Source organism: Pseudomonas sp. GL-R-19 (genome assembly GCF_019956375.1).
Taxonomy (GTDB): Bacteria; Pseudomonadota; Gammaproteobacteria; order Pseudomonadales; family Pseudomonadaceae; genus Aquipseudomonas.
The window spans coordinates 115,344-156,208 of record NZ_JAHBDJ010000003.1; the positions used below are offsets into that span (position 1 = coordinate 115,344).

The 40,865-nt window shown below is 60.4% G+C and carries 36 protein-coding genes and 2 pseudogenes (1 of these 38 only partly in view); 21 read left to right on the forward strand and 17 right to left on the reverse strand.

What is annotated here, in order from left to right; genetic code table 11:
• The 3 genes in view from KGA83_RS01895 to KGA83_RS01905 are tightly spaced (at most 51 nt apart) and all read right to left on the reverse strand, a layout consistent with a single transcriptional unit that may run on beyond the window.
• On the reverse strand, window positions 1-368 hold the 5' portion of the coding sequence (locus KGA83_RS01895) for an ABC transporter permease (RefSeq protein WP_218428243.1). It extends 343 nt beyond the left edge of the window; the window shows 368 of its 711 coding nt (coding positions 1-368); the start codon lies at window positions 366-368; the stop codon falls past the left edge of the window.
• A complete protein-coding gene (locus tag KGA83_RS01900; RefSeq protein WP_223527997.1) occupies window positions 365-1,090 on the reverse strand; it encodes an ABC transporter permease in 726 nt (241 codons plus the stop codon). Before KGA83_RS01900 ends, KGA83_RS01895 begins: the two co-directional genes overlap by 4 nt.
• Window positions 1,091-1,141: 51 nt before the next feature.
• Entirely contained in the window at window positions 1,142-1,921 is a 780-nt protein-coding gene (locus tag KGA83_RS01905; protein WP_108216067.1) for a transporter substrate-binding domain-containing protein, read from the reverse strand.
• Between the two features lie 531 nt (window positions 1,922-2,452).
• On the opposite strand from KGA83_RS01905, the gene KGA83_RS01910 reads away from it, so the two are divergent.
• Window positions 2,453-3,499 (forward strand): ornithine cyclodeaminase, encoded by a 1,047-nt coding sequence (locus KGA83_RS01910; RefSeq protein WP_223528000.1) that lies wholly within the window; start codon window positions 2,453-2,455, stop codon window positions 3,497-3,499.
• Between the two features lie 145 nt (window positions 3,500-3,644).
• Here KGA83_RS01910 and KGA83_RS01915 read toward each other — a convergent pair whose 3' ends face one another.
• A complete protein-coding gene (locus KGA83_RS01915) occupies window positions 3,645-4,757 on the reverse strand; it encodes a CapA family protein (RefSeq protein WP_223528003.1) in 1,113 nt (370 codons plus the stop codon).
• A gap of 272 nt (window positions 4,758-5,029) precedes the next feature.
• On the opposite strand from KGA83_RS01915, the gene KGA83_RS01920 reads away from it, so the two are divergent.
• The gene (locus tag KGA83_RS01920) at window positions 5,030-5,851 is read left to right on the forward strand and encodes a DeoR/GlpR family DNA-binding transcription regulator (RefSeq protein WP_223528006.1); all 822 of its coding nucleotides are present in this window, start codon (window positions 5,030-5,032) and stop codon (window positions 5,849-5,851) included.
• A gap of 129 nt (window positions 5,852-5,980) precedes the next feature.
• Here KGA83_RS01920 and otnI read toward each other — a convergent pair whose 3' ends face one another.
• From otnI to ltnD, 5 genes are all read right to left on the reverse strand, one after another.
• Window positions 5,981-6,763, reverse strand: a complete 783-nt coding sequence (gene otnI / locus KGA83_RS01925; RefSeq protein ID WP_223528009.1) for a 2-oxo-tetronate isomerase — start codon at window positions 6,761-6,763, stop codon at window positions 5,981-5,983.
• A 157-nt stretch (window positions 6,764-6,920) separates the two neighbouring features.
• Window positions 6,921-8,381 (reverse strand): SLC13 family permease, encoded by a 1,461-nt coding sequence (locus KGA83_RS01930; RefSeq protein ID WP_108215665.1) that lies wholly within the window; start codon window positions 8,379-8,381, stop codon window positions 6,921-6,923.
• A 189-nt stretch (window positions 8,382-8,570) separates the two neighbouring features.
• Entirely contained in the window at window positions 8,571-9,209 is a 639-nt protein-coding gene (locus KGA83_RS01935) for an aldolase (protein WP_223528012.1), read from the reverse strand.
• 8 nt (window positions 9,210-9,217) lie between these two features.
• A complete protein-coding gene (otnK, locus tag KGA83_RS01940; protein ID WP_223528015.1) occupies window positions 9,218-10,516 on the reverse strand; it encodes a 3-oxo-tetronate kinase in 1,299 nt (432 codons plus the stop codon).
• Between the two features lie 10 nt (window positions 10,517-10,526).
• Complete coding sequence (gene ltnD / locus KGA83_RS01945) at window positions 10,527-11,432, reverse strand: L-threonate dehydrogenase (RefSeq protein WP_263292460.1); 906 nt, start codon at window positions 11,430-11,432, stop codon at window positions 10,527-10,529.
• 558 nt (window positions 11,433-11,990) lie between these two features.
• Here ltnD and KGA83_RS01950 point away from each other — a divergent pair.
• Complete coding sequence (locus KGA83_RS01950; RefSeq protein WP_223528021.1) at window positions 11,991-13,163, forward strand: DUF1624 domain-containing protein; 1,173 nt, start codon at window positions 11,991-11,993, stop codon at window positions 13,161-13,163.
• Window positions 13,164-13,387: 224 nt separating this feature from the next.
• Here KGA83_RS01950 and KGA83_RS01955 read toward each other — a convergent pair whose 3' ends face one another.
• From KGA83_RS01955 to KGA83_RS01965, 3 genes and pseudogenes are all read right to left on the reverse strand, one after another.
• Window positions 13,388-14,770: an LLM class flavin-dependent oxidoreductase gene (locus tag KGA83_RS01955; protein ID WP_223528024.1), complete on the reverse strand. Its 1,383-nt coding sequence runs from the start codon at window positions 14,768-14,770 to the stop codon at window positions 13,388-13,390.
• A gap of 20 nt (window positions 14,771-14,790) precedes the next feature.
• Window positions 14,791-15,322 (reverse strand): annotated as a pseudogene (locus KGA83_RS01960) (ABC transporter permease subunit); the annotation flags it as partial.
• Entirely contained in the window at window positions 15,319-16,140 is an 822-nt protein-coding gene (locus KGA83_RS01965; RefSeq protein ID WP_223528027.1) for a transporter substrate-binding domain-containing protein, read from the reverse strand. The pseudogene KGA83_RS01960 and the gene KGA83_RS01965, both read right to left, overlap by 4 nt.
• 250 nt (window positions 16,141-16,390) lie before the next feature.
• Here KGA83_RS01965 and KGA83_RS01970 point away from each other — a divergent pair, with 250 nt between their 5' ends.
• Window positions 16,391-16,846: a glycine zipper 2TM domain-containing protein gene (locus KGA83_RS01970; RefSeq protein WP_223528030.1), complete on the forward strand. Its 456-nt coding sequence runs from the start codon at window positions 16,391-16,393 to the stop codon at window positions 16,844-16,846.
• A gap of 88 nt (window positions 16,847-16,934) precedes the next feature.
• Here the strand turns inward: KGA83_RS01970 and KGA83_RS01975 are convergent.
• A pseudogene (locus KGA83_RS01975) lies at window positions 16,935-17,042 on the reverse strand (pirin family protein); the annotation flags it as partial.
• A gap of 158 nt (window positions 17,043-17,200) precedes the next feature.
• Here KGA83_RS01975 and KGA83_RS01980 point away from each other — a divergent pair.
• Entirely contained in the window at window positions 17,201-18,016 is an 816-nt protein-coding gene (locus KGA83_RS01980) for an AraC family transcriptional regulator (protein WP_223528033.1), read from the forward strand.
• Window positions 18,017-18,126: 110 nt separating this feature from the next.
• Complete coding sequence (locus KGA83_RS01985; RefSeq protein WP_223528036.1) at window positions 18,127-19,200, forward strand: threonine aldolase family protein; 1,074 nt, start codon at window positions 18,127-18,129, stop codon at window positions 19,198-19,200.
• Between the two features lie 54 nt (window positions 19,201-19,254).
• On the opposite strand, the gene KGA83_RS01990 is transcribed toward KGA83_RS01985, so the two are convergent.
• Window positions 19,255-19,695, reverse strand: coding sequence for a DoxX family protein (locus tag KGA83_RS01990; RefSeq protein WP_223528039.1), 441 nt, complete (start codon window positions 19,693-19,695; stop codon window positions 19,255-19,257).
• A gap of 195 nt (window positions 19,696-19,890) precedes the next feature.
• On the opposite strand from KGA83_RS01990, the gene KGA83_RS01995 reads away from it, so the two are divergent.
• Window positions 19,891-20,808: a LysR family transcriptional regulator gene (locus KGA83_RS01995; RefSeq protein ID WP_223528042.1), complete on the forward strand. Its 918-nt coding sequence runs from the start codon at window positions 19,891-19,893 to the stop codon at window positions 20,806-20,808.
• A 16-nt stretch (window positions 20,809-20,824) separates the two neighbouring features.
• Here the strand turns inward: KGA83_RS01995 and KGA83_RS02000 are convergent, their stop codons facing one another.
• Entirely contained in the window at window positions 20,825-21,283 is a 459-nt protein-coding gene (locus KGA83_RS02000) for a winged helix-turn-helix transcriptional regulator (protein ID WP_223528046.1), read from the reverse strand.
• 135 nt (window positions 21,284-21,418) lie between these two features.
• Between KGA83_RS02000 and KGA83_RS02005 the strand changes: the two genes are divergently transcribed.
• Window positions 21,419-22,651 (forward strand): MFS transporter, encoded by a 1,233-nt coding sequence (locus KGA83_RS02005; RefSeq protein WP_223528050.1) that lies wholly within the window; start codon window positions 21,419-21,421, stop codon window positions 22,649-22,651.
• Between the two features lie 185 nt (window positions 22,652-22,836).
• On the opposite strand, the gene KGA83_RS02010 is transcribed toward KGA83_RS02005, so the two are convergent.
• A complete protein-coding gene (locus KGA83_RS02010) occupies window positions 22,837-23,787 on the reverse strand; it encodes a LysR family transcriptional regulator (protein ID WP_223528089.1) in 951 nt (316 codons plus the stop codon).
• Window positions 23,788-24,185: 398 nt separating this feature from the next.
• Here KGA83_RS02010 and KGA83_RS02015 point away from each other — a divergent pair, with 398 nt between their 5' ends.
• The 10 genes from KGA83_RS02015 (at window position 24,186) to msrA (ending at window position 36,284) form a co-directional block, all read left to right on the forward strand.
• Window positions 24,186-24,515: a DUF485 domain-containing protein gene (locus KGA83_RS02015; RefSeq protein ID WP_150780962.1), complete on the forward strand. Its 330-nt coding sequence runs from the start codon at window positions 24,186-24,188 to the stop codon at window positions 24,513-24,515.
• On the forward strand, window positions 24,512-26,161 hold the full coding sequence (locus KGA83_RS02020; protein WP_223528052.1) for a cation acetate symporter: 1,650 nt from the start codon (window positions 24,512-24,514) through the stop codon (window positions 26,159-26,161). The genes KGA83_RS02015 and KGA83_RS02020 overlap by 4 nt, the downstream gene beginning before the upstream one ends.
• A 184-nt stretch (window positions 26,162-26,345) precedes the next feature.
• On the forward strand, window positions 26,346-27,596 hold the full coding sequence (locus KGA83_RS02025; RefSeq protein ID WP_223528055.1) for an OprD family porin: 1,251 nt from the start codon (window positions 26,346-26,348) through the stop codon (window positions 27,594-27,596).
• A gap of 350 nt (window positions 27,597-27,946) precedes the next feature.
• Window positions 27,947-29,650: an AMP-binding protein gene (locus KGA83_RS02030; protein ID WP_223528058.1), complete on the forward strand. Its 1,704-nt coding sequence runs from the start codon at window positions 27,947-27,949 to the stop codon at window positions 29,648-29,650.
• Window positions 29,651-29,752: 102 nt separating this feature from the next.
• On the forward strand, window positions 29,753-31,261 hold the full coding sequence (locus KGA83_RS02035) for a CoA-acylating methylmalonate-semialdehyde dehydrogenase (RefSeq protein WP_223528061.1): 1,509 nt from the start codon (window positions 29,753-29,755) through the stop codon (window positions 31,259-31,261).
• 158 nt (window positions 31,262-31,419) lie between these two features.
• On the forward strand, window positions 31,420-32,316 hold the full coding sequence (gene mmsB / locus KGA83_RS02040) for a 3-hydroxyisobutyrate dehydrogenase (protein ID WP_223528064.1): 897 nt from the start codon (window positions 31,420-31,422) through the stop codon (window positions 32,314-32,316).
• Window positions 32,313-33,401, forward strand: a complete 1,089-nt coding sequence (locus KGA83_RS02045; protein ID WP_223528067.1) for an enoyl-CoA hydratase/isomerase family protein — start codon at window positions 32,313-32,315, stop codon at window positions 33,399-33,401. The genes mmsB and KGA83_RS02045 overlap by 4 nt, the downstream gene beginning before the upstream one ends.
• A 17-nt stretch (window positions 33,402-33,418) precedes the next feature.
• Window positions 33,419-34,570: an acyl-CoA dehydrogenase family protein gene (locus KGA83_RS02050; protein WP_223528070.1), complete on the forward strand. Its 1,152-nt coding sequence runs from the start codon at window positions 33,419-33,421 to the stop codon at window positions 34,568-34,570.
• Window positions 34,571-34,803: 233 nt separating this feature from the next.
• Window positions 34,804-35,496 (forward strand): TetR/AcrR family transcriptional regulator, encoded by a 693-nt coding sequence (locus tag KGA83_RS02055; RefSeq protein ID WP_223528073.1) that lies wholly within the window; start codon window positions 34,804-34,806, stop codon window positions 35,494-35,496.
• A gap of 281 nt (window positions 35,497-35,777) precedes the next feature.
• Complete coding sequence (gene msrA, locus KGA83_RS02060; RefSeq protein ID WP_108215682.1) at window positions 35,778-36,284, forward strand: peptide-methionine (S)-S-oxide reductase MsrA; 507 nt, start codon at window positions 35,778-35,780, stop codon at window positions 36,282-36,284.
• Between the two features lie 85 nt (window positions 36,285-36,369).
• Here the strand turns inward: msrA and KGA83_RS02065 are convergent, their stop codons facing one another.
• Complete coding sequence (locus tag KGA83_RS02065; RefSeq protein WP_223528076.1) at window positions 36,370-37,287, reverse strand: LysR family transcriptional regulator; 918 nt, start codon at window positions 37,285-37,287, stop codon at window positions 36,370-36,372.
• Between the two features lie 115 nt (window positions 37,288-37,402).
• On the opposite strand from KGA83_RS02065, the gene KGA83_RS02070 reads away from it, so the two are divergent.
• From KGA83_RS02070 to KGA83_RS02080, 3 genes are all read left to right on the forward strand, one after another.
• A complete protein-coding gene (locus tag KGA83_RS02070) occupies window positions 37,403-38,596 on the forward strand; it encodes a serine hydrolase domain-containing protein (RefSeq protein ID WP_223528079.1) in 1,194 nt (397 codons plus the stop codon).
• Entirely contained in the window at window positions 38,593-39,783 is a 1,191-nt protein-coding gene (locus tag KGA83_RS02075) for an MFS transporter (RefSeq protein ID WP_223528081.1), read from the forward strand. Before KGA83_RS02070 ends, KGA83_RS02075 begins: the two co-directional genes overlap by 4 nt.
• 354 nt (window positions 39,784-40,137) lie before the next feature.
• On the forward strand, window positions 40,138-40,656 hold the full coding sequence (locus KGA83_RS02080) for a cysteine hydrolase family protein (protein ID WP_223528084.1): 519 nt from the start codon (window positions 40,138-40,140) through the stop codon (window positions 40,654-40,656).
• Window positions 40,657-40,865: the final 209 nt, after the last annotated feature.

Here is a 40,865-nt window from a genome sequence, read left to right on the forward strand (position 1 = left end):
CCGGCGAAGATTTCCACGGTGTAGGCGCAGGTGTTGAGGGTGAACGCCAGCAAGGTGCAATTCATGGCGTCGCGAAAAAACGCTTCGAGCAATGGCTGCGAGCGGACCACGGCGATGCCGTAGATCCCGCTGTAGCAAATCAGCAGCTGGATATACAGCGGCGTGCCGCGAAAGACGTAGGTAAACAACTGGACCGGCCAACGCAAAACGCCCAAGCGCGAGACGCGCAAGATCGCCAGGGGCAACGACAAGAAAAAGCCCATGGCAATACTTGCCACCAGCAGCCACAGGGTCATCGCCAACCCGGTGAGGGTCTCGCCGTCGCTGAACAGAAAGGGCTTCCAGTATTCGGCAATCAACTCGATCATCGCGCCATCCCCCGTACACCCTGGTTGTAGCGCCGTTCCAGCACGCGCAAAACGTAGTTCGAAGCGCTGGTGATCAGCAGGTAAAGCGCTGCGGCCAGCAACAGGAAATCAAGCATATTGAACGTGCTTTTGCCGGCCTCCTGCGCGACCTTGACCAGGTCCGACAAACCGATGATCGATACCAGCGCCGTGGCCTTGAGCAGCACCAGCCAGTTGTTGCCAAGGCTCGGCAATGCAAAACGCATCATTTGCGGGAACACCACGAAACGAAAACGCTGCCAACGGTTCAGACCAAAGCACGCCGCGGCTTCCTGTTGCCCGCGCGGCACACTCAGAATCGCCCCGCGAAAGGTCTCGGTGAAATACGCACCGTAGATGAAACCCAGGGTGATGATGCCGGCCACGAACGGGTCGATTTCCATGTAGGGCCATCCCATGGCCTCGGTCAGGGCGCTGAGCCAGCCTTGCAGGCTGTAGAAAATCAGCAGCATCAGTACCAGGTCGGGCACGCCACGGATCAGCGTCGTGTAAAAGGTCGCCGGTAGATTCAGCAGTTTCAGCGGCGACAGCTTGGCCGCCGCGCCGAGCAGCCCCAGCGCCATGCTCACCACAAGCGCGAGCGCCGACAGTTTGAGGGTGACCCAGGTGCCGTGCAGCAACAAAGGGCCATAGCCTTGCAGGGCCGAAAGGTCGACCCCGATTAGATTCAGGAAGGAGTTCACGCCAGTCACCTGTCTTGATGCACCCCGGTCGCTGCGACCGGGGCGCGAGGATCAGTTGTTGTAGAGGTCCAGGTCACCGAAGTGTTTCTGCTGGATCTGCGCATAGATGCCCTTGTCGTGCAGGGCCTTGATGGCGGCATTGAGCATGCCTTTGAGCTCTTCGTTGTCTTTGCGCACGCCAATGGCGATTTCCGCCGGCACCAACGGGTCGCTGATGCCTTCACTGTTCTGGAAGTCCGCCCCTTGTGGCGAGGTCAGGAAACTCATCTGCGCTTGCAGCTTGTCCTGGATCGACGCATCGAGACGGCCAAATACCAGGTCGGCATAGACCTGATCCTGGTTCTGATAGGCCCGCAGTTTCACCCCGCCCGGCCCCAGCTTGGCCTTGGCGTAGGTTTCCTGAATCGTGCCCTGCATGTAACCGATGGTTTTTCCACGCAGCGATTCGGCGGTCGGCAGCAGTCCGGAATCCTTGCGGGTGACGATGGCGGTCGGTCCGGCGTACAGGCGATCGGTAAAGTCGATCTGTTTTTTGCGCGCGTCGGTAACGGTCATCGAAGATTCGATGGCATCGAACTTACCGGCCTTGAGCCCCGGAATCAGCCCGTCGAAATCATTGCTGACCCACACGCAGGTCAACTTCAACTCGGCACATATTGCATTGCCCAGATCCACGCCGAAGCCCTGGACCCCGCCATCGGCCGTGGTGGATTCAAAAGGTGGGTAGCTTGGGTTGACGCCAAATCGCAGCTCCTTCCATTCCTTGGCACTGGCGCCCGTGGTGCAGCACAGCAACGCGAGTGCCGGCAAAGTCAGCCATTTGATGTTCATTTTCTTGAGTCCCGGATTATTTGGATTTATCGCGATCCGGCGCCTGCGTCGGACCACACTTTTTGACAGGGGCAGAGAGTCGATGCGGTCTTCACCGCAGCCGTTTTTGTTGTTGTTTTCGACCGGAAGCAGCCAGTCGCCGGAGTTGCACTCCATCTCAAGCAGCGATCAACAAGCGCTTGAAACGGACCGTCAGAATGCCAATTGCCGGGAGGGTTCTGGTGTCGTAACCCCCGGCTCAAACAGCGTGCCTGTGCTGAACGAAAAGCTTACACAGCCGATTCTGTCGTCGCAGCCAGTCACTGTGTCTGCGCTTGAAGGGAGCGGCACAGGCACGTGCCTGTCTTTGCTGCCGTCTTAATCTGCATGACGATACTGCGGTGACTGTCACTTCGCCGATTGCGCTGTGCGCTCGCTGTTTTTCGACTTTTCTTGCTGTATCCCGGGTCAGTAATGGCCGAAACCTTCTCTGCATTGCCTCGACAATAGTCCGGACCGGCACACCAAAAAAAACGCCCAAAGGAACCCAATATGACCCGTTACATTGACGTCAATGATCTGAGCCGCCTCGTCCAGGAAAAAGGCTTGCCTCGTTGCCTGATCGAAATGGCCGAGTACATCCGTCAAGACTACGTACGCTGGCCGGATTTCGAAAAATGCGCGCGCCTGGCGAACCACTCACCCGAGGGCGTCATCGAGCTGATGCCCGTGTCTGATGCAGCGCTCTACGCCTTCAAGTATGTCAATGGACATCCGAAGAACACCCACAATGGTATGCTGACGGTCATGGCCTTTGGTGCACTGGGGGACGTCGATACCGGCAAGCCTGTCTTGCTGAGTGAAATGACGCTAACGACCGCCATTCGCACCGCTGCCACTTCTGCGCTCGCTGCCCGCTACCTCGCCCGACCGGACAGTCGCCGAATGGCACTTATCGGCAACGGCTCACAGAGCGAGTTCCAGGCCCTGGCCTTTCATACATTGTTGGGCATCACTGAAATCAGTCTCTACGACATCGATCCTGCCGCGACGGCGAAGCTGGTAGCCAACCTGCGGGCCTACCCCGCCATACAGGTGAGTGTTGCCAAAACCGTCGCAGAAGCGGTACGGGGGGCCGATATCGTGACCACGGTCACGGCCGACAAGGCCTACGCAACGATTTTAACACCTGAGATGATTGAGCCCGGGATGCACCTCAACGCAGTGGGCGGCGACTGTCCCGGCAAGACCGAACTGCACCGGGACATCGTCGAGCGTGCGCGGGTCATGGTTGAGTACGAGCCGCAAAGCCGCATTGAAGGCGAAATTCAACAGATGCCCGTCGACTCACCGGTTATCGAATTCTGGAAAGTCATCAATGGCCAGACTCAAGGTCGCCAGCATGCCGAGGAAGTTACCTTGTTCGACTCGGTCGGCTTCGCCATCGAGGACTACTCCGCCTTGCGCTATGTGCTGGATGTGGCACGAACGCTCGACATTGGCAGCGACATTCAGCTGGTGCCAGAGCTGCACGATCCCAAGAACCTGTTTTCGCTGCTGCAGCCTTCGGCAACTGACGATGTAAGGCTTCGGGCTTAATACCTAAACGCTGCGCCCCTGTGGGAGCGAGCCTGCTCGCGATGGACGTTAACGATAACGCGTGTTTTCTGAATAAACGCGCCGTCCTTCAGTCCATCGTCGGAACGCCGCCCGAAGCAATCGAGTGTCGAGTCGCCAAAGGGGCTCACCAACGCAACTCGAAGGCATTTTTCGCGCCCGGCTGGATGCTGCTGCCCAAACGTGCGCACTCGCGAGAAAGGGTGTCGTGCAGCCATTGACGGTCATCCCCTTCGGCGCGACAGAGGCGAAAGCGCCGCAGGCGGGTGGGTATCAAGTCCAGCGACTGCAGGTGCCCGCCCGGGTCCAGCGAGGCAAAGTATAAAAGCCCCAGGTCGCCGCGAAAGGCTGTGTAGCCCTCGATGCCTTCGTAATCGTTCAGAAGATCACCGCAGCCATAGAGAATCAGGTGTTCGCGGTACACCTCGATGCCTTTGACGTGGTGCGAGGAATGCCCGTGCACCACGTCAACTCCAGCCTCGTCGATCAAGGCGTGGGCGAACCGGACTTGCTCGCGCGGGATATCGAACCCCCAGTTGCCGCCCCAATGAATGGAGGCGAGCACCAGATCCCGCGGTTTTTTGCCCTCCAGAATCCGTTTGGCCACAGGGCGCAGGCTTTGCATCGACAGATCCTCCAGCCGCGCGACGCCCGCGCGCTTATCCGTGGCGGCCCAGTCCGACGCTATGCCGCTGTCGGGTGCGCCGAGGCCAAACACCAGCAAGCGCCGCCCGCCAGGCAGCAGCAACACGGCGGGCGCTTCGGCAGATTGCCGGTTGTGGCCGGCGCCGGCGCTGCACATACCATTGCTCGCCAGGGTATCTAGCGTATCGGCCAGGCCGGCTGCCCCCCAGTCCAGCACATGGTTGTTGGCCAGCACGCAGCAGTCGATGCCGGCTGCACTGATGAGCGGGAAGTTCTCCGGGCTCATGCGGTAATTGATGCCCTTTGGCTCCGGTCGTCCGCGTCGGGACACCGCAGTTTCCAGATTGATGATGCGTGCGTGTGGCTGGCGAAGTTCGAACTCATCCAGCGCAGCGCCCCAGACATAGGTGAAATCGACTGGGCGGGGAATCGAACCATTGACTCGTTCTGCCAGCCGGACGTAATCGCCGGCATTCTTGACGTAAGCTTCGTAAAGCCGCGGATCGCCAGGATGTGGCAGTACTGTGTCGATGCCGCGGGCAGTCATGACGTCGCCGCAGAGAAACAGCTTAAGCGTATCGGTAACAGCTGCCATGGCACCCTCCCGAATATAAGTCGGGGGGATGTTTCCATCCCCCGGCTTATTATTACGCTGAAATAGACAGAACGACTTCTGAACCTCTACTCGGTTGCTCTTCATATGCGACTGATAAAGCTCATTGGCAATGGCGATATCCTCCAGCCCCAGTCCGGTCGAGCGAAAGAAGAATGTGCTCGACATCTCCTCCCGCTACTGATCCGGCCGCAGATTCGCTACTATGATTCCCCGCCTTCCTTGTCTGCGGATTTCTTCATTCTGGAGCTCGAATGCCTAGTCAAAAGGACATCGCCGCCGAAAGCGGCGCACCGATGATCCCTGAACAGCGCCGTGAATTGATGCTGCGCCAGTTGCGCAAGCATCAGGTGCTGAGCGTTCATCAATTGATGGAAATGTTCGACTGTTCGCACATGACCATACGCCGCGACATTGCGTTGCTGGAGCAGGAAGGTCGCGCTTACTCGGTAACGGGTGGGGTGCGGATTGCCAGCCAGCTGCACAGTGAGCCCAGCCATCAGATCAAGGCGGTGGTCGAGTTGCCGCAGAAGCAGGCCATGGCCAGGCTCGCCGCCCGGCTATTGCATGCCGACATGACGATTTACCTGGACGCAGGAACCAGCACGCTGGAAATTGTCCCCTACATCAAGGCGCTGTCCGGCATGACCGTGGTGACGAACGACTTCGGCATTGTGCAGGCACTGATCGAAGCGCCCCATGTCACGGTGATTCATACCGGCGGGCAACTGGATCACTCCAATCAATCGTGCGTGGGCGGCCTGGCGGTTGCCACCTTGCGTCAAGTGGTCACCGATATCGCGTTCATATCGACCAGCTCATGGGATTTGCGGCGCGGCCTCACCACGCCTTCGGCGCTGAAGGTCGAGGTCAAGCAAGCCGCGATGCAATCGGCTGCGCAAGTGGTGCTGGTGGCCAGCAGTTCGAAGTACGGCACCTTCAGTATGTACAGGATCGCCGGGCTCGAGCAGTTCGACATCATCCTCAGCGACGACGCATTGACCCCTGCCGCGGCCGATGGCATCCGCAAGCAGGGTGTCGAACTGTTGCTGCCGGCTGACCATACGCCAGCGTGAAACGACGGGCTCCTGGCCTGATTTGTAGGAGCGAGCTCGCTCGCGATGGAGCTGAGGGCGACGTGTTTATCCAGGAAACACGCGGTATCGTTAACGTCCATCGCGAGCAAGCTCGCTCCTACAAGTTTCTTAACGCGCCTTCCAGTCGCGCAACCACTGCAAGCCGGCAGACGTGTTGCCTCGCGGCCGGTATTCGCACCCTACCCAGCCGTCATAACCCAACTGGTCGATCAGCTCGAACAGATAGGGATAATTGACTTCCCCCAGGTCCGGCTCATGCCGGTCGGGCACGCCGGCGATCTGGATATGGCCGATACCATCGAAGTCGCGACGCAGTTTGGTGGCCAGGTCGCCCTCGACGATTTGGCAGTGGTAGCAGTCGAACTGAACCTTGAGGTTACTGGCGCCCACTTCCTTGCAGATGGCCTGGGCCTGGTCCTGGCGGTTGAGGAAAAAGCCTGGCATGTCCCGCGTATTGATCGGCTCGAGCAATACGGTGACGCCGGCCTTGGCCGCACGGGCGGTGGCGTAGGCGAGGTTTTCCAGGTACACGCCGTGATGCCGCGGGCGTTCGCTTTGCGACGGCAACAGCCCGGCCATCACATGGATGCGTGAATTGCCCAGCACACCGGCGTATTCCAGGGCGCGATCAAACCCGCTACGAAATTCACTCTCCCGGCCGGGCAACGACACTATGCCCCGCTCCCCCGCCGCCCAATCACCGGGCGGCGCGTTGAACAGTGCCTGTACCAGGCCGTTGTCGCTCAAGCGTTGCTTGAGTTCTGCAGCGCTGTAGTCGTAGGGAAACAGATACTCCACCGCTTCGAAACCATCGGCAGCGGCGGCGGCGAAGCGATCCAGAAACTCATGTTCCGGGTAGAGCATGCTGAGGTTGGCAGCAAAACGAGGCATGGTAGCTCCTATAGATGGCTTTTTTGTAGGAGCCGAGCTTGCTCCGGGCGGCGTTCCGACGATGGACTCAAGAGAGACGCGTTTATTCAGAGAACACGCGTTATCGTTAACGTCTATCGCGAGCAAGCTCGCTCCTACAGGTGGCGTCGATAGTTCGTTAGACAAAAGGCCAGATCAACAGGGTAATACAGAAACCCAAGGTGCCGAGCAAGGTGGTCAATACCGTCCAGGTGCGCAAACCGTCGGCCACATTCAGCCCCGCCAGTTTGGTGAAGATCCAGTAGCCAGCATCATTGATATGAGACATGGCCAGCCCGCCACCGCCCATGGCCAGACACAGCAGGGCCATGTGGTTCGGGGTGAGATTGAGGGTCGCAATCAGCGGGCTGATGATGCCGGCAGTGGTCACCAGCGCCACCGTGGTCGATCCCTGCACTGCGCGCAACAGCATGGTCAGCAGAAAGCCCAGGGCCAGAACCGGCAGACCGGTGGTGCGCAGCATATCGGAGACCACGGCACCGATTCCGGTATCCACCAGCACCTTGCCGAACACACCGCCGGCACCGGCAATCAGGATCACCATGGCCACACCGGGCAAGGCCGAACCGATCACGTCAGACACCTGAGTGCGGCTCCAGCCCCGACGCGAACCCAGCAGCCAGGCACACAGCAAGGTGTCGATCAGCAGCGCCACCAGCGGCGCGCCGAGCACGGTCATGATGCCGCGCAGGACCGATTCGGCAGGCAGCAACGAGGTGGACAAAGTCCCCAGCAGAATCAGAATGATCGGTAGCGCGATCAGGCTGACGATCATACCGAAACCTGGCGGCGGCGCCGGCGGCAACTTGGAAACGATGCTGCTGACGGACTCTTCCAGGCCCATGTGTGACACGGCTTCAGCCGCTCGCTCAGCGCTCTTGTCGTTGCCGTTGGACCAGGCAACCAGATCCTCGTTGGTGACATGCGGACCATAGACTTCCGCACGAATATCGTCGGTCATCGGATACACCCGACGGGTCATGCGCCCGGCCACGCGGTAGCCGACATAGCAAAGGAACGCGGTGAGCGGCAGACCGAACATCAGCACGCGGCCCAGGTCCGCGCCCAATTGACTGGCGGCGGCCACTGCGCCCGGGTGTGGCGGCAGAAAGGCGTGGACGGTCAACAAGGCCGCGCACATCGGCAGCGCAAACACCAACAGCGGCTTACGCGCAGTTCGGGCAACACCATAGGCCAGCGGCATCAGGATGATCACGCCGACTTCGAAGAACACCGGCACCCCGACCATGAAGCCGGCAATCGTCAACGCCAGGGGCGTACGCCGGTTGCCGAAACGGGTAATCAGGGTCTTGGCCAGCGCCTCGGCACCGCCGGAGAGCTCGATGATCCGCCCGATCATCGCGCCCAGGGCAATGATGATCGCGATATGACCCAGGGTCTTGCCCATGCCGCCTTCGATGGTGGCGACCAGATCCGCCGGTTTCACCCCGGCCACCAGCGCCACCAGAATGCTCACCAGCATCAAGGCCACGAAGGGCTGGAACTTGTACTTGAGCACCAGGAACAACAACAGCGCGATGCCCACCCCGGCAGTCATCATCAGGATTAACGGGCTCATTTCACACACCCTCCACGCCGGGTAAATGAAAGGGTACAGCCTATGGATCTGAACATGCCGCAGTGAAAGAGAGTCATACCTGGATTTCCTGTTGTTATTGTTTTTTCAGGCAAGCCGGGGCCGTCGAGAGTCCCTGTGCGTCTCCCGGGCAGAGCCTGTGTTATCGATCTGTCGTGTTACGCCCGCGCGTTACCAGTGCGCACCGAAGGTCTCTCGCAGCTCGTCCAGCGCCGCCTGATCGAGCGGTTCAGGTTTGGGATTGCTCATCAGCCAGAGTCGCGCGGTTTCCTCGAGTTCTTCCAGGGCGTAGCTGGCCCTGGAGACCGAACTCTCCCAGACCACCGGCCCAAGTCGCTCGAGCATCACCCCGCGAACGCTGTTGGCCAGCAGTGCGACCTGTTCGGCAACCTTCGGCGAACCGGGTCGCTGGTAGGCAATCAACGGGATATGCCCGACTTTCATGACCTGATACGGCGTCAGCGGCGGCAGAATGTCGTTCGCCTGCCAGACACCTGCGAGCGTCAACGCCACCAGGTGGGTGGAGTGGGTATGCACCACGCCGCCGACATTCGGGTTGCGGTCATAGACCTGGCGATGCAACGCCAGGGTCTTTGAAGGCTTGTCGCCGGACACCCATTCGCCGGCCAGATTGACCTTGGCGATGGTCGCTGGATCGAGGCGCCCGAGGCACACATCCGTCGGCGTGATCAACCAGCCGTCATCCAGGCGCGCGCTGATATTGCCGGCGCTGCCGACGGTGTATCCGCGCTGGTACAGGCTGTGGCCAACCTCACAGATTTCTTCGCGCAGGGCGTTCTCGTTGCTCATTGCGCAGCTCATTGTGCACCCCCGGCCCGGGCGAGTTGATTCAAGGCTTTACTGAAGAAGTCCCGACCACCGAAGTTGCCCGACTTGAGAGCCAGCGCCAAAGGTTCGTCAGTATTGCTGACGGTCGCCGGTACACCCGGATCGATCTGCGCGCCGATTTGCAGCAGCTGCACGCCCAATGCCTGGACCACAGCACCCGAGGTTTCCCCGCCGGCGATCACGAAGCGGCGCACGCCGCTCTGGCGCAGACCCTGGGCAATTTCGCCAAAGGCGCTTTCCACCAGACTGCCAGCCTGCTCGACGCCCAGTTGCTGTTGCACCGACTTGACCTCGTCCGGTGAGCAGGTGGCGTAGATCAATACGGTTTGCTCGTTATCACGGGCGAAGGTCAAGGCTTGCGCCACCACCGGTTCCCCTGCCGCCAAGGCCAACGGATCAATCCGCAAAGCTGGCCGGCCGGCTTCGAGCCAGGCGGCCACTTGCCCATTGGTGGCGATCGAAGCACTGCCGGCCAACACCACTTCCCCGCCGGACACCGCCGGAAGTATCGAGGCGTCGAGATCGCGCAGTTTGCCGGCCCGACGGAAGTTTTCCGGCAAGCCCAGGGCCAGCCCCGAGCCACCTGTCAACAACGGCAGATCGGCGCAGGCGGTACCGAGGGTATACAGATCGCTGTCCGACAAGGCATCAGCGATGGCCATGCCGACACCTTGAGCCCTCAGCTCAGCGATGCGCGCACGCACCTGCTCAACGCCGCGGGCAACGGTGTCGTAGCGCAACAGGCCGACATTCAGGCGGGTCTGCGATTGCAGCACGCGAACCAGGTTGGCATCGGTCATCGGCGTCAGCGGGTGGTTTTGCATGCCCGACTCGCTGAGCAACTGATCCTGCACAAACAAGTGACCGCGAAAGATCGTCCGGCCATTCTCCGGGAATGCCGGGCACGCCAGGGTAAAGTCGCTATCCAGTGCGGCCAGCAGTGCTTCGCTGACCTGGCCGATATTGCCGGCCGCGGTGGAGTCGAACGTCGAGCAATACTTGAAAAAGATCTGCTCGCAGCCTTGTTCGCGCAGCCAGGCCAGCGCCGCGAGGGACTGCTCGACTGCTTCGGCGACCGGTGTGGTGCGCGACTTCAGGGCAATGACGATCGCATCGGCATCAAGCCCGGCAGCCACTTGCGCGCTCGGGATGCCAATGCTTTGCACAGTGCGCATGCCGCCGCGCACCAGCATGTTGGCAAGGTCCGTGGCGCCGGTGAAATCGTCGGCAATGCAGCCCAGCAGCGGGCGTGCGGTGGAGGTAGTCATGGGGTGTTCCTCAAACAGGCTCAGGCTTGGCAGTCGGCAATTCGATGCCCGGGAAAATCTTGATCACCGCCGAGTCGTCCTCACGGCCGAAGCCGGCACTGGAGGCCTGCATGAACATCTGGTGGGCGGTGGCCGACAGCGGCAGCGGGAATTTGCTGGCCCGGGCGGTATCCAGCACCAGGCCCAGGTCCTTGACGAAAATATCTACCGCGGACAACGGCGTGTAGTCGGCCTTGAGAATGTGTGGCACGCGGTTTTCGAACATCCAGGAATTACCGGCGCTGTGGGTGATCACCTCATACAGCGCATCGGCATCGACCCCTTCACGCAGGCCCAGCGCCATGGCTTCGGCAGAGGCGGCAATATGTACCCCAGCCAACAGTTGATTGATGATCTTGACCTTCGACCCCAGGCCATGGACGTCGCCCAGGCGATACACCTTGCCGGCCATGCCAGCGAGGATCGACTCAGCCTTGGCGTAGGCGTCGACCGGGCCCGAGGTCATCATGGTCATCTCGCCAGCGGCAGCCTTGGCCGCGCCACCGGAAATCGGTGCATCCAGATACTGCAGGCCCAACGCGGCCAGGCGCTGACCAAGGTCCACGGCGTAAGTCGGAGCGACTGTGGCGCAGCCGATCACCAGGCTGCCCGGCCGCAGAGCGGCCACGGCCCCACCCTCACCAAACAATACGGTCTCGGTCTGCTCGGCGTTGACCACCACGGTAATGATCACGTCACACTCAGCGGCCATGTGCGACGGTGACAGGCAAGCCACACCGCCCTCCCCGGCGAACTGCTCTGTTACGGCAGTGCGCACATCACAGGCATGCACATTGAAGCCGCTGCGCAACAGCGAGCGGGCAATGCCCAGCCCCATCGCGCCCAGACCGACCACACCGACATTCTTGTTATTCATGGGGTACTCCAGAGGAAAGCAGCGACTGCTTGAACGACTGCAAGGCACAGACGTTGGCCGCGTTGTGAATAAGGCAGCGGTAGACAGCATCAGCACCACGCGGATAAGCCAGCCGAGGGGCACTGTGATTCAGGACGTGAGTCGGGATCTCATCGAACATCAAGGCCATCCTGTTTTTGTCGTGTTATCAGGTTGTCATACCGGCTGATGAAGATCATCTACCAGTGATCAGATTCTGTGAAGTGTTTTTTAACAATAACATTTTTTAACACGGCTTTTGGCGCGTAGAAAAGTAGAGATGCTTCACTGGCCTCTGCCAGCCGGTGAACCAGGTCGCGGTCGATAGCCTGCGTCTCGAGGATGGCGTGATGATCGAACACCGGGAGGTGATTCAGCATGAGGCGACGCGCGAAGGTTCCGTCGGTGGGAACCCTTTGGTAGACGACTATCACGCAATCAGGCGGTCGCCCTTGGTAAAAGTGTTATGTTATAACTAACGAAAACATGCGCTGTCAGTCACCCCTGGCAGAACCATCCACTCCCTGCTTGCGACATTCGATGACAATCTTTGCTCACATCCCGCCCATCACACGCTTGAACCAACGCCTGCTGTCCATTGATGCCCTGAGGGGATTGGTCATCCTGCTTATGCTGTTGGATCACGTGCGCGAAACGTTCTTTTTGCACCGTCAGGTAACAGACCCGATGGACATCGAATCCACTGAGCCGGCGCTATTTTTCAGCCGCACACTTGCCCATTTGTGTGCCCCGGTTTTCATACTGCTCACTGGACTTTCCGCTTGGCTGTACGGCCAAAAGCACCAGGGCAAGGGCGATGTGTCAGCCTTTTTATTCAAGCGCGGTCTGTTCCTGGTAGTGCTGGAGTTCACCCTGGTGAATTTCGCCTGGACATTTCAGTTCCCGCCTGCGGCAATTTACATGCAAGTGATCTGGGCCATTGGCATCTGCATGATTGCCCTGGCCGGGCTGGTCTGGTTACCCAGGCCCATACTGTGCTGCCTGGGTCTGGTGATCGTGGCCGGGCACAACCTGCTGGATAATGTGCACTTCGCGACAGGCTCGCCCATGCATATACCTTGGGCGATTCTGCATGATCGCGGCTGGATCGAATTCTCCGACAGCTTGCGACTGCGCACCTCTTACCCTGTACTGCCGTGGATCGGTGTGATCGCCCTTGGATACTGCATCGGCCCCTGGTTTGCTGGCCAGGTTTTGGCCGCGCAGCGTCAACGTGCTCTGCTAGTTGCAGGGGCCGGGACATTGATCGGATTTGTTACATTGCGAGCCGTCAATGGTTATGGCGAGGCGCATTGGGTCGCCCATGAAGGCATCACGCAAACCCTCATGAGCTTCTTCAACATTACGAAATACCCACCTTCCCTGCTGTTCCTTTCGCTGACGCTGGGAGTGGGCCTGCTACTGCTTCGTGCCATGGAACGGGCTCAACAACGCAAGTGGGTCAATGCATTGACAGTCTTTGGCGCGGCGCCGATGTTCTTCTACTTGCTGCACCTTTACGTACTCAAGGCGCTGTATCTGGTCGGCGTGGTGTTGTTCGGATTGAACCAGGGAAATTATTTCGGTTTCGACAGCATTTGGGCTGTGTGGCTGACGGCGGTGCTCCTGGCTTTATCCCTGTATTTACCCGTGCGCTGGTTCGCGGCATTGAAGGCACGCCGTCGTGATATCGGATGGCTTAAATACTTTTGATCAGGATCATTGGAGAGTAATGCTGTTCAGTTAAGCGAATGTGGTCCTCTGTAGGAACAGCCGGTCGACGCTCGATTGCTCGCGATGGTCGTTAACGATAACGCGTATTTACTGGCTAAACGCGGCGCTCTCGATTCCATCGCCAGCAAGCTGGCTCCTACAGTTTCCCGGGATTACGTGAAGAACCTTTTTCAAGACATACAACGGGATACCCCTCCGCCAGCCTAAAAACCTTTATCAAAGCGAAATGAGGCGCCATAAGCAGAATCTGGCAAATGGTTAGCGCCATCGTCCCGTAACCGCGAACGGAAAGTACCGCTCTGTGGCTGGGTACGATACAAACCACGTTTTTGCAGTTCAGGAATGATCAGCTCAACGAAGTCCTCAAGGCTGCCTGGGCTGATCAGCGGGTTGAGCATGTAGCCGCTGGTGCCGGAAATACGGGCGTGCTCTTCGATGCGATCGGCCACTTGTTGCGGCGTTCCCACCAGAATCAGATCACTGCCCCGGGTGACGTTGGCAAAGCGCTGTTTGACATCGCCGGCGGTCAAGGGCTTGCCACTGCCATCGGGACGCATCACATAGGAGGTCATGCCTTCGGTGTGAGTGGACAACGCATCGCTGTCCGCGTAGCGGCTGATGTCGATACCGGTATCGCCGGCATAACTCACCAGTTGCGCCTGCAAGTGATAGTTGCTTTGCAGTTCGTCATATTTGCGTTGGGCTTCGATCTCGGTCCTGGCCGTGACGATGCGCAGTACCGTAAGTGATTTAACATCTTCAGCGTGACGCCCCCGTGCCCTGGCCTGCGTCCATATATCTTCCAGTCCCTGGCGAATCTCCAGCGGGTTGGACTTGGCGATGAAAATCAGTTCGGCGTGCTTGGCCGCAAACTCGCGACCACGGCCTGACCAACCGGCCTGGATCAGCAACGGTGTGCGTTGCGGTGACGGGGACGTCAAATGCGGCCCGGCCACCCGGTAATGCTCGCCGACATGATTGATCGGTCGCACGCGATCGCCCTTGGCATAGACTTGGCGAGACTTGTCGGCCACCACGGCATCGCTTGCCCAGCTGCCTTCCCAGAGCTTGTAAACCACATCGAGAAATTCATCTGCGCGTTCATAGCGATCATCGTGCCTGATCATCTGCTCGAGGCCGAAGTTGCGAGCGGCACTGGTCAGGTAGGAGGTAACGATGTTCCACCCGACCCGGCCATTGGTCAGGTGATCCAGCGTGCTGAAGCGCCGGGCGTGGGTGAAAGGATGTTCATAACTGGTGGTGACAGTGACGCCGAAGGCGAGGTTTTCCGTCACGGCGGCCAATGCCGGGATGATCATCAACGGATCGTTGGCCGGTGCTTCCACCGCCCACTTCATCGCTGCGTCGGCATTACCGCCAAACACATCGTAGAAACCCAGCACATCACCAAAAAACAGCATGTCGAGATGAGCCTGGTCGGCGATGCGTGCCAGGTTCGACCAGTAGCCCAGCGAGTTGATGGCCAGGCGTTCGTCAGCCGGGTGCGTCCAGAGGCTTGGCGCGCCGCCACAGCCAACACTGGCTTGCTCGTATAACGCAAACAACAGAGGTTTTGGATCGGACATCGTAGTACCTGTAAAAGTCATTGAGCGGATGGGTCAGCGCTGATGCCGGCGCGAAAAATCTCGCTGAGGTAGGCACCGTAATTGAGCGACAGCGCAATGATCCCCGCGCTGATGGCGCCCGGAACGACACCCAGCTGCGGCAGACCCAGGTAGATCAGCAGAATTTGAATCAGCAGTGGAGTACCGCGAAGAAAAAAGGCGCATAGAAACTGGCAATACCGAATGCCACCGCACTGCGAGACAGGCGCGCCAGCGCCGTCACGAAACCAAGGAGCAACGAAAGCCAGATTGAACAGAAGCACAAGAACAGCGTCAGCGCGGCGCCCTGCAAGAAACCGTCAGGCCCCAAATGCAGGCCGACCAGATTGGGCAACTTCTGCACAATGATCGAGAACTTCAGATCGAAGCTCATGAAAAAAATGACGCACAGGCCGAACAGCACTGCCCAGGTCAAATACAGGCGAGTGCGAAAACCAACTAGCTGGCTGAAACGACGCGCCTCGGTTTCGGGGCGACAGTCGCCTTGTCCGGGTGTGGATTGAGGGCTGTCATTGGCTGATATCGGCACCGATCCACTTCTGTGAAATCTTGCTTAATGTGCCGTCGGCCTTGAGCTGGGTGACGACCTCAGTGACTTTGGCATTCCATTGCGGATCGCCCTCTTCGATCGCTACCACGTTGGGCTCTGCATACAGCGTATCGCCGGCAATTTTAAAGCGAGGATCCTGGGCGATGCGTTCCCGAGCCGTGATGAGGTTGGTGACCATGGCATCCAGGCGCACGCCCGTGCCCAAGGCCAGATCCTGGAAGGCCACGGTTTCGTTGTCGTACGGCGCGACCTGGACGCTTTCGAATGGATAGCTCAACGGCTTGTCCTCGGCGCCCTCGATCAGCAGATCCTTGTTCAAATAGGCTTCATAGGTCGACGCACTGATCACACCGACTTTTTTACCTGACAGATCCTTGCCCATGACAATGTTCTGGTCTTTGGCATTCACCACGATCACGGCCGGGGACTGGTAATACTCCACCGGGAAGTCGAACACTTCGGCCCGTGCCTTGCTCGGGGTCATCGAGCAGACGCAGATGTCATATCGTCCGTTCCAGTGTCCGGCAGCGATGACATCCCAGGACGGTGTCTGCAACTTCAGCTTCACCCCCAGCCGTTGCGCAACGGCCTTGGCGACATCCACGTCAAACCCGTCCAGTTGGTTCTGTTCATTGAGAAAGGAGAATGGCGGATAGCTTTCCATCAGAACGCCGGTCAGCTCCCCGCTGCTGGTTACGCGATCCAGTATGGGGCCAGCGAAAGCCGTCGAGCAGGTAGCCAGTAATGCCAAGCCAAAAGGTAAAAGCGCCTTCGTGTTCACAGACAATTGCTCCAATCGATTCAAAATGCTGAATAGATTAAAACGCACTATAAAAATAGTTTGTACTTCCTTTATAGAATATGCGACTACATTCAAGCTATATCGGATCGAGCGGTCCAGGCGCCTGCACCGCTGCCCCCTTAGTGGCAAGCGCGTTGCGCAGCCAAACAACCGAGCGAATCAGGCATCTTCGTCTAACGTGAATGGATGCGTTTGCATGATTCACTTCCTCTGAAAATGGAGTTTGACGATGAAAACTATTGCTTCCTGGGTGACGGTTACGTTTCTTGGATTAGTGCTTGGCGGCTGTGCCGCGGTTGGCGCCGGGAGCGGAGGCGCTGGTGAGAAGGAAATTCGTTCGGGGAAAATCGAGCAGATTACACAGACCCAGATGCAGACCAATCACGATAGCGGTGTCGGCGCCATCATGGGGGGCATTGGCGGTCTGGCCCTGGGAAGCCTGATCGGCCACGGTACCGGCCGGGATGTGGCGATGGTCGCCGGTGCCCTGGCTGGCGCGGCAGGCGGCAACTACGCCGAAAAGAAAAAATATGATCAGCCCATGGACGCACAACAGATCATCGTTCGCACCCACAGCGGCGTACTGGTTCAGGTGACCCAGCCGATCAACCCGGGGCTGACAAATGGCATGAACGTTTATGTCGAGGGCACCGGAAACGACGCGCGGGTGGTGCCGCAAGGTTAGTGACGGCGACTGGACGTTGCACCTCCGCCCCATGATCCATGACAGCGCGCAATCCTGACTCGAATGGCGCGCGGTCAAGGGTCATCGGCTACTTGAATACCGGTACGCTGGCTGACCCGTTGGGCTTTTTCAGGTACTCACGCAACCGAACGCCAATCTCGGCAATTTTCACCTCTCCCGCACGCAAGGCTTGCGGTATCGGCCTTCATCGACCTGGTGATCGGGAAGTTGAATGCATCGCACGCACCAGAGGTGCGCCCGTAGCGAGCAGCAGTCGATGCCCATGGATCTATACCGCTGGTGGCCCTAGACTTTGTGGTCCCTGCCCTCCTCGCCGATTGTTGAACGGGTTTCATGACTGAGCATGCCAAGTATCATCACGTATCCGAAGTACCAGGCCTGGTGCTGGGGTCCGCTCGCTTTGTGGACACCGGTTTCGATCGCCATTACCACCTCGATTTCCACGTTGGTTTGGTCACCGAAGGCATCCAGCGTCATCGGTCCAAAGGCGAGTCGTATCTTTTAGGTCCGGGAAGGATTGCCCTGATGCCGCCGGGTGAAATCCACGATGGTGTGCCCGAGGGCGGCGACGCTTATACGCTCAAGACATTCCGTCTGTCCCAGGCGCTGGTCGCGAGTCTGACCGAGGAGATCAGCGGTCAACCGAGAGAGCTTGAATTGACCGGTGTGTTGCTGGAAGACGCGGGGCTTGCCGGTAACCTGCGCGGGTTGCATGACGCGATGCAGCAGGCCGTTGGGCCAGGCAGCCTGGCGGTACAGACGCAATGGATCACCCTCCTTGAACACCTGTTGAGCCAGTCACGGGCGACCAGGCCCGAAACGATTACGGGCACACTAACGCCCCTGCAATGGTCTCGCGTCAGGGACTATTGTTTCAGCCACATCGATCAGCGAATCACCCTCGATGATCTCGCTGGCCTGTGCGGGTTGGGCCGCTTCCCGTTCCTCAAGCAGTTCAAACGGACCATCGGCATGACGCCGCACGCATGGCTGCTTCGCCTGCGTCTTGAACGGGCCTGTGGCCTGCTATCACGCAGCGGGCAACCGATCGTCGAGGTCGCCCACGCTGTCGGCTTTTACGATCAAAGCCATTTCAATCGCGCCTTTCGACAGGCATTCGGCGTTGCACCCTCGCGCTACAGGACATAGCGCATCGGCCATCAGACGACCGTCAATTTTTTACAAGCGCAACAACCTTCCCTCTCCATAGGATGCGCCAATCCGGGCGAAACACCTTCGCCTGCGCAGCCGAGAACTGGATGATGAACGGTGAAACAAACAGACCGCCCGCTCTGGGTTTTTCAAGTGACAACATCGCCGGCGCATCGCCGGAGGTGGCACAAGCCATCGTGAAACACAGCACGGGCCAGGCGACCCCCTATGGAACAGACGCGTTGACGGCGCAGGTCCAGCGTAAGTTCTGCGAGATCTTCGAGCGTGACGTAGAGGTCTTTCTGGTGCCCACCGGCACTGCCGCCAACGGCTTGTGCCTGAGCACGATGACGCCACCCTGGGGCAACATCTATTGCCACCCGGCCAGTCATATCAACAACGATGAATGCGGCGCGCCGGAGTTCTTTTCCAACGGTGCGAAGCTGATGACCGTCGACGGCCCGGCGGCCAAGCTGGACATCGTCCGACTGCGCGAGCGGACTCGAGAAAAAGTCGGCGACGTACACACGACCCAGCCCGCCTGCGTCAGCATCACTCAGGCCACTGAAGTCGGCAGCATCTACACCCTGGACGAAATCGCAGCCATCGGTGACGTCTGCAAGTCATCTTCCCTTGGACTCCATATGGATGGCTCCCGATTTGCCAACGCCCTGGTATCGCTTGGTTGCTCCCCCGCCGAGATGACATGGAAGATCGGGGTGGATGCCCTGTCGTTTGGTGCCACGAAGAATGGAGCGCTGGCGGCGGAAGCCATCGTCCTGTTCAACACCTCGCTCGCAGCCCAAATGAATTACCGGCGCAAGCGCGCAGGCCATCTCTTTTCCAAGATGCGTTTTCTTTCAGCGCAGATCGATGCGTACCTGACCGACGACCTCTGGCTGCGCAATGCACGCCAGGCCAACGCTGCGGCCCAGCGCCTGGCCCAGGGACTTGAAGGCTTGAGTGGCGTTGACGTGCTCGGCGGCACTGAGGCGAATATCCTGTTCTGTCGGCTGGACTCGGCAATAATCGAAGCGCTGCTAAAGGCCGGGTTCGGCTTCTACCATGATCGCTGGGGACCCAACATCGTTCGCTTTGTCACCTCGTTCGCCACCACTGCCGAGGATGTCGATCACCTGTTGAATCAGGTGCGGCGAGCGCTTGATCGGGTACACGAGTAAGGAAGGGAGAAAAGCATTGCGCTGCGAGGGGCCAGCCTTCGCAGCGCGGGGGGATCAACGACGGCGCGCGTCGAGGCTGAAGCGACCGGCACCGAAGGCCACGACCTGCAGCAGGCCACCGGCCATCGCGATGTTCTTGAAGAAGTGGATGAACTGGTTCTGATCGCCCAGTGCGTTATGGAACGCTAGTGCGGTAAACACGCTGAACACTGCCAGTACGGCGGCAACGGTGCGGGTGCGATAACCGGCGATCAATGCCAGGCCACCGCCGATCTCGACAATGATCGCCAGCGCCAATGCCAATTGTGGAAGTGGAAGCCCGACCGAGCTGATGTAACCGACCATCATGGCGGGAGCTGCCAGTTTGGAAAAACCGGAAAGGATGAAGATTGCGCTGAGCAGTACACGGCCGATCAACGAGGCCGAGGCTTGTGTCACGTCGGAACGGTTCTGTTCAGAGGCGGTTGTTTGAGCGATGTTTGCCGAAGTCGTCATGGGGTATTTCCTTCAATTGGGTGCGATTCGACAGGAACCGCCCGGGTGAGGAAATATTGCTCTTCGTCAGCTAGTCTGAATAGCCGACTAATTTAGATCATTAGATTCGACAAATTAGAAAAGTTGACCCACGTAACCGGTAAAGGAGTTCAATCGTGCAATTTGCCAAGCGACGTCTGATTCAAGGAAACAGACATGATCTCTGACCCGGGAACACCGACACTGGACCAACTACGCGTGTTCCTGACGGTCGTGGAAGTCGGCAGTTTTGCGGCGGCGGCCAGAAAACTGCACCGCGCCACTTCGGTCATCAGCTACTCGATCGCCAACCTTGAAATGCAGCTCGGTGTGTCGCTATTCGACCGCCAGACAACCCGCAAACCCCAACTCACCGATGCCGGTCGCACCGTGTTGGCCGAAGCCAGGACCATTGCCAACGGCATCCATGGACTACGCGCCAAGGTCAAAGGCTTGCTTCAGGGGCTCGAAGCCGAAGTCCACGTGGTGCTCGATGTCATGCTGCCCCCCGAGCGCGTGGTGGATGCGCTCAAATCCTTTCGCGAAGAGTTCCCTACGGTTGCCCTGCACTTGCATATGGAAGCGCTCGGCGCCGTCACCGACCTGGTGATCAACGGTGGCGCGATCATCGGCGTCAGTGGCCCGATGAACGAGGGCATCGACGGTATCGAAAGAATTGGCGTCGGCAGCGTCGAGTTGATTCCGGTGGCGGCGCCGAATCATCCACTGGCTTCAAGCGACAGCAATGTTCCGGGCGCCGGGCGAGAGTTCACGCAACTGGTGCTGTCCGACCGCTCGCTGCTGACCAAGGACAAGGATTTCGCCGTGCTCGGTAACCGCACCTGGCGCCTGGCGGACCTGGGCGCCAAGCACATGCTGCTGCGTGAAGGCATTGGCTGGGGGAACATGCCCCGTCCGATGGTCGAGGAAGACCTGCAGGCCGGTCGGCTGGTACGTCTGAACCTGCCGGAATACCAGAGCGGGATTTATGCCTTTGACGTCATTTACCGCACGGATCTGCCACCGGGACCGGCCGCGAGATGGCTGATCGAGCGATTCGTTCAACAAAGCTCGGCGCAGGAGGCATCCGCTTGAGGGGGCACGTGTCGATTCACGACTCGTCGGCAACCACTCTCACTCTGTGGCAATCGGACGGCCCAAGTTTTTGACCGCTCGAGGAGCGAACTTCAATCGGCATCAGGGACTGGCCGAACGCATTGTCCAACAACACAGAACGGGTCTCTTCCCGCGCGAACAGGAAACGTTCGCCCCACTGCCTCATGCTGACAACCACCGGAAAGATCTCCCGTCCTTTCTCCGTCAGGACGTACTCCTTGTAGGCGCTTCCATCTGACGCCGGTTGAACGTCGAATACACCGACCTCAACCAGCGTTTTCAGGCGCGATGCCAGGATGTTTTTGGCCACCCCCAGGCTTTTCTGGAATTCGCTGAATCGGCGAATGCCGTCAAACGCGTCGCGAATGATCATGAGCGACCATCGATCGCCAATGGCTTCCAGTGTTCGTGCTACCGGGCATTCGCTGCTGTGCGATGAAGTGTCTTCGACCATCGTATTTACCTTTTGGATAAGGACTGCCAAGCCTGTCGTCGAATTTTGAGCAATGTGGTTGCAATTTGAAACCTGATTCGACAACAATTGAATCCAGTTTTTAATTGAAACCAGTTTAACGCCACGGAGGCTCATGTGACAGCAGATGCCGACTCAGCCACCCAGCCTTTCGTCACGCAGGCTTCGGGACTTTCTCCATCACTCACGTTTTTATTTTCGGTCACCTGCGCGCTGGCAGTCGCCAACGTTTATTTCGCGCAACCCTTACTCGACTCAATGGCTCAGAGCCTGGGTGTGGACTCATCCGTGATCGGGTTTGTGGTGACGGCTACCCAGGTCGGTTACGCGCTGGGGTTGCTGTTCATCGTCCCGCTGGGTGACTTGCTGAACCGTAAAGGGCTGATTCTGACTCAAGTGCTGCTGTCCGCGATTGCGCTGGCGGGGGTCGGCGCAGCACAGCAATGGTTGACCCTGTTGGGGGTCATGATCGTTGTGGGTTTGCTGGCCGTGATGGTTCAAGTGCTGGTGGCCTATGCCGCCGTGCTGGCAACACCGTCACAACGTGGCCAGGCCGTGGGAACCGTCACCAGCGGCATTGTCCTGGGCATACTTCTGGCGCGGTTCACCTCCGGGCTGATCGCAGATCTGGCGGGCTGGCGCGCCGTGTATTTCGTTTCCTCGGGACTGATGCTGACCCTCGCGGCAGTGTTCTGGAAAGCCTTGCCTCCCGCAGTGACGCCACGCAGTCGATACACTTACCCGGCACTCATCCGCTCGCTCTTCACGCTGTTCATGACCGAGCCGGTGTTGCGAACCAGGGGCCTGCTGGCCTTGCTGATCTTTGCCGCTTTTTCCGTGCTCTGGACATCCATGGTGCTGCCGTTGAGCGCCCCGCCGCTGTCGCTTTCACACACGGCCATCGGCCTGTTTGGCCTGGCGGGCGTCGCCGGTGCTCTGGCTGCCAGAAGAGCCGGTCGCTGGGCCGATCAAGGTATGGGGCAACGAGTTACGGGCATTTCGCTGGCGATCCTGACGCTGTCCTGGTTGCCCATCGCGTTTGCGCAAACGTCACTGATCGCCCTGGTTTGCGGAGTGGTCCTGCTCGACTTCGCCGTGCAAGCCGTACACGTCACCAACCAGAGCCTGATTTTCGCGGCACGACCCGACGCGCAAAGTCGCATGGTCGGTGCGTACATGTGCTTTTACTCGGTGGGCAGTGCACTGGGCGCTGCCGCCGCGACGCAGGTTTATGCGCTATGGGGCTGGATAGCCGTCAGCCTGCTGGGCGCCTCGATCAGTGCGACTGCCCTGGTGCTGTGGTTTTTTACGTTGCGATTCTCAATGATCCATCAAGGAAGATCCGTATGAAAACCCGACACCTCGCAGTTGTTCTTATCGTCTCGGGTCTTGGCGTCGGTTTGTATGGAATGCGCGCCCTCAATGCGGTGCTCAAGCGTTTTCAGCGATGCCCGTCGTGACAACTGCACGATCTGGAGACCTTCCGGGCACGGCTCAAGCGTGGGGTGTTTTCCGTGCTCAAGCTTTCGCCATTATCAGAGCGACGGCAGATAGGCCATCACGTGCGACTCGCCCATCAGTAGCGGGCGATTGAGATCCGCGCAGGCGCGCAGGTATTCGGCTACCAAAGTGATCCGCTTGAGCTTGCGCAGGTCCTCGCTGTAGTACATCCAGAACTGTCGAGTGACCTCCACCTGATCCGGTAGCACTTCACACAGGCGCGGGTCGGGACCGGCGAGGAAGCAGGGCAGGATGGCCAGCGCGCGCCCTTCCAGCGCCGCATGGTACTGGGAGACTACGCTGGTGCTGCGCAGGCGGCTGTGCGCGCCGGGCAGCAGGTCGTTCAGGTAGAGCAGCTTGAAGCTGAAGGCCAGATCCTCGACATAAGTCACGAATGGGTGACCGGCCAGGTCCTCGCGACTGGCAATCGGCGAATGATTGGCCAGGTACTCCGGTGTCGCATACAGACGCAGACGGTAGTCGCACAGCCGCGAGCACACGTACGGACCGCGCTCAGGCCGCTCCAGGGTGATGGCGATGTCTGCCTCGCGTCGTGACAGGTTGACGAAATGCGGGACCGGCAGGATGTCCACGGAGATATGCGGATAGTGAATGATGAAGTGGCTCATTTGCGTGGTGACGAAACAGGAGCCGAAAGCTTCGGTACAGCCGATACGCAGGTGCCCGGCGAGCCCCCCGGTGGTTCCGCAAACCTGCTCGCAGGCTGCCAGCAGCGTACTTTCCAGCGTTTCGGCGTGACTGACCAGGCGCTGCCCCTCGACAGTCATGACGAAGCCCGACGCTCGGGACTTCTCGAAAAGCAGCGCGCCAAGGCTTTGCTCAAGGGCGCGGATGCGCCGCGACACCGTGGTGTAGTCCACCCCCAAACGGCGCGCTGCGCCACTCGCGGTGCGTGCACGGGCGACCTCGAGAAAGAAACGCATATCGTCCCAATTCACGTGACTTTGCGTTGTGCGTTTTTGCATATTCATCAGGCTTTTCTGCCAATACATATTGGAAATTAGCCAACATATACTCGCATCCAGCCTGGTTTGACCAGCATCGTTTCTCAACCGGAAAGGCCCCGATTTCAACCAGGGCTAACGGCATGAATGCAGGGTAAAAAGCCTGCTTTCAAGCCGAAAACAGGCAACTGCGCGGCAGCGTAATCACTGCCACCTTCGCGCCCGCCGAGGGCTCATACGGCGGGTCTCCTGTCGGCGCCACACCTGCCATTTCAACAGCCCCTCGCCTCCGGAAGATCGCCAGGGCAGCAACGACTCCAGCAGCATTCAGGTGACGCTCCGCTTCGGGACGTCGCCCGGGTACCCGTACGCCCCTCAAAAGGCCGGCAAACAACAACAATTAAAAGCGGAGCCTCACTATGACGACAGATCATCCGAACCACGCCCAGACCTGCGCCCAGGTCAGGGCCAATCCCAAGTTCCAGCGCCTCACCCGCCAGCGCGCGTTGTTAGCCTGGTCACTGAGCGGCGCGGTCCTGGCTGTCTATTACAGCTTCATCATGGTAGTGGCCTTCGCACCTGCCTGGCTGCACCTGCCGCTGTACGACGGCAGTCACCTCAGCCTCGGCATGCCGATCGGCGTGACAATTATCCTGCTGTCCTGGTTGCTTACCGCCTGGTACGTGAATACCGCCAACACCCGTTTCGACGCGCTCAGCGCGCAGATCCTCCAGGAGACCCGCGCATGAAACGCCTACTCGCCCTTCTCGCCCTCAGCCCCCTGCTGGCCAACGCCGCACCCATCACCGCGGAGAAGCAACCGCTCAATGTGCATGCCATCGGCATGTTCTTCGTCTTCGTCCTCGCCACGTTGCTGATCACTTGGTGGGCTTCGCGCCGCACGCGCTCCGCCGCCGATTTCTACAGTGCCGGCGGCGGTATAACGGGTTTGCAGAATGGCCTGGCGATCGCCGGTGACTATATGTCGGCGGCCACTTTGCTGGGCCTCTCGAGCATGGTGTTCACCAGAGGCTATGACGGCTTCATCTATATCATTGGCTTCTTCGTCGGCTGGCCCATCGTCACCTTCCTGATGGCCGAGCGCCTGCGCAACCTGGGCCGCTACACCTTCGCCGACATCGTCTCCTTCCGCCTGGATCAAACTCGCGTACGCAGCTTCGCCGCCCTCGGCTCGCTGACGGTGGTGTGTTGCTACCTGGTGGTGCAAATGGTCGGCGCTGGGCAGTTGGTCAAGCTGCTGTTCGGCCTCGACTATCGCACGGCGGTGGTGGTGGTCGGCCTGCTGATGCTGGTCTACGTGATCTTCGGCGGCATGCTCGCCACCACATGGGTGCAGATCACCAAGGCGGTCCTGCTGCTGGCCGGCGGCACGACCCTGATGCTGATGGCCCTGAGCCGCTTCGGCTTCAGCTTCGAGACGCTGGCCGCCCAAGCCGTGGCGGTGCATGCCAGCGGCGTGCAGATTATGGGCCCGGGCACTTTGCTGGCCGACCCGATCAACGCGGTGTCACTGTCCCTCGGACTGGTCTTCGGCATCGCCGGCCTGCCGCACATTCTGATGCGTTTCTTCACCGTGCCCAATGCCAAGGAGGCGCGCAAATCGGTGCTATTCGCCACGGTGTTCATCGGCTTCTTCTTCCTGGTGGTCTGCATCCTGGGCTACACCGCCATCGTCATCGTCGGCACAGACCCGCAGTACTATGTCGACGGTAAGCTCGGCGGCGCCATGATCGGCGGCGGCAACATGGTGGCCATGCACCTGGCCAAGGCGGTGGGCGGCAATCTGTTTCTCGGATTCCTCTCCGCCGTGGCCTTCGCCACCATCCTTGCAGTGGTGGCCGGCCTGGCCCTGGCCGGCGCCTCGGCCATCTCTCACGACCTATATGCCTCGGTACTGAAGAAGGGCAAGGCCGACGAGAAGCAGGAAATGCGCGTGTCGCGCATCGCCACTGTCGGACTGGGCATCGTCGCGATTTCCCTCGGCATTCTATTCGAGGGCCAGAACATCGCCTTCCTGGTCGGCCTGACGTTTGGCATAGCGGCCTCTGCGAATTTCCCGGTATTGATCATGGCCATGTACTGGGGTGGCCTGACCACCCGTGGCGCCCTCTATGGCGGTCTGACTGGCCTGATCAGCGCCCTGGCCCTGGTCATCGGCTCTCCGTCGGTGTGGGTCGGCGTATTGGGCCATGCCCAGGCGATCTTCCCCTACGACCAGCCGGCGCTGTTCTCCATGCCTTTGGCCTTCCTGGTCATCGTGGTGGCGTCCAAGCTGGACCGTAGCGAGCGCGCCGACCGCGAGCGCGCTGCCTATGCCGATCAGTTCGTCCGCGCCCAGACTGGCTTGGGCGCTGCCATGGCCAGCAGTCACTAACGCTGCAGCTTTCCGGGGCTAACGGCCCCGAGCGCGAGTCCGCTCCTTTGCTTCGCGCTTTTTTACTCCCGCCCTGCGCCGCCCGGCGCGGGGTACCTCCAACGAGCCTTCCCTCCACCAGCCCCGGCCAGTGCGGGAACGGCTTGCTTATAACAACACTGCTCATAACAACAAGAGACAAGCAATGAAACCCACCCTAATCACCCTGCTCCTGGCAGGCAGCAGCGTTGCCACCCAGGTCCACGCGGACTTCCTGGCAGACAGCAAGGCCAACCTGGAACTGCGCAACTTTTACTTCAACCGAGATTATCGTCAGACCAACGCTCCCCAATCCAGGCAAGAGGAATGGGCACAGGGTTTCCTGCTGCGCTATGAGTCGGGATTCACCGAAGGGTTGATCGGTGTGGGTTTCGATGCCATCGGACTGGTCGGCGTCAAGCTCGATTCCAGCCCCGATCGCGCAGGCTCCGGCCTGCTCAAACGCCACCGCGACACGAGCAAAGGGGCTCAGGACGAGTACGGCGAACTGGGCCTGACCGCCAAAGTGCGTGCCTCAAAAAGCACACTGAAACTCGGCACGCTGCTGCCGAAACTGCCGACGGTACTGGCCAACGATTCACGGCTGTTGCCACAAACCTTCAAGGGCGGCCAGTTGACGTCGCTGGAGATTGAAGGCATGACGGTGGATGCCGGGCGACTGACGCAGGTCAATCAGCGCGACTCCTCGAATTACGAAGACATGGGCATCACCCGCACCGGCGCCAAAGGCATCACCACACGTCATGTCGACAGCGACAGCTTCGATTTCGCCAGCCTGAACTACAAATGGACCAGCAACCTCGCCACCGGCTACAGCTACGGTCACCTCGACAACTTCTACAGCCAGCACCTGGTCAACCTGACCTACGTGTTGCCGGTCACAACCGGCCAGTCGCTGAAGACCGATCTGCGCTTCGCCCGCTCCACGGACGACGGTGGCAGCAATGTCGATAACAATGCCATCGGCGCGATGTTCACCTACAGCGTCGACGGGCATGCGTTGGGCCTGGGTTACCAGGGCATGAGCGGCGACACCGGCTACGCCTACGTCAACGGCACCGACGCCTTCCTGGTGAACTTCGTGCAGATCGGCGACTTCGCCAGCAAGGACGAAAAGTCCTGGCAGGCTCGCTACGACTACAACTTCGCGGCCATCGGGGTGCCTGGCCTGACCTTCATGACCCGTTACCTCACCGGCGACAACATTGATCTGGGCGGCAACCGTCCCCAAGGCAAGGAATGGGAACGCGATACCGACATCGGTTATGTCGTGCAGAGCGGGCCATTAAAGAATGTCGGGGTGAAGTGGCGCAACGCGACGGTGCGCTCGACCAACTTCGGCAGCGACCTGGATGAAAACCGCCTGATCCTCAGCTATACCCTGGCGCTCTGGTAAATCCCCCCGCCAGACGGGGCCGCTCGCGTCGCCTGACGGTGCGAGTGGCCTCATCCAACGCGCCACACCTATGATTTTTTTGCACAACGCACCGGTTTTTATGAGCATTTTTAATTGATTTTTGCATGCATATACTGGGCTCAAGCGCTTGGTCATGAACCGGGCCAGACCCAACAAAAATAAACAAGGGCATACACCGTGAAGACATCCATGCTTGCCGCCGTCTCCCCGCTCTCAGGTACCTGCACGCGTCTCGTACGCATTGCTGCCCGCAGCGAAGCCACCCTCGCCGCCTGACCATCCCGTACCTGTACCCGCGCCGATCGTCACCACGATCGATGGAGACTCCAATGAACAGCAACTGCCAACCCTTCCTCGCCGCTCGAGACTTCCTGCTGGCTCACCGTACTGACTACACCACTGCCGTGCGTGACTTCCGCTGGCCGCAACTGAACGAGTTCAACTGGGCACTGGATTATTTCGATGCCATGGCCGAGGGCAACCAGGCCAACGCCCTGTGGATCGTTGAAGAAGACGGCAGCGAACAGCGCTACAGCTTCCAGCAATTGGCCGCGCGCTCCAACCAGGTGGCCAATCACCTGCGTGCCCTTGGCGTGCGCCGCGGCGAACGCATCCTGCTGATGCTCGGTAACGACGTCGCCCTGTGGGAAACCATGCTTGCCGCCTTCAAGCTTGGCGCCGTGGTTATCCCCGCCACCGCCCTGCTGACCCCCGATGACCTGGGCGACCGCATCGAGCGTGGCCAGGTTCGTCACCTGGTGGTCGGCAGCGCCCATGTCGACAAGTTCGTCGGCCTGGGAGACGGCTGCAGTCGCATCTGCGTCGGCCCGGCCCCCACTGGCTGGACCCCGCACAGCGCCGCCAGCGAATATTCCGAGCACTTCGACGTCGAAGGCCGCACGCTAGCCACCGACCCGATGCTGCTGTACTTCACCTCCGGTACCACCTCCAAGCCGAAGATGGTGCTGCACAGTCACCAGAGCTACCCGGTCGGCCACCTGTCGACCATGTACTGGATCGGCCTGCAGCCGGGTGACCTGCACTTGAACATCTCGTCACCGGGTTGGGCCAAGCATGCGTGGAGCTGCCTCTTCGCACCGTGGAACGCCGGCGCCTGCATCTTCATCCACAACGTCGCGCGCTTCAGCGCCCCGGCCCTGCTTGGCGCGCTGGAGCGCTATGGCGTCACCAGCCTGTGCGCCCCGCCCACCGTGTGGCGCATGCTGATCCAGGAGGATCTGGCCAGTTACAAGGAGCGCCTGAGCCTGCGCGAACTGGTGGGCGCCGGTGAGCCGCTCAACCCGGAGATCATCGAGCAGATCCTGCATGCCTGGGACTTGCCGCTGCGCGACGGCTTCGGTCAGTCGGAAACCACCGCTTTGGTCGGCAACACGCCCGGCCAGCTGCTCAAACCCGGTTCCATGGGCCGTCCATTGCCGGGCTACCAGGTGACTATGCTTGACCCCGACGGCGTACCCGGCGATGAGGGTGAAGTAGCCCTGCCGCTGGACGTGCGTCCCCTCGGCCTGATGCTGTGCTACGAGGACAGCCCGGAAAAAACCGCCGAAGTGATGCGCGACGGCTACTACCGTACCGGCGACACGGCGCAGATCGACGCGGATGGCTACATCACCTTTGTCGGCCGCGCCGACGACGTGTTCAAAGCCTCCGACTACCGCATCAGCCCATTCGAGCTGGAAAGCGCGCTGATCGAGCACCCGGCGGTGATGGAAGTGGCCGTGGTGCCAAGCCCTGATCCGGTGCGCCTGGCAGTGCCCAAGGCCTATCTGATCCTGGCCCATGACGCACCGGGCAGCTACGAACTCGCCGCCAGCATCCTCGCCTTCGCCCGCGAGCACCTGGCGCCCTACAAACGGGTGCGACGCATCGAATTCGTCAGCGAACTGCCCAAGACCATCTCCGGGAAGATCCGCCGGGTGGAACTGCGACAGATGGAAGTGCAGCGCCGCCAGAGCGATGCACGCGGCGCGCAAGAATACTTCGAAGAAGACTTCCCGCACCTCAAGGGCTGAACCCGGGCCGGTACGCCGGCCCTTCTGAATTCAAACGCGACCGCTCGGCCAACCAGGCCGAGGGGCTTCACTCGACCTAAAGAAAGTAGGCAGGACCCGAAAATGACCTCATCCAGCATTCCAACCGTCAAGCTCCTCATCAACGGCGAATTCGTTGAATCGCGCACCACTCAGTGGCGCGACGTGGTCAACCCGGCCACCCAGGAAGTTCTGGCCCGCGTACCCTTCGCCACCGCCGAGGAAATGGACGCCGCCGTGGCCAGCGCCAAGGAAGCCTTCAAGACCTGGCGCAAGACGCCGATCGGCGCCCGCTCGCGGATCTTCTTCAAATACCAGCAGTTGATCCGCGAGAACATCAAGGAACTGGCTGCCCTGCTCACCGCCGAACAGGGCAAAACCCTGCCAGATGCCGAAGGTGATGTGTTCCGCGGCCTGGAGGTGGTCGAGCACGCCACCTCCATCGGCAACCTGCAGATGGGCGAGTTGGCCAACAACGTCGCCAACGGCGTCGACACCTACACCCTGATGCAGCCGCTGGGCGTGTGCGCCGGCATCACCCCGTTCAACTTCCCGGCGATGATCCCGCTGTGGATGTTCCCGATGGCCATCGCCACCGGCAACACTTTCATCCTAAAGCCGTCCGAGCAAGACCCGCTGGTGACCATGCGCCTGGTCGAACTGGCCCTGGAGGCCGGTGTACCCAAGGGCGTGCTCAACGTTATCCACGGCGGCGTCGACGCGGTGAACCTGATCTGCGACCACCCGGACATCAAAGCCGTGTCCTTCGTCGGTTCGACCAAAGTCGGTACCCATGTCTACAACCGCGCCACCCAGAACGGCAAGCGCGCACAGTGCATGATGGGCGCGAAGAACCACGCCATTGTCCTGCCCGATGCCAACAAGCAGCAGACGTTGAACAACCTGCTGGGAGCCTCCTTCGGCGCCGCTGGTCAACGCTGCATGGCCCTGCCGGTGGTGATCCTGGTGGGTGAAGCACAGGCCTGGTTGCCGGACCTGATCGAGCGGACCAAGACCCTCAAGATCAATGGCGGCACCGAGCCTGGCACCGACATCGGTCCGGTGATTTCCTGCGCGGCCCTGGACCGCGTCCACAGCCTGATTGCCAGCGGCATCGAAGAAGGCGCCAAACTCGAACTGGATGGACGCAACCCGAGCGTGCCGGGCTACCAGGACGGCAACTTCGTCGGCCCGACCATCTTCTCCAGCGTCACTGCGCAAATGTCGGTGTACCGCGAAGAAATCTTCGGCCCGGTGCTGTGCGTCATGCACGCCGCCAGCCTGAGCGAGGCGATCGAGATCATCAACGCCAACCCGAATGGCAACGGCACCGCTCTGTTCACCCGCTCCGGCGCTGCGGCCCGTCATTTCCAGGAAGAAATCGACGTCGGCCAGGTAGGCATCAACGTGCCGATCCCGGTACCGGTTCCGCTGTTCTCCTTCTCCGGTTCGCGCGCCTCCAAGCTGGGCGACCTGGGCCCCTACGGCAAGCAGGTGGTGACCTTCTACACCCAGACCAAGACGGTCACCCAGCGCTGGTTCGACGAGGATGACACCGGCGGCTCGGTGAACACCACCATCACCCTTAAATGATCTCTGCCGGCCGGCGCCCAGCGTCGGCCGGCCAGGAGCTGAACGATGCAATTCGCTGTTTGCCGGCCACGACCAAAAGGAAGGCATGCACGCCTTCGTCGACAAGCGCGTGCCGAATTTCCTGCACCGCTGATCCCCACTCGCAAAAGGTAGTCATCATGCATATCGGATTTCTCGGCCTCGGCAACATGGGCGGCCCAATGGCCCGCAACCTGCTCAAGGCTGGCCACAGTCTGACCGTCTTCGATCCTTTCCCGCAGGCGGTCGCCGCCCTGGTGGAGGCCGGTGCCAGCGCCGCTGACTCGCCCGCCGCCGTGGCCAAAGCCAAGGTTGAGGTGATCATCACCATGTTGCCGACCGCCGACCATGTGATGCAGGTCTATCGCGGCAAGGACGGCCTGTTGGCCAATATTGGCCAAAGCGTGCTGTTGATCGACAGTTCGACGATCGACCCGCTAAGCGCTCGCGAGGTGGCCAAATTCGCCCTGGCCCAGGGCAACCCGATGCTCGACGCGCCGGTATCCGGCGGCACCGGTGGCGCGGCGGCAGGCACCCTGACTTTTATGGTCGGCGGCCCGGTCAGCGTGTTCGACCAAGCCCTGCCGATCCTCTCGGCCATGGGCAGGAACATTGTGCACTGCGGCGGCGCAGGCAACGGCCAAGTGGCCAAAATCGCCAATAACATGCTGCTCGGCATCTCCATGGTCGGCGTCGCCGAGGCCATGGCCTTGGGTGTAGCCCTGGGCATGGACGCCAAGGTGCTGGCCGGTGTCATCGGCACCTCCACCGGTCGCTGCTGGAGCTCGGAGATCAACAATCCGTTCCCGGGCGTGCTGGAAAACGCTCCGGCCTCGCGTGGTTACAGTGGCGGCTTTGGTACCGACCTGATGCTCAAGGACCTCGGCCTGGCCACCGAAGCAGCGAAACATGCGCGTCAGCCAGTGGTGCTCGGTGCTGCCGCTCAGCAGCTGTACCAGACCTTCAGCCTGCAAGGTAATGGCGGTCTGGACTTCTCCGCCATCATCAAACTGTTCCGTGGGGAAGCAAAAGCATGAGCGGGCAGCAAGCCCCGGTGCTAGCCAGTGTGCGCAACCGCATCGGCCACCTGACGCTGAATCGACCAAGCGCGTTGAACACCTTGGACCTGCCCATGGTGACACTGTTGTGCCGGTACCTGCGGGTCTGGGAACAGGACCCGGAAATCGTCGCCGTGACCATTCGTGGCGCCGGGGAAAAAGCCTTCTGTGCCGGTGGCGACATCCGCATGCTGTACGACAGTCACAAGACCGGCGACAACCTGCACGAGCTGTTCCTCGAGGAAGAGTACGCCCTTGACGAGTACCTGCATGGCTACTCCAAACCGGTGCTGGCGCTGCTGGATGGTTTCGTCCTGGGCGGCGGCATGGGGCTGGCACAAGCTGCCTCGCTGAGGGTGATCACCGAGCGCACGCGGATGGGTATGCCGGAAGTCGGCATCGGCTTTTTCCCCGATGTCGGCGGCAGCTATTTCCTGCCGCGCCTTCCGGGTGAGCTGGGTATCTATCTGGGGGTCACAGGCTGCCAGGTACGTGCCGCCGATGCGCTCTATGCCAACCTGGCCGACTACTATCTGCCCAGCGAGCGGCTGGCCGAACTGGATGCCGCCCTGGATCATCTGAACTGGACCCGTGCGCCCGACGAAGACTTGCAAGATCTGCTCGCCGGCCTGGCCACCGAGCGTATTGCGGGATCGGAACTCAAGGCCTATCGCCAGGTGATCGATGAATACTTCGCCCTGCCTGATGTGCCGGCGATTCGCAATGCGCTGCAGCGCGAGCAGCGTCCCGAGCTGCGCGACTGGGCCGAGCAGACGGTCGAGCTGCTCGACAGCCGCTCGCCGCTGGCAATGGCCGCGACACTGGAGCTATTGCGTCGCGGTCGATACCTGAGCCTGGCCGACTGTTTTGCCTTGGAGTTGCACCTGGGCTACCAGTGGTTCGACAGGGGCGACCTGATGGAGGGCGTCCGCGCCCTGATCATCGACAAGGACAAGATCCCACGCTGGAACCCGCCCTCCCTGGGGGAACTGGTACCTGCGCGGGTGCAGGCCTTCTTCAGAGACTATCGCCCGGCCTCTGGCAACCCCCTTCGCACCGCCTGATCGGCAGGAGACTCGCAATGCACGATATCGAATTGACCGAAGAACAACGCATGATCCGCGACATGGCGCGCGACTTCGCCCGCAGCGAAGTCGGCCCGCATGCCCAAGCCTGGGAAAAGGCCGGCTGGATCGATGACGCCGTGGTGGCGCAGATGGGTGAACTGGGCCTGCTGGGGATGGTTGTGCCGGACACTTGGGGCGGCAGTTACACCGACTATGTGGCCTACGCCCTGGCCGTGGAAGAAATCTCGGCCGGCGACGGCGCCCTCGGCGCATTGATGAGCATCCACAATTCAGTGGGCTGCGGCCCGCTACTCAAATACGGCACCCCCGCCCAGCAAGACAGCTGGCTGCCGCTGCTGGCCAGCGGCCAGGCCATCGGCTGTTTCTGTCTGACCGAACCACAGGCCGGCACCGAAGCACACAACCTGCGCACCCGCGCCGAGCTGCGCGACGGCCAGTGGGTACTCAACGGCGCCAAGCAGTTCGTCAGTAACGGCAAGCGCGCCAAGCTGGCCATCGTCTTTGCCGTCACCGATCCGGAACTGGGCAAGAAGGGGCTGTCGGCCTTCCTGGTGCCGACCGACGATCCCGGATTCGTGGTCGACCGCAGCGAACACAAGATGGGCATCAAGGCCTCCGATACCTGCGCGGTGACCCTGAACGACTGCACGATCCCCCAGGACAATCTGCTGGGCGAGCGCGGCAAGGGCCTGGCCATTGCCCTGTCCAACCTGGAAGGCGGTCGCATCGGCATCGCCGCCCAGGCCCTGGGCATCGCCCGCGCCGCCTTCGAGGCCGCGCTGGGGTATGCCCGTGAACGCATCCAATTCGGCAAACCAATCATCGAACACCAGAGCGTGTCCAACCTGCTCGCCGATATGCACACCCGGCTCAATGCTACCCGCCTGCTGGTGCTGCATGCCGCACGCCTGAAAAGCGCCGGGCAACCGTGCTTGTCAGAAGCCTCGCAGGCCAAGCTGTTCGCCTCGGAAATGGCCGAGCGCGTGTGCTCCAGCGCCATGCAGATCCATGGCGGCTACGGCTACCTGGAAGACTACCCGGTGGAGCGCTACTACCGCGATGCGCGCATCACCCAGATCTACGAAGGCACCAGTGAAGTGCAGCGCCTGCTGATCGCCCGCGAGCTGGCGCACTACGCGCTCTGAGGCCTTGGCCGGACGCGCCCGCTGCGTCCGGCTGTCCCCCTCTTCCGTCTCCCTTCGAGGACATCAACCAGAATGCCACCCGTGCAGCTTCGCTGGCCCACGAAAATGCCCAGGCAGCAGGCCGGTCCAACGAGGCCAGCCAGGAATTGGGCCAACTGGCGGGTCAGCTGAATCGGCTATTGGGGCAGTTTCGCGTATGAAGGTGAATGAGCAACTATCGAGGTGTTAATTCCATGACCAACGCCCAGCCAGTAACGCCCCGTTGCGCCAGCCCGAATTCCCTTTCAGCGGGACCTGTCGAACAAGGGCACCACTCGCGCTACATGGAAACCCGCCACAAAGCACTCGAGCTGTTCGCCAGGTGTGGTTTCAGCCGGGTAAGCATGCGCGATCTCGCCACTTATCTAGGGATCAATGTCGGCTCCATTTACAACCACATCGATAGCAAGGAAGCACTGCTGTTCGAGCTGATCGAGGAACTCTACGAACAGTTGCTTCACGGCGCCAGCCTGGTGAATCGTCGCAAATCCGCACCTGCGGTACGACTGCACGGCCTGCTTGAGGCGCACCTCCTGCTGCATGAGCGTATGGGGGCGCATTTCCGCCTGGCGGAGTATGACCTCCATTGTCTGAGCAGCGAACAGCAAGCCTTGATCCTGACCTTGCGTCGGCGCTATGAGGAACACTTGGTGGGAACGATAGAGCAGCTCACGGGTACACCGGTGAGCGTCACCCAGCGTGCTACCTTCAGCAGCATCGTTTCCCTGCTCAACCAACTGCCTGCCTGGATTGGAGAGTCCCAGGCAAGTAAGGGAGCACGACGCAAGCTGCTGCATGAGATAGTCATGGGTGCCCTCCACGGTGCATTGCAGGCGACTCATACCACCGGTTGCAAATTCCCGGAAAAACCAATCACCTACCGCTAGTGAGACAGCCCCCTATAAATGCCAGTATTCGGTTATAGCTCGTTGAGGTAGTCCCTTTTATCGGCTGCACGCTAACATACTGGCGGGTTCAATCATGGTCTGACTCCGGCGGTTTTCTGTCTGCCGCCACCGCCAGGTTTGAGGTGATTGCGATCCTTCGCGACAGGTAGTAATCGGCCAAATGCGGTCATTCCAGTTCTGTTTGCGCGAAACCTTGGAATTGGCCAACACGCCCTCATAACAAAGGCTATACCCAACTCCTCCGAGAGGAACGACAGACCATGACCAGACAAACCGAAACTGCCATTCTCGCCGGAGGTTGCTTCTGGGGCATGCAGGATCTGCTGCGGCGCTATCCCGGTGTGCTGCACACGCGGGTCGGGTACACCGGCGGCGATGTGCCGAATGCCACCTACCGCAACCATGGCAACCACGCCGAAGCCATCGAGATCGTCTTCGACCCTGCCGTGATCAGCTACCGGCAGATCCTTGAGTTCTTCTTCCAGATACACGACCCCAGCACGCCCAACCGTCAGGGTAATGACCTGGGGCCCAGCTACCGTTCGGCGATCTACTACCTCAGCGAACAGCAACGCGACATCGCCGAGGACACCGCTGCCGATGTCGATGCTTCACACCTGTGGCCAGGCCGGGTTGTCACCGAAATCGAACCGGCGGGACCTTTTTGGGAAGCGGAGCCGGAGCACCAGGATTACCTCGAGCGTATACCGAATGGCTACACATGCCACTTCATCCGCCCGAACTGGAAGCTCCCCAAGCGCGCCTGAGAGTCGTGCTTGTGAAGCGCAGAGGTGACCACTTCCGGTCGGTTTCAGCCGGTCGTCGAAGGCAGAAATCGGCCATGGCGGACGTTTAGAGTAGTGAAAATAAATCCGTCCCCTTTCTCCCCGGAAAAACCCGGGCGCAGAGGAAGTCGACGAATACCCGCACCTTGGGAGATGGGTGTTTACTGGCAGGCCAGAGCAAATGGAATTCGCCATTGCGCTCTGTGTGCTCTGGCAAAACGCTCCACAGCTGCCCCTCGGCGAGCGCCTGCCTGACTGAGAACTCCGGCAGATAGGCGATGCCCAGTCCCCGCAAGGCAAAGCATAAACGGGTTTCGATGGTGTTGCAGATCATCGAAATGGGCAAGGCTAACTCGGGCTCCTCAGCAGTACGACGCAAGGCCCAGGTTTCCAGCTTGCCGCTATGGGGGAAACGGTAGTGCAGGCAGCTGTGCTGCAGCAGATCGGTTGGTACTTTTGGCGTACCACGCGCTGCCAGGTAGTCCGGCGAGGCGACCAGCAACGAACGGAATGAACCGAGCTTACGCGCCGATAAACGCGAATCCGTAGGCGCGCCGGTTCTGACCACGACGTCGAAACCTTCCTCGATCACATCGACCAGGCGGTCACTGAAGTCCAGGTCCAATTCAATGGCCGGGTACTCACGCATAAAGTCGCCGAGCACCGGATGTACCAGCGAACTGACCAAGGGCAAGCTGACCCTCAAGCGTCCACGTGGAGCGGCGCTGGCTTGCGACAGTTCCAGTTGAGCCGCCTCGATTTCTGCCAGAATCCGACGGCTGCGCTCCAGAAACAGCATGCCTTCGGCAGTCGGCGTGACGCTGCGCGTGCTGCGGTGAAACAGGCGAACACCGAGCTTCTCTTCCAGCCGCGCCACACTCTTGCCGATGGCCGACGCCGACACCCCCAGCATTCGGCCGGCCGCAACGAAACTGCGATTTTCAGCGACCTGCACAAACACCACAAAGCCATTCAAGCTGTCCATGCTGCCCTCCATTGCGGACATTCTGCTCCGCATAAAATGGAACTCTACCCCAGTTTTTCTTTAATCCAAGACTTTCTATCGTGGCGGGGCTCTCCACTCTCAGAAGGAACTGCGCATGACCCTCCCCGAAATCGCTTTATCCACGGGCACGCTTTCACGTCAGTTGTCCGCGCGCATTGAAGCAACGGTCCAGCAAGCGCTGGAGCAGCAGCGACTGGTTGGCGCGGTAGTATTGGTGGCCCGCGATGGCGAGTTGGTCCATCGCCAGGCGGCCGGCTGGGCCGACCGCGAGAAGCGGTTGCCGATGAGCGTAGAGGCGGTGTTTCGCTTGGCATCGGTCAGCAAACCTATTGTCTCGACGGCGGCCCTGGTGTTGGTAGCGCAAGGCCGTCTCGGTCTGGATGACAGCGTTGAGCGGTGGTTGCCCGAGTTTCGGCCACAGTTGGCTGATGGACGTGCTGCCCGCATCACGGTGCGGCATTTGCTTAGTCACACGGCGGGGCTTGGCTATCGCTTTTTCGAAGCCGATGCGCATGGCCCCTATGCACAGGTCGGTGTCTCGGACGGTATGGATGCGTCCACCGTCAGCCTCACCGAAAACCTGAGCCGCATCGCCAGCGTGCCGCTGCTGTACGAGCCCGGCACGGCCTGGGGCTATTCGCTGGCAACCGATGTACTGGGGGCGGTGATTCAGCGGGTGCAGGGCGAGCAACTGGCTGATGCGGTGCGCCAGCTCGTGACTGATCCGCTGCGCATGACCGATACCGGCTTTGCCGCGCAGGACCCATCGCGCGTGCCTACCACCTACGTCAGTGCGACTCCCGAGCCCCATGCGCTGGCCGAAGGCGAAATCGTTTCGCCGTTCGAGGGGGCGATCGGCATCCCGTTCAGCCCCGCCCGCATCTTCAACCCGCAGGCGTTTGCGTCGGGTGGTGCCGGCATGGCCGGAACAGCCGAGGACTTCCTGCGCCTCCTTGAAACATTGCGTCGCGGCGGCGGTGAGCTGCTGCCCACGGCACTCGTCGAGGAGATGGCACGCGATCAAACCGGCGGCCAGGAATTGCCCGCTGCACCGGGGTTCGGCTTTGGTCTGGGGTTCTCGATACTGCGCGATCCGGCCTTGGCGGTCACCCCCGAGTCGCCAGGCACCTGGCGTTGGGGTGGCGCCTATGGCCATTCGTGGTGTGTGGATCGACAGCAGAAGCTGAGTGTCGTCGCCTTCACCAACACGTTGTACGAAGGCATGTCGGGACGGTTCGTAACCGACCTGCGGGACGCGGTATACGGCGTCGCGGAGCCAGGCCAATGAACTCGCAAGTGCAGGATCGCATGCCTTATGCACCCTTGTTGGCGCTGGCGATGGCCGCCTTCATCACCATCCTTACCGAGGCACTGCCGGCGGGTCTCCTGCCGCAGATGGCACAGGGGCTGGCCGTCTCCGAGGCGTGGGTCGGGCAAACCGTCACCGCCTATGCCATTGGATCGCTAATGGCCGCCATGCCGTTAACGGCGGCCACACAAGGATTTCGTCGCCGTCCCTTGCTACTCGCTGCCATCGCCGGCTTTGCCATTGCCAACACGGTCACGACGTTTTCGACCAGCTTCACGTTGACGATCGCGGCGCGCTTTCTGGCCGGCGTTGCGGCGGGGCTATTGTGGGCGTTATTGGCCGGCTATGCCGCGCGCCTGGTGCCCGAACACCGCAAAGGCCGCGCCATCGCGATTGCGATGGTGGGCACACCCCTGGCGCTCTCGTTGGGCATCCCGGCCGGAACCTTTCTGGGCAACGTCCTGGGATGGCGCATGTGCTTCGGCATCATGAGCCTGCTGGCCGTGCTGCTGATGGCATGGGTGCGCTTCAACGTGCCGGACTTCGCCGGGAAGTTTGAAGAAAAACGTCTGTCGCTGCGCCATGTATTCACACTGCGGGGCATTCGCCCCGTGCTCTTCGTGGTACTGGCGTTCGTCCTTGCGCACAACATTCTCTACACCTACATCGCCCCGTTTCTGCAAGCGGCCGGCCTGGGAGCGCAGACGGATGTAGTACTGCTGGTCTTCGGAATCACATCGTTGCTGGGCATCTTGATTGTTGGGGTGTTGATCGACCGGTACCTGCGCGCGCTGACCCTGGCGAGTACCGCATTGTTCGGGATTTCAGCGATAGTGCTGGGTATGGCAGCCACCGAACCCGTTGCCGTTTTCGTAGCGATTGGCGCGTGGGGGTTAGCCTTTGGCGGCGCCGCAACGTTGTTTCAAACGGCATTGGCCCAAACGGCTGGCGATGCGTCAGATGTCGCACAATCCATGCTCGTGACTGCTTGGAACACCGCAATTGCTGGCGGGGGCATTGTGGGAGGTCTGCTACTCGACCGAGTCGGCGTAGAAGCATTCCCTCCTGCACTACTGGTGCTGTTGGTGGCCACGCTGATGGTGACGTGGTCGGCCAAGCTGCGCGGGTTTCCCGTGGTGCAGGGGGTGAAATCCGAGGCAATTTGAATGTGCTGATGTGGTAGCAGGCAGCGGCGAACCTCGCTAACAGCGCATCCCAAAGCTTTTGGACGGAAGTGGACCGGCATGACAGGCAGCTATCGGTCCAGGAGCGGACAGTGATCGATACTTCAATCAGCCTTCACGCTCGTAGTGCTCACTTGCCAACCCTGTACTGCGCAGCTATTGTCAGCCCCATGAATCAATTACGAATTGCCTTGACCACGACTACCACGACCGCCAGAGGCGGGTCGTGAGAGGTGTCGTGAGCTAATAGCGCACGAATTTCAAAGGCCCGCCAGTGATGGACAGGGCCTTTTCTTTTGCCCTTGTGTCGCTGGCCAAAACGCAGGGAAAAGCACTATGTATGCACTGTTGATTCTCGATATGCAGGTTGGATTGTTTCATGGCCCGGATAAGCCATGGGCTGGCGAAGCGTTGCTAGACACGTTGAATAATCTGTTGAGTAAAGCCCGGAGTGCAGGCGCACCCATTTTTCTCGCCCGCCACATTGGTCCACCTGGTTCACCAATCGAGCCTGGAAGCCCGTTGACACAACTGGTGCAGGAACTGGCGCTGCACGGCGACGAAGTGATTTTCGAGAAAAGTCGTCCCAACGCCTTCACCAAGACAGCCCTGGCCGATCAGCTACGGGCTTGTGGAATTCAGGGAGTGGTCATTGCCGGTATGAAGACCCAATACTGTGTCGACAGCACCTGCCGCGCCGCACGTGACCATGGATTCGATGCAGTGCTGATCGCCGATGGCCATACCTGCACGGACACCCCTGCGCTGAAGGCCGAAGAGATTGTCGCTCATCACAATGCGACCCTCGCGGGACCATTCTGCCGTGTCGTACGCGATGAGGACTGGTGTTTCTAGCCACCATGGACAGATCGGCCCGAGTCAAGCCGATCTGTCCGCCTTGAGTCGCTTTCTGCCGGTCGTGACAGGCAGAAATCGGCCGATTCTGTTGAAAAAGTCGGATTTTCAGCTCGCCTGAACTCAGGCACGACCACCACCGGAGAACCTATTCACCACATTGAGTGGTTTTTCGGCCCTTCGTTGAGCTTTGCAGCTCGGTTAGTGGG

What these genes read in the sequence shown, in the direction of transcription:
- msrA (WP_108215682.1), top strand. Translation starts at nt 35,778, where the DNA reads ATGACCAGACAAACCGAAACTGCCATTCTCGCCGGAGGTTGCTTCTGG.
- KGA83_RS01930 (WP_108215665.1), bottom strand. Translation starts at nt 8,381, where the DNA reads ATGAGCCCGTTAATCCTGATGATGACTGCCGGGGTGGGCATCGCGCTG.
- KGA83_RS02080 (WP_223528084.1), top strand. Translation starts at nt 40,138, where the DNA reads ATGTATGCACTGTTGATTCTCGATATGCAGGTTGGATTGTTTCATGGC.
- KGA83_RS01955 (WP_223528024.1), bottom strand. Translation starts at nt 14,770, where the DNA reads ATGTCCGATCCAAAACCTCTGTTGTTTGCGTTATACGAGCAAGCCAGT.
- ltnD (WP_263292460.1), bottom strand. Translation starts at nt 11,432, where the DNA reads ATGAATAACAAGAATGTCGGTGTGGTCGGTCTGGGCGCGATGGGGCTG.
- KGA83_RS02000 (WP_223528046.1), bottom strand. Translation starts at nt 21,283, where the DNA reads ATGGTCGAAGACACTTCATCGCACAGCAGCGAATGCCCGGTAGCACGA.
- KGA83_RS01905 (WP_108216067.1), bottom strand. Translation starts at nt 1,921, where the DNA reads ATGAACATCAAATGGCTGACTTTGCCGGCACTCGCGTTGCTGTGCTGC.
- KGA83_RS02025 (WP_223528055.1), top strand. Translation starts at nt 26,346, where the DNA reads ATGAAACCCACCCTAATCACCCTGCTCCTGGCAGGCAGCAGCGTTGCC.
- KGA83_RS01970 (WP_223528030.1), top strand. Translation starts at nt 16,391, where the DNA reads ATGAAAACTATTGCTTCCTGGGTGACGGTTACGTTTCTTGGATTAGTG.
- KGA83_RS01995 (WP_223528042.1), top strand. Translation starts at nt 19,891, where the DNA reads ATGATCTCTGACCCGGGAACACCGACACTGGACCAACTACGCGTGTTC.
- KGA83_RS01935 (WP_223528012.1), bottom strand. Translation starts at nt 9,209, where the DNA reads ATGAGCAACGAGAACGCCCTGCGCGAAGAAATCTGTGAGGTTGGCCAC.
- mmsB (WP_223528064.1), top strand. Translation starts at nt 31,420, where the DNA reads ATGCATATCGGATTTCTCGGCCTCGGCAACATGGGCGGCCCAATGGCC.
- otnK (WP_223528015.1), bottom strand. Translation starts at nt 10,516, where the DNA reads ATGACTACCTCCACCGCACGCCCGCTGCTGGGCTGCATTGCCGACGAT.
- KGA83_RS02020 (WP_223528052.1), top strand. Translation starts at nt 24,512, where the DNA reads ATGAAACGCCTACTCGCCCTTCTCGCCCTCAGCCCCCTGCTGGCCAAC.
- KGA83_RS01910 (WP_223528000.1), top strand. Translation starts at nt 2,453, where the DNA reads ATGACCCGTTACATTGACGTCAATGATCTGAGCCGCCTCGTCCAGGAA.
- KGA83_RS01990 (WP_223528039.1), bottom strand. Translation starts at nt 19,695, where the DNA reads ATGACGACTTCGGCAAACATCGCTCAAACAACCGCCTCTGAACAGAAC.
- KGA83_RS01920 (WP_223528006.1), top strand. Translation starts at nt 5,030, where the DNA reads ATGCCTAGTCAAAAGGACATCGCCGCCGAAAGCGGCGCACCGATGATC.
- KGA83_RS02075 (WP_223528081.1), top strand. Translation starts at nt 38,593, where the DNA reads ATGAACTCGCAAGTGCAGGATCGCATGCCTTATGCACCCTTGTTGGCG.
- KGA83_RS01985 (WP_223528036.1), top strand. Translation starts at nt 18,127, where the DNA reads ATGATGAACGGTGAAACAAACAGACCGCCCGCTCTGGGTTTTTCAAGT.
- KGA83_RS02055 (WP_223528073.1), top strand. Translation starts at nt 34,804, where the DNA reads ATGACCAACGCCCAGCCAGTAACGCCCCGTTGCGCCAGCCCGAATTCC.
- KGA83_RS02065 (WP_223528076.1), bottom strand. Translation starts at nt 37,287, where the DNA reads ATGGACAGCTTGAATGGCTTTGTGGTGTTTGTGCAGGTCGCTGAAAAT.
- KGA83_RS01915 (WP_223528003.1), bottom strand. Translation starts at nt 4,757, where the DNA reads ATGGCAGCTGTTACCGATACGCTTAAGCTGTTTCTCTGCGGCGACGTC.
- KGA83_RS01950 (WP_223528021.1), top strand. Translation starts at nt 11,991, where the DNA reads ATGACAATCTTTGCTCACATCCCGCCCATCACACGCTTGAACCAACGC.
- KGA83_RS02035 (WP_223528061.1), top strand. Translation starts at nt 29,753, where the DNA reads ATGACCTCATCCAGCATTCCAACCGTCAAGCTCCTCATCAACGGCGAA.
- KGA83_RS02045 (WP_223528067.1), top strand. Translation starts at nt 32,313, where the DNA reads ATGAGCGGGCAGCAAGCCCCGGTGCTAGCCAGTGTGCGCAACCGCATC.
- KGA83_RS02030 (WP_223528058.1), top strand. Translation starts at nt 27,947, where the DNA reads ATGAACAGCAACTGCCAACCCTTCCTCGCCGCTCGAGACTTCCTGCTG.
- KGA83_RS02050 (WP_223528070.1), top strand. Translation starts at nt 33,419, where the DNA reads ATGCACGATATCGAATTGACCGAAGAACAACGCATGATCCGCGACATG.
- KGA83_RS02070 (WP_223528079.1), top strand. Translation starts at nt 37,403, where the DNA reads ATGACCCTCCCCGAAATCGCTTTATCCACGGGCACGCTTTCACGTCAG.
- KGA83_RS02010 (WP_223528089.1), bottom strand. Translation starts at nt 23,787, where the DNA reads ATGCAAAAACGCACAACGCAAAGTCACGTGAATTGGGACGATATGCGT.
- KGA83_RS01980 (WP_223528033.1), top strand. Translation starts at nt 17,201, where the DNA reads ATGACTGAGCATGCCAAGTATCATCACGTATCCGAAGTACCAGGCCTG.
- otnI (WP_223528009.1), bottom strand. Translation starts at nt 6,763, where the DNA reads ATGCCTCGTTTTGCTGCCAACCTCAGCATGCTCTACCCGGAACATGAG.
- KGA83_RS02015 (WP_150780962.1), top strand. Translation starts at nt 24,186, where the DNA reads ATGACGACAGATCATCCGAACCACGCCCAGACCTGCGCCCAGGTCAGG.